The organism is Ruegeria sp. YTSC003 (assembly GCF_059609785.1).
Genome location: NZ_JBXWMK010000017.1, coordinates 1 through 57,671 on the forward strand (window position 1 = coordinate 1; position 57,671 = coordinate 57,671).

General features: G+C 54.4%; 46 protein-coding genes and 2 pseudogenes (1 of these 48 running past the window's edge). 23 read left to right on the forward strand and 25 right to left on the reverse strand.

The annotated features are described in order from the left end of the window. Positions 1 to 701 (reverse strand): DUF1349 domain-containing protein (locus tag AC2FFH_RS21295; RefSeq protein ID WP_496845275.1); only part of this gene is annotated, 701 nt, incomplete at its 3' end. A 217-nt stretch (positions 702 to 918) separates the two neighbouring features. Beyond that, on the reverse strand, positions 919 to 2,841 hold the full coding sequence (locus tag AC2FFH_RS21300; protein ID WP_496770205.1) for an acyltransferase family protein: 1,923 nt from the start codon (positions 2,839 to 2,841) through the stop codon (positions 919 to 921). Between the two features lie 197 nt (positions 2,842 to 3,038). Here AC2FFH_RS21300 and AC2FFH_RS21305 point away from each other — a divergent pair, with 197 nt between their 5' ends. Genes AC2FFH_RS21305 through AC2FFH_RS21320 form a run of 4 tightly spaced genes read left to right on the forward strand, consistent with a single transcriptional unit; the run spans position 3,039 to position 6,401 of the window. Further along, complete coding sequence (locus AC2FFH_RS21305) at positions 3,039 to 4,631, forward strand: GMC oxidoreductase (protein ID WP_496770207.1); 1,593 nt, start codon at positions 3,039 to 3,041, stop codon at positions 4,629 to 4,631. Further along, entirely contained in the window at positions 4,628 to 5,062 is a 435-nt protein-coding gene (locus tag AC2FFH_RS21310) for a hypothetical protein (protein ID WP_496770209.1), read from the forward strand. Before AC2FFH_RS21305 ends, AC2FFH_RS21310 begins: the two co-directional genes overlap by 4 nt. Then, positions 5,059 to 5,445, forward strand: a complete 387-nt coding sequence (locus tag AC2FFH_RS21315) for a DUF805 domain-containing protein (RefSeq protein ID WP_496770213.1) — start codon at positions 5,059 to 5,061, stop codon at positions 5,443 to 5,445. Before AC2FFH_RS21310 ends, AC2FFH_RS21315 begins: the two co-directional genes overlap by 4 nt. Then, positions 5,442 to 6,401, forward strand: a complete 960-nt coding sequence (locus tag AC2FFH_RS21320; RefSeq protein WP_496770215.1) for a glycosyltransferase family 2 protein — start codon at positions 5,442 to 5,444, stop codon at positions 6,399 to 6,401. The genes AC2FFH_RS21315 and AC2FFH_RS21320 overlap by 4 nt, the downstream gene beginning before the upstream one ends. An 8-nt stretch (positions 6,402 to 6,409) precedes the next feature. Here AC2FFH_RS21320 and AC2FFH_RS21325 read toward each other — a convergent pair whose 3' ends face one another. Together AC2FFH_RS21325 and AC2FFH_RS21330 are read right to left on the reverse strand one after the other, a co-directional pair. Next, the gene (locus AC2FFH_RS21325) at positions 6,410 to 7,333 is read right to left on the reverse strand and encodes a glycosyltransferase family 2 protein (RefSeq protein ID WP_496770217.1); all 924 of its coding nucleotides are present in this window, start codon (positions 7,331 to 7,333) and stop codon (positions 6,410 to 6,412) included. 107 nt (positions 7,334 to 7,440) lie between these two features. After that, a complete protein-coding gene (locus AC2FFH_RS21330; protein WP_496770220.1) occupies positions 7,441 to 8,175 on the reverse strand; it encodes a sulfotransferase in 735 nt (244 codons plus the stop codon). Positions 8,176 to 8,442: 267 nt separating this feature from the next. Between AC2FFH_RS21330 and AC2FFH_RS21335 the strand changes: the two genes are divergently transcribed. Then, positions 8,443 to 9,996: a lipopolysaccharide biosynthesis protein gene (locus AC2FFH_RS21335; RefSeq protein ID WP_496770222.1), complete on the forward strand. Its 1,554-nt coding sequence runs from the start codon at positions 8,443 to 8,445 to the stop codon at positions 9,994 to 9,996. Positions 9,997 to 10,014: 18 nt separating this feature from the next. Here the strand turns inward: AC2FFH_RS21335 and AC2FFH_RS21340 are convergent, their stop codons facing one another. From AC2FFH_RS21340 to AC2FFH_RS21350, 3 genes are all read right to left on the reverse strand, one after another. Then, a complete protein-coding gene (locus AC2FFH_RS21340) occupies positions 10,015 to 11,133 on the reverse strand; it encodes a right-handed parallel beta-helix repeat-containing protein (RefSeq protein ID WP_496770224.1) in 1,119 nt (372 codons plus the stop codon). A gap of 15 nt (positions 11,134 to 11,148) precedes the next feature. Further along, positions 11,149 to 12,213 carry an acyltransferase family protein gene (locus tag AC2FFH_RS21345; RefSeq protein ID WP_496770226.1) on the reverse strand — a complete coding sequence of 355 codons (1,065 nt, stop codon included), beginning with the start codon at positions 12,211 to 12,213 and terminating at the stop codon, positions 11,149 to 11,151. A 69-nt stretch (positions 12,214 to 12,282) separates the two neighbouring features. Then, on the reverse strand, positions 12,283 to 13,689 hold the full coding sequence (locus AC2FFH_RS21350; protein WP_496770228.1) for an O-antigen ligase family protein: 1,407 nt from the start codon (positions 13,687 to 13,689) through the stop codon (positions 12,283 to 12,285). A gap of 125 nt (positions 13,690 to 13,814) precedes the next feature. Here AC2FFH_RS21350 and AC2FFH_RS21355 point away from each other — a divergent pair, with 125 nt between their 5' ends. Then, positions 13,815 to 14,594, forward strand: a complete 780-nt coding sequence (locus AC2FFH_RS21355; RefSeq protein ID WP_496770231.1) for a sulfotransferase family 2 domain-containing protein — start codon at positions 13,815 to 13,817, stop codon at positions 14,592 to 14,594. A 40-nt stretch (positions 14,595 to 14,634) separates the two neighbouring features. On the opposite strand, the gene AC2FFH_RS21360 is transcribed toward AC2FFH_RS21355, so the two are convergent. Next, positions 14,635 to 15,513 carry a glycosyltransferase family 2 protein gene (locus tag AC2FFH_RS21360; protein WP_496770233.1) on the reverse strand — a complete coding sequence of 293 codons (879 nt, stop codon included), beginning with the start codon at positions 15,511 to 15,513 and terminating at the stop codon, positions 14,635 to 14,637. Positions 15,514 to 15,740: 227 nt separating this feature from the next. On the opposite strand from AC2FFH_RS21360, the gene AC2FFH_RS21365 reads away from it, so the two are divergent. From AC2FFH_RS21365 to AC2FFH_RS21400, 8 genes are all read left to right on the forward strand, one after another. Next, positions 15,741 to 16,655 carry a glycosyltransferase family 2 protein gene (locus AC2FFH_RS21365; protein ID WP_496770238.1) on the forward strand — a complete coding sequence of 305 codons (915 nt, stop codon included), beginning with the start codon at positions 15,741 to 15,743 and terminating at the stop codon, positions 16,653 to 16,655. A 118-nt stretch (positions 16,656 to 16,773) separates the two neighbouring features. After that, positions 16,774 to 17,016, forward strand: coding sequence for an acyl carrier protein (locus AC2FFH_RS21370; RefSeq protein ID WP_496770242.1), 243 nt, complete (start codon positions 16,774 to 16,776; stop codon positions 17,014 to 17,016). Positions 17,017 to 17,027: 11 nt separating this feature from the next. Further along, positions 17,028 to 18,941 carry an HAD-IIIC family phosphatase gene (locus tag AC2FFH_RS21375; RefSeq protein ID WP_496770245.1) on the forward strand — a complete coding sequence of 638 codons (1,914 nt, stop codon included), beginning with the start codon at positions 17,028 to 17,030 and terminating at the stop codon, positions 18,939 to 18,941. A 16-nt stretch (positions 18,942 to 18,957) separates the two neighbouring features. Then, on the forward strand, positions 18,958 to 19,908 hold the full coding sequence (locus AC2FFH_RS21380; protein ID WP_496770248.1) for a class I SAM-dependent methyltransferase: 951 nt from the start codon (positions 18,958 to 18,960) through the stop codon (positions 19,906 to 19,908). Positions 19,909 to 19,920: 12 nt separating this feature from the next. Continuing rightward, the gene (locus tag AC2FFH_RS21385; RefSeq protein WP_496770250.1) at positions 19,921 to 21,471 is read left to right on the forward strand and encodes an MBOAT family O-acyltransferase; all 1,551 of its coding nucleotides are present in this window, start codon (positions 19,921 to 19,923) and stop codon (positions 21,469 to 21,471) included. Positions 21,472 to 21,480: 9 nt separating this feature from the next. Beyond that, complete coding sequence (locus AC2FFH_RS21390; protein WP_496770252.1) at positions 21,481 to 22,494, forward strand: hypothetical protein; 1,014 nt, start codon at positions 21,481 to 21,483, stop codon at positions 22,492 to 22,494. 15 nt (positions 22,495 to 22,509) lie between these two features. Continuing rightward, the gene (locus tag AC2FFH_RS21395) at positions 22,510 to 22,932 is read left to right on the forward strand and encodes a VOC family protein (protein WP_496770254.1); all 423 of its coding nucleotides are present in this window, start codon (positions 22,510 to 22,512) and stop codon (positions 22,930 to 22,932) included. A gap of 228 nt (positions 22,933 to 23,160) precedes the next feature. After that, positions 23,161 to 24,537: a hypothetical protein gene (locus tag AC2FFH_RS21400; protein ID WP_496845276.1), complete on the forward strand. Its 1,377-nt coding sequence runs from the start codon at positions 23,161 to 23,163 to the stop codon at positions 24,535 to 24,537. A gap of 12 nt (positions 24,538 to 24,549) precedes the next feature. Here the strand turns inward: AC2FFH_RS21400 and AC2FFH_RS21405 are convergent, their stop codons facing one another. Continuing rightward, positions 24,550 to 25,419, reverse strand: a complete 870-nt coding sequence (locus AC2FFH_RS21405; protein ID WP_496770258.1) for a sulfotransferase domain-containing protein — start codon at positions 25,417 to 25,419, stop codon at positions 24,550 to 24,552. A gap of 309 nt (positions 25,420 to 25,728) precedes the next feature. Here AC2FFH_RS21405 and xrtD point away from each other — a divergent pair, with 309 nt between their 5' ends. Next, the gene (gene xrtD / locus AC2FFH_RS21410; protein ID WP_496770260.1) at positions 25,729 to 27,333 is read left to right on the forward strand and encodes a VPLPA-CTERM-specific exosortase XrtD; all 1,605 of its coding nucleotides are present in this window, start codon (positions 25,729 to 25,731) and stop codon (positions 27,331 to 27,333) included. A gap of 43 nt (positions 27,334 to 27,376) precedes the next feature. Here xrtD and AC2FFH_RS21415 read toward each other — a convergent pair whose 3' ends face one another. From AC2FFH_RS21415 to AC2FFH_RS21445, 7 genes are all read right to left on the reverse strand, one after another. Further along, positions 27,377 to 28,630, reverse strand: coding sequence for a glycosyltransferase family 4 protein (locus AC2FFH_RS21415; RefSeq protein WP_496770262.1), 1,254 nt, complete (start codon positions 28,628 to 28,630; stop codon positions 27,377 to 27,379). Then, entirely contained in the window at positions 28,627 to 29,895 is a 1,269-nt protein-coding gene (locus AC2FFH_RS21420) for a nucleotide sugar dehydrogenase (protein WP_496770264.1), read from the reverse strand. Before AC2FFH_RS21420 ends, AC2FFH_RS21415 begins: the two co-directional genes overlap by 4 nt. 72 nt (positions 29,896 to 29,967) lie before the next feature. Further along, positions 29,968 to 31,380, reverse strand: a complete 1,413-nt coding sequence (locus AC2FFH_RS21425; RefSeq protein ID WP_496770267.1) for a mannose-1-phosphate guanylyltransferase/mannose-6-phosphate isomerase — start codon at positions 31,378 to 31,380, stop codon at positions 29,968 to 29,970. A 105-nt stretch (positions 31,381 to 31,485) separates the two neighbouring features. Next, positions 31,486 to 32,325 carry a CpsD/CapB family tyrosine-protein kinase gene (locus AC2FFH_RS21430; protein ID WP_496770268.1) on the reverse strand — a complete coding sequence of 280 codons (840 nt, stop codon included), beginning with the start codon at positions 32,323 to 32,325 and terminating at the stop codon, positions 31,486 to 31,488. 40 nt (positions 32,326 to 32,365) lie between these two features. Then, positions 32,366 to 33,901 carry a GumC family protein gene (locus AC2FFH_RS21435; RefSeq protein ID WP_496770272.1) on the reverse strand — a complete coding sequence of 512 codons (1,536 nt, stop codon included), beginning with the start codon at positions 33,899 to 33,901 and terminating at the stop codon, positions 32,366 to 32,368. A 43-nt stretch (positions 33,902 to 33,944) separates the two neighbouring features. Beyond that, complete coding sequence (locus AC2FFH_RS21440) at positions 33,945 to 34,946, reverse strand: ExeA family protein (RefSeq protein ID WP_496845277.1); 1,002 nt, start codon at positions 34,944 to 34,946, stop codon at positions 33,945 to 33,947. A 599-nt stretch (positions 34,947 to 35,545) separates the two neighbouring features. Next, positions 35,546 to 36,280 (reverse strand): VPLPA-CTERM sorting domain-containing protein, encoded by a 735-nt coding sequence (locus AC2FFH_RS21445; protein WP_496770277.1) that lies wholly within the window; start codon positions 36,278 to 36,280, stop codon positions 35,546 to 35,548. 303 nt (positions 36,281 to 36,583) lie between these two features. On the opposite strand from AC2FFH_RS21445, the gene AC2FFH_RS21450 reads away from it, so the two are divergent. The 5 genes and pseudogenes from AC2FFH_RS21450 (at position 36,584) to AC2FFH_RS21470 (ending at position 42,390) form a co-directional block, all read left to right on the forward strand. Further along, on the forward strand, positions 36,584 to 37,624 hold the full coding sequence (locus AC2FFH_RS21450) for an IS110 family RNA-guided transposase (protein ID WP_496770282.1): 1,041 nt from the start codon (positions 36,584 to 36,586) through the stop codon (positions 37,622 to 37,624). Positions 37,625 to 37,845: 221 nt separating this feature from the next. Then, positions 37,846 to 38,038: pseudogene (locus AC2FFH_RS21455) on the forward strand (IS5/IS1182 family transposase); the annotation flags it as partial. Between the two features lie 461 nt (positions 38,039 to 38,499). Then, positions 38,500 to 39,192, forward strand: coding sequence for a sugar transferase (locus AC2FFH_RS21460; protein WP_496770285.1), 693 nt, complete (start codon positions 38,500 to 38,502; stop codon positions 39,190 to 39,192). Positions 39,193 to 39,243: 51 nt separating this feature from the next. Next, positions 39,244 to 41,694, forward strand: a complete 2,451-nt coding sequence (locus AC2FFH_RS21465; RefSeq protein WP_496845278.1) for a tetratricopeptide repeat protein — start codon at positions 39,244 to 39,246, stop codon at positions 41,692 to 41,694. Between the two features lie 147 nt (positions 41,695 to 41,841). Further along, entirely contained in the window at positions 41,842 to 42,390 is a 549-nt protein-coding gene (locus AC2FFH_RS21470; RefSeq protein WP_496770290.1) for a polysaccharide biosynthesis/export family protein, read from the forward strand. A 21-nt stretch (positions 42,391 to 42,411) separates the two neighbouring features. Here AC2FFH_RS21470 and AC2FFH_RS21475 read toward each other — a convergent pair whose 3' ends face one another. From AC2FFH_RS21475 to AC2FFH_RS21485, 3 genes are all read right to left on the reverse strand, one after another. Beyond that, a complete protein-coding gene (locus AC2FFH_RS21475; RefSeq protein ID WP_496845279.1) occupies positions 42,412 to 43,290 on the reverse strand; it encodes a glycosyltransferase family 2 protein in 879 nt (292 codons plus the stop codon). Positions 43,291 to 43,459: 169 nt separating this feature from the next. Next, positions 43,460 to 44,467, reverse strand: coding sequence for a ParB/RepB/Spo0J family partition protein (locus AC2FFH_RS21480; RefSeq protein ID WP_496845280.1), 1,008 nt, complete (start codon positions 44,465 to 44,467; stop codon positions 43,460 to 43,462). Between the two features lie 138 nt (positions 44,468 to 44,605). Continuing rightward, complete coding sequence (locus AC2FFH_RS21485) at positions 44,606 to 46,012, reverse strand: AAA family ATPase (protein WP_496845281.1); 1,407 nt, start codon at positions 46,010 to 46,012, stop codon at positions 44,606 to 44,608. A gap of 431 nt (positions 46,013 to 46,443) precedes the next feature. Here AC2FFH_RS21485 and AC2FFH_RS21490 point away from each other — a divergent pair, with 431 nt between their 5' ends. Together AC2FFH_RS21490 and AC2FFH_RS21495 are read left to right on the forward strand one after the other, a co-directional pair. Beyond that, entirely contained in the window at positions 46,444 to 47,457 is a 1,014-nt protein-coding gene (locus tag AC2FFH_RS21490) for a replication initiator protein A (protein WP_496770306.1), read from the forward strand. Between the two features lie 332 nt (positions 47,458 to 47,789). Further along, positions 47,790 to 48,344, forward strand: coding sequence for a VPLPA-CTERM sorting domain-containing protein (locus tag AC2FFH_RS21495; RefSeq protein ID WP_496845282.1), 555 nt, complete (start codon positions 47,790 to 47,792; stop codon positions 48,342 to 48,344). A gap of 260 nt (positions 48,345 to 48,604) precedes the next feature. Here AC2FFH_RS21495 and AC2FFH_RS21500 read toward each other — a convergent pair. Continuing rightward, positions 48,605 to 48,799, reverse strand: a pseudogene (locus AC2FFH_RS21500) (IS30 family transposase); the annotation flags it as partial. Between the two features lie 130 nt (positions 48,800 to 48,929). Further along, entirely contained in the window at positions 48,930 to 51,263 is a 2,334-nt protein-coding gene (locus AC2FFH_RS21505) for a LamG-like jellyroll fold domain-containing protein (protein ID WP_496845283.1), read from the reverse strand. Between the two features lie 545 nt (positions 51,264 to 51,808). Here AC2FFH_RS21505 and AC2FFH_RS21510 point away from each other — a divergent pair. Continuing rightward, positions 51,809 to 52,771, forward strand: a complete 963-nt coding sequence (locus AC2FFH_RS21510; protein ID WP_496770312.1) for a sulfotransferase family protein — start codon at positions 51,809 to 51,811, stop codon at positions 52,769 to 52,771. A 10-nt stretch (positions 52,772 to 52,781) separates the two neighbouring features. Here the strand turns inward: AC2FFH_RS21510 and AC2FFH_RS21515 are convergent, their stop codons facing one another. The 4 genes in view from AC2FFH_RS21515 to rfbF are tightly spaced (at most 17 nt apart) and all read right to left on the reverse strand, a layout consistent with a single transcriptional unit that may run on beyond the window. Further along, positions 52,782 to 53,945 (reverse strand): class I SAM-dependent methyltransferase, encoded by a 1,164-nt coding sequence (locus AC2FFH_RS21515; protein WP_496845284.1) that lies wholly within the window; start codon positions 53,943 to 53,945, stop codon positions 52,782 to 52,784. Further along, positions 53,942 to 55,117 (reverse strand): class I SAM-dependent methyltransferase, encoded by a 1,176-nt coding sequence (locus AC2FFH_RS21520; protein WP_496770318.1) that lies wholly within the window; start codon positions 55,115 to 55,117, stop codon positions 53,942 to 53,944. Before AC2FFH_RS21520 ends, AC2FFH_RS21515 begins: the two co-directional genes overlap by 4 nt. Before the next feature lie 17 nt (positions 55,118 to 55,134). Further along, positions 55,135 to 57,459: an NAD-dependent epimerase/dehydratase family protein gene (locus AC2FFH_RS21525; RefSeq protein WP_496770321.1), complete on the reverse strand. Its 2,325-nt coding sequence runs from the start codon at positions 57,457 to 57,459 to the stop codon at positions 55,135 to 55,137. A gap of 2 nt (positions 57,460 to 57,461) precedes the next feature. Beyond that, positions 57,462 to 57,671: the 3' end of a glucose-1-phosphate cytidylyltransferase gene (gene rfbF / locus AC2FFH_RS21530; RefSeq protein ID WP_496770325.1), read on the reverse strand. Its footprint extends 567 nt past the window's final position; only the last 210 of its 777 coding nucleotides appear in the window; its start codon lies off the right edge, out of view — the gene reads right to left on this strand; its stop codon occupies positions 57,462 to 57,464.

Genomic DNA, 57,671 nt, shown 5'->3' on the forward strand with positions numbered 1-57,671 from the left:
AACAGATCTGCAGCGGCACTGATCACCAGCGCCACGTTCTCGTCGGTGGTTAAGCCATCATCCACCGCATCTGGCGGTGAGTTGGGCGGCAGAATTGTGCCATCTTCGTTTTCCAGCGGGCTGGCGGCGTTCTGGAAGTAATCCACCTGCGCGGTATAGCCCTCTGTGTCACCGGTGTTGCCTGCGAAGACCCCGACCTCTGTAACGGTCAAAGAATGGTCAAAGGTCCCTGCGGTTTTCCAGTTGATCCCGTCAGTGGAATATTTGAAAGTCCAGGTATCGCCCGTACGGTCGACCTGAAGATAAGGCGCGGTCCCACCCTTGATTTTGACCCGAATGGCCAGCGTCGACACACCGTCCACAGTGATCGCGGCATAAGCATAGAGCCGACTGCCGTTTGAATAAGTATCGAACCGCAGCCAGTTATCCGCGTCCTGTTCAACCAGCAGGCCCTGCAACTGATACTGCTCGGTTGGGGTGGTCAGGAACTTGGTTTCGATCTGAAAATCTTCATCGGTCGCGTTTTGCATGGCGCGCGCGGCATTGTTTTGCTGCCAGGCGTCATAATCGCCATCCGGCGTTACAAGCTCCAGATAAGCATCCGTCCCCGTCGTCCCAAGACTGGAAGATACCCCGGTCGGGCCCTCAATGCTCCACACCGAATCCAAACCGCCAGACGCAAAATCGTCGGAAATCGTCATTTATAACCACCAAAACATCGCTACTTGCTAAACTCGGCTAGTTTACACCATCTCGACCGGATAAACAAAGTCATATCACTCCAAAATTGAAGACTTGGACTCTAATTAGGACCCCACGCTTCAACTATCTCCCTTTAGCGGGCTTCCTCACCATCTCAGTAAAGCCGCTTTGTGGATGCGAAAGATTTCTGCGGTCGCAATTCTGTTTCTAAGCGGCCTAATTTGCTGAGGGCGTAGCGTGAACCAGGCTGTCCACAAAGGAGGCATGGTTCAACAACTCTAACGATCCCTGCAGCGACAAATGCCCCCCAATGCCATAAAAGACCGTTGTTTCAGCACCAACCCGACAACGCTCAGATTTGCAAAAGATTTTTTGCAAATTTACCACATCCACTCCTTTGAGCGCCTTGGCACCCTCAAGAAATTGTTGGACCTTCAACGATTCTAGGGAAAGTGCAGACGTATCATAATTGCATAAATCCATGTTTTTATAAAAGAACATTGACTTTCGGGCGCAATCCCCCGCATGCCCGTAGCTGGGCCAAGGGGGCGGAGAAATGATGAGAACCCCCACCCCTCGGGATGTGAGCATGGATAGGCTGTCAAAAAAGTAAGCGTCTACAGTAGACAGGCTGTGATGCGGTAGAATTTCCCCATCCTTTGTGAACAATTTCGATTCCATTAAATTAATAAAGGGTGACGAGATAATGACAGTCTCAATCGATGGGTTGGTGTCCAACACCGACAGCACACGGGCGTTGAAGTTCATGCAATCCTCGACCCAGCTATCATCATATCTCGGGTCTAACCTCACAATCCCGATTACCGGATTGCAGGCGCTTTTGGTGTATTGGGCAATTCCCGCCTCGGAAAATACTTCGGAGATAGCAGGCACAACCTGCATGGCGTAGCTGTCCCCCCAGACCAGAACTTGCGGCGTCTTCGTTGTTTTGCAATTGGTAAGTATGGGCGATTCACAATTTGTGGCCAGCCCTCTTACACGAACATCCGCTGCCTGTTGATCGGTCCGCGAATCGCTACCCACCGGAAACACCAACATAATAGCGGCAATTGCAACAATACCTGCACCCGCAGCTCCGCTTAGTCCGAAAATTTTATTTCTTGATCGGATGAAAGAGCGATTGCGGAAGGGCTGTTCTACAAATTTCCAACTCAGGCCCGCCAGCATCAGAGCGGTTGTCGCCAAGCCCATCATGAGTACAGGCGAGGGCTCAAACACACTGCGGATGCGTGCAAAAGCGAATAGAGGCTGATGCCAAAGATAAGCGCTGTAGCTAATGAGACCGATGGCAACAAAGGGCTTGGTGGACAGCAATGAAGTAACCCATGTCCCCGGTCCACTAAACAATATTATCAGCACCGCCCCCAGAACCGGAATCGAAGTATAAACAGAAGGGAACGGCGTTTCGTCGTCGAACATGAAAATGGCGTATGTTATTAGTAACAGGCCTATAGCTGCTAAAACGTCTGATTTTTTCTGCCCATGTTGGGTAATAATGAGCGCGCAGATTGATCCGCACAGCAACTCCCACACCCGGCTTGGTGCGAGATAAAAGTTGGCAATTGGGCTGTTCCGGGCACCCCACTCGCTCAGCAGAAAGCTCAGAATGGTACCGATCATCACTAGATACAGGGTCGGGCGTCGCCCAAACCGCCAGACTACGATCACAAACAGGGGAAATAGCAAATAATACTGTTCCTCCACCGCTAAACTCCAGGTGTGGAGCAACGGTTTTTCCTCGGCAGTTTCGGCAAAATACCCGCTTTCGCGCCAGAACAGGAAGTTCGAAACAAAGAAAATGACTGCAACCACACTTTGGGCAAAATCTACCAGCTGCACCGGTTGCATCCACATTACAGCGAAGGGGAAGCAGCAGAGCATAACCAAGAACAAGGCTGGCAGAATCCGCCGTGCCCGGCGTTCATAGAACCGGAGAATAGAAAACTCACCACGCTGCATTTCGATAACTATTAGAGACGTAATCAGGTATCCGCTGATAACGAAAAAGACGTCGACGCCGACATATCCGCCGCTGAACACATCAAGACCGGCGTGGAAAAGGATTACTGGCATTACGGCGATAGTGCGCAATCCATCGATCTCAGCGCGGTATTGCATCCGGTTTCCTGTAAACTCATTACGTTTCTTGTAAAAAAACACGCGGGCCGGTCATGTAAATTATTAACTCACTTTCAGCCGCATTAAAACATATTACAGCTATACTGACACTCAAAAAGCTACTTGCATTAGATGGGGCCGCCCCGAATATTGGTCCCAAAACTTTTAATTGGTATAATGAGAGAGAGAGTCCTTAAATGCTTTTCGATGCCCTTTCTGTCGGGCACCCCTCCGACCTTTCTTATGATATTTGCATCGTCGGCGCTGGAGCTGCCGGGATCGCGCTGGCGCTTGAATTTCTAAACACTCCAAATATTCGGGTTTGTTTACTCGAAGGCGGAGGGTTGGATTACGATGATGAGAGTCAGGATCTGTACCGTGGCGAAATCGTGGGGCGCGATTATGCAGATCTCGACACCTCCCGGCTACGCTATTTTGGTGGCACGACCAACCACTGGGCCGGGTATTGCCTTCCTTTTTCCGAAAATTCATTCGAGGCGCGCGCTTGGGTGCCACACAGCGGCTGGCCTATTACACGGCAGGATCTGACGCCGTATTATGAGCGGGCACACACCCTGTTGGGATTGCCGCGGGACGGGGATTGGTCCGCCGATGTAGGATGGACTTCCGAAGGTTTACAACGGTACTATGGGTTTCCTCGCCTGGAACAAAACTTTGAGTATTTTCAAGAAAATGCGCTCATGATCCACCCCTTGCGCATGGGCGAACATTTTCTGGAACCGCTTACCAATGCCAAGAATATTGATGTCATTCTGAATGCCAATGCGACTGAGGTTGAAACAAACGATCTTGGTGTACAGGCACGAGGGGTTCGGGTCAAAACTCTGGATGGCAAAGCCTTTATGCTGCAGGCTAATCTGGTTGTTCTGGCTGCTGGGGGGCTTGAAAATGTCCGGCTGCTACTGTCCTCGACTGCTGTACATGCTGATGGGATCGGCAATAGGAACGGTCTTGTAGGGCGTTATTTCTCGGATCACATCAACCTGGTTCCTGGCGAGATGACCGCAGTCAATCCCCGGCTTGATTTGGCCCTCTATCAACGTCGCAGTATTTCGGGCGAAACTGAATCCGTAGTCTGGCACGAACTCACGCCCGAGGCGCAAGAAACGTTTGAATTGATTCCGTGCTCGGTGCGTTTGATGAGCCGCAAAGAAGCCCTGAGTACGCAAGGCGGTCGGTCGCTCAAAGCGGTGTCCCGCAACTTGTCGCGCGGCAAGATTCCGGATGGGATCGGCGACCATGTGGCAAACATCATGATGGATATCGAACAGATCGGCTCATATTCCGCCACTTATCTTTGGCATGGGAACGCTCCCATCTCAAAAGTCGTCTACGAAATGTCGCTCGCACCCGCGCCGAACCCGGACAGCCGCGTTACTTTGGGGGCCGAGAGGGACAGGTTGGGTTTGCGTCGTCTCGAGCTCGATTGGCGGCTGAGTGATATTGATTTTAGGACTATACGCTGGGCCTCTTCGGCCTTCGCTGACACTGCTGCTGCCTACGGTATGGGCCGTTCAATGCTGGAATTGGACGACGCAGAATTGTCGGAGAATGTTCGTTGGACCTGGCATCACATGTGCACAACTCGCATGTCCGATAGCGCCACTCAGGGTGTGGTGGATAGCAATTGTCGTATTCACGACATGCAGAACCTCTATGTTGCCGGTAGTTCCGTCTTTTCGACTGCAGGATGGGGAACACCTACCTTTCTTATCATCGCACTGGCAATGCGATTAGGAGATCACCTAAAAGGACAGTTAGCTGCATGACACGGCCACGCATTCACCGCCGCTTTGTTCTCAGAGGCCTTGCCATTCTGGTTGCCGCGATATCGGCAAAACCTACGTTCGCCTTGGGCCGGTCGACCCAAGCCTGGGATTTGGCGCGACGTCTGACCGACTTGCTGCCGCATAGTGACAGCGCGGCAATCCTTGGTGCCAAGCTGGTAATGGACGGCACTGTTCCCGCAAGCTTGCCCAGCCTGGCGCAGGAGTTGCTGCGGGACGAAGAATACTCGATTATCCTCCCTCTCGGGGACGAAGAATTGCTTCGCCGCATGGCCCTCTTGTCACGCCGGGATTTTCTCGATGGCCGCACCGTTTCGGTTGCGGGCTGGCGTATTTCATGGACCGAAGCAACCTTGTCCGGACTAGTTTACCTGACCCTGCAGGAGCATGATCAGAGCGGGCTTCATTTATGACACTAGCTTCTGCCTTTACAGGGTTTTTTGGTGAAATCCTGGATGGACGTCTTGGGCGGTTGGGATTTTTGTGGCGATTTGCCGCCCTTCTCGGTATCTTCTTGGCTATATCTGTCGGGCTGGGGATGACCGGGGGAATTGCTCGGTTTGCCGGGGCCTACTTCGTTATTGTAGCCATCTTGGGCTTTACCATGGCCAACATATTTGCCAAGCGATTGCGTACCTTTGGCCTGTGGGGCTGGAGCACCCTGCTCTTGTTCATCGCGGCCGGCGCGTTGTTGGCCTCTTTTGTTCCCGGCCCTTTCGAAATTTACTATGCGTTGATCCTAGTCTTCTTGCTGGCATTTGTTCCGGGCAAATCCGGCAATCGGAGCGGAGCGTGAGCATTCCGCACGCCTTGAGTGTCAGCGTAATAATTCCGACCTACAATCGATGCGATCTTGTCTGCTGTGCGGTGGAGAGTGCGTTGGCCCAGACGCTTGCACCAACAGAAATCATCGTCGTGGACGACGGATCAATTGATGACACACGCGACACATTGCAGGCTCGGTTCGGTGGCCGTATTGAATATGTTGCTCAGCCCAATCAAGGGGTGGCGGCGGCACGCAATACTGGGATTGACCACGCATCCAGCGCTCTGATCGCCTTTCTCGATAGTGATGATGTCTGGACGCCCACAAAGTTGGAACAGCAGGTGCCACTGATGGCAGACGAAGAAATCGTACTGTCAGCGACGAATTGGGCGTGGCAGGGGGATGAACTCAGGGACCAGTACGGCAAGATCGGTCTGGCTTGCGGCGAGCCCGTCAAGGTCGAGCACGATCCGATTGTCAGGCTGTGCTCCAGAGGCGGGCACGGGCTTAACATCCAAACCTGTATTTGCCGCCGCGCTGATCTGCTGCGCTTCGGTGCCTTCAACACGAACTTGCGGATCAGCGAGGACATGGACTTGATCTTTCGCCTGGCTGACGAGGGCGCATTTGCAATCCGATCGGAAATTCTCCTCATCCGCGGTTCTGCCACCGGCGGTAACAATTTGACCAAACCGAAATCGGATGCCTGGTATGAGGAAAATATAGATAACATCTTGACCATTCTGGAAAACCGCAGATCTGCGCCAAAGAAGCGATCTCAACAATCCCGTAAGGCCTTGCGCCGCCGGATGACTCAACTCTGTGCGTTCCGTGCTAAGCTTTACGCGAAACGTAGAGATTATCGCCAAGCCCGACGTGTCAGCCGACAAGGCCTTTCCGGCATGGTTCCGTCAAAACACATGCTGGTCTGCGCAGCAGGAATACTCTGCCCACAACTCCTGCTTTTGAAGAGGCGCAAACCGTAGCGGAGTGACTATTTTCTGTTCGCTCCCAGCATCTTTCTACGCTGATGCGGATTTGACTCCCCGAACACAACAGTTTCCGCTGCAACCCGCACATTCTGCAGCAGTCGTCGTCGGCGTTTATAAGTTTCACGTAGCAGCGCCGAGTAACATTGCATTCGTGTAGAGAATTCGAGTTCAAGGCCGCGGGGCGTCTGCCAAGCCTCACGCATGAAATACCAATCGGGGAAAGTGATCTTTTGGGGCTGGCCAGTGAACCATTGTTGGTAGGCTTGGCTGTTCGATACCAACGCCGTTGACTGCTTGGCATGGCGTCGCAGCACAAATAGAGGTTCGGACACGATGCCAAAGGCACCCAACAGAGCGAGACGAAACAAAAGAACGTTATCCCCGCCACGATGGTTGCCGATCAACCGGGTTCGTTCCAGCGCATCCCGGCGGATCAAACCGAACACTTCGTAGCAGCGATGCCCTTTTTGCACAACCTGTCGGAACCGATCAGCAGCGCCCTTGCCCAACATGTCAATTTCTGGAACAAACAATTCCTCCTCACCGGTTTCGTCGTGCAGGATTTTTGTTTGCGAATGGCAAAGGACTAGATCGGGATTGCGTTCTAACTCTTCAAACGTTTTTTGCAGGAATTCTGGTTCTAACAGGTCGTCACAAGCGCACCATTTAAAATAGTCGCTGCTCGTGTCATAGAAGGAAAAATTGAAGTTGTTAGCCGCACCCACGTTTTCTTCCTGTACAAAGACCCGCACCCTCGAATCTTGCGCGGCATAATCCTGACATATTTCAGTCGTTCGGTCGGTTGAGGCATTATCTGAAATGGCGAGCTCGAAATCCCCGAAGGTCTGAGCCAGAATAGAATTTATGCACTCTTCAATGTACGCTTCCCCGTTGAAGACCGGAAGCCCAAGACACACTCTCTTCATTTACCGGAAAACCTTTCGTTGATCTGCGCTCGACATCTGCCGACCACGCAAACATCTCTTTTCCTCAATACCTGCAATTGCGTTCAAAACAGTTTCACCCCCGCACGTCAGACGTATTTGTGGACAAAAGAAGTATCCGCCGGGAAGCGCTCATAATCCTCACGCGTCTTAAGGGATGGGCAATATATATCATTTTTCCACTCATGTTCCGCGACGCCAAGACCGTTCAGGGTCGCCGCAATCATATCCGGGTTTTTTAAAGCTTTAGTCGCTATTGGATTGCGGTTTGCATGCGGCTTACTGACATGCGCTTCGCTTCCTAGAAAATCGGCAATCCGGGATGCGGCATCCGGGTCTCGGATAAAATTTATCAGCAATAAATCGTCAGGCCTATTCCTAAAATAGGACAGAACATCCAGATGGTATTCATCGCGACGACGCAGCCAAATACGGGCGGAACTCTCTTTGGCTGACCATAGCGGGTGCCGTTTCTTTTTCTTAGGTAAGCGCTTGATATGCTCTATTCTGCTATCAAGCCAAGCATCAAGATCGCGCACCTGCAAAATAAATTTCGAATTTGGAAACAATCGGTCAAGTTTGCGGATATCGTCAGGAGGGCCATCGGTAAAACAATCATAGCGATAAAAGATCGCCTGATGTGACGTATCGCGCCACTTTATCCCATGGTAAGAGCGATATCCAAGATCCTGAAAGATTTTATGGATCGAGGTTGTGCCGGTCTTGTTCTCACCTATTGCAAAGATTTTTCGGGCTTTTCGCCCCGCCAAGATACTTCGCAGTTGCATCGTCTGGTCCGCAATAAATCCAGTCAAATCTAGCATCACGCCAACCTTTCAATTCATAAAATCCAATCCGACGCAAATCTATGAAGACTCTTGCATGGTGCGCGCAGCATTCCAACCGCAATTCAAATGATGTACCGATACTCGATCGCATGGGATCGCCAGCTTGCCGTCATGATAGACAAACTATATGAAGTCTCATACTGCCTGCATCATACAAAAATCAGGACATTATTTTGGTAAAGTGGACAGACATTTCCTGTATTTCATGGCAGGAGTAAACGTTTACATGCGGACCAGAGGGCCATGAACGTGCCGCGCAACAACAGCGTAAGCCGTTTTGTAGTAAACGCAACCAGTTCGGTGCTAACTGTAATTCTTCGACTGACCGCCTTAGTCTGGGTCAACCAATATCTACTGCAGCGTATTGAGCCGTCAGAATATGCACTACTCCCAGTCATAACCTCACTGCTGATCATTGCTGAGTTGTTTCCCAATGTTTTTCTGCGGGGGCTATCACGCTTCATGGTCGAGGCCGACGCGCGTAGAGACGGCGACGCTTTAACAACTATTGTTTCTTCGATGTTTCCGGTGTTGGTCACTGTGGCGCTAGCGCTATTTTCCGCAGGCCTCTATTTGGCAATGCATATTGACTGGGTGATCAATGTTGATCCTCAATACCGAACCGAAGCACAAATGATGCTGTTGATGCTGGTCAGCATCCTGTGTCTGAGGGTCGCCACCACACCTTTTCGGGTCGGACTGCATGTGCGCATGCGCTTTGTCGAGCAGAACATTATTCTGCTGGGATCGGAAATTCTGCGGATCGCCATTCTTGTAAGCCTTTTATTCGGGATCAGCGCCCAAGTCTTGTGGGTTGTGGTGTCTACCACCATCGGGGGACTCGCCAATATGCTTGTGCTGATCCTCTACACCCTATCGATATTGCCGGAAGCCCGCTTCCGCCTGTCTCACATTTCGGGAGCAATAGTTCGGCGTCTGCTGAACTTTAGTCTTTGGACCCTGTTTGAAGGTCTTAACAAGATGGTTCTGCAAGCTGCACCTGCATTGCTGCTCAATCGCTACAGCAGTGCTATAGACGTGTCTTCGTTTCACGTTGGAAATCTGGCAAACACACAAATCCGCAAACTGATCCTCGCCGCTGAAACACCGGCCAAACCAGCGCTTACCACCATATACGCAACCGAGGGTGAAGACGCTCTACAGAGTTTCTACTATCGTGGCGGGCGTTACTATCTTTGGGCTGCGCTGTTCCTATTACCGCCCCTGTGTGTTTTCGCCACACCTCTGATCGAGCTTTATGCAAGCAAAAAATACATCTCGGCAGCAGGTGCAATGACACTTCTGCTTGCCACGTATCCGTTCATCTGGGCCAGTGCAATGTTTTATCAGGTTGCATATTCCATCGGTCGTATCCGTGCTTTCAACCTGTGCATGATGGCGCTCAGCCTGACAGCCCTCGTCGGAATGTGGTATTTCGTGGTGGTCCGGGACATGGGCGCGATTGGTGCGGCGCTGGGGCTTGGTGGTGCCTACGCACTTGTCCACCTTCTGATCATGTGGCCCTTTGGCCTAAAGTTGATAAAAGGCAAATGGTCGATATTTTTGCGCAAAACGCTTCTGCCCGGGCTGACCCCTTTTGCGCTAGCGACTGGAGCCTGTTATGGCTATCTACAGATTTCCCCGCTTGCTACCTGGCTGCAGTTCTTTGGCGGTTGCGCGGTCTCTGCCATTATCTATGCCCTAGTACTCTTCGGCACCTGTATCGATCATGAGGACCGAAAGCTTCTTCGGCGCGCACGCAACAAGATCGCCAGCCGCCTGAACCGTGACAAATAGGATGATCGGGAAACTGCCCTACCCGTCGTTCTGTAATTCCATTAGTCGGGTATGCGCGCCATAGCTTTCCGCCGGGCTGCCTTGCACGGGCCGCAGGTTGTAGATGGTGATAGGCTGGCCCTCCTGAAGCCCGGTGAACAAATCTGAATAGTAGAACCTGCCCTGTGGTTCGAGATGCTGCATGACGATGTTTTCATATTTCAGCGCTCCTTTTTTCCCGGATACGATATTAGATTGCACAATCGCACCGGAAGGCACCGAAATCCGTGTTGCTGGTCTTTTGGCGCTAAATGCGTTGATCAGCGTATTGTCCTGAACAGAAATATTCTTGCCATCTTTGACCCTGATCCCGTTGGCCATCCGTGTGTAGATGATGTTCTGCCGGATGCTGAGAGTGCTGTGTCCGCCTTCGCCCCCAAAAAAAATCCCTTGCATGTCGAACCGGTTCTGCAACAGCAGGATATTTCCGGTAATTTCGAGATTTTTGGACGGCGTTCCCTGGAATTGCATGAAGTCTGCATGCGTATCTTCGCTCGGGTAGAAATGCGTCGGCCCAATATTGTTGCGGATTATGCCATCGGAAACGGCCCCAAATTTGAACGCATCTGCTCCGATATAATCTATTCTGTTGTCAGCCAATGTGAAACGGGCCGTACCAAAGTTTCCGATCCCGTTCAGAACATCATGGATATAGCTGTTCGCAACTGTGATTTCTTCACTCTGGTCGCGGATTTCGATGCCAAACTTGACTGCATTCACCGGCGCAACACGATTAAGCGGGCCGCTAATGTCTGCGTCAACGATTTCTACATTCTGGCTTTGCATGATCCGCACGGCCGACCGCCCTCCTATGGCTTCGACCCGGATGCCGCTCAGCCGCAGGTTGCGGACCTCCGAAATATACAGCTGATCAAAACGGGCTTCGCCGTGGGCATTGAGGGTCACCATTTTATCAAAGGACAAACCATGCAAATGAACGCTGCCATAGTCACCGGGGGCCAAATCGATACGGTCTCCGGCCGCGGCTTGAGCCAGATCGTCCTGCAGGATAGTGGCTAGATCCTCAGCGCGCCCTAATCCTGCCCACACACTGATCATCATTAAAAAGCCTGGCAGCAGCAAAATACTCTGTCGCATTCCTCCCCCTCTTTCCTAAGTGCAATCAGTTCCAGACACGGTGGTGACAGGCCGAGCATGAAAGCGTCGTTCCATGCGCCGCCCAAAGCGCATCAATGGGCCTTCGAAGAGTCGAAACGACAACACAGCTTGGGCCTGTGTCATAATCAGTGCAACCGTTACAACCCCCCAAAACGACAGCACTGAAGCTGGCTGAAACACACCCGGTACTCTTAGTAGAAGTTCAATATTGAACAAGTGAAATAGGTAGGTGAAATAGGAATAGAATCCAATCGCCGAAAACCATGACAGCGCCTGACCTCCAGCGTCTTTATAATAAGTCTCACACACCACTATTAAAAGGCAGGTGATCAAAGCGATGAATGTGTACTTCAACGAACTCCAAAGCGCGACATCCCAGAATACGAAAAGGTATGATAGCCCTGCGAGCAAGGCCAGTGTCCAAATCAGCGGTGTGCTCGCCGCGCGGCGCTGCATGCAGACCGCGACAATCCCACCTATGGCGATAGAATCGATCCGGGCCGGCGGGAAGTTGTAAACAGCTTCGAAGCCGGAAAGATTGAGGTGCAGCCGCAATGCCATTGAGGCGATGCTGATCAGAACCAAGAACGCGGTGAAATTCCGACGCAAAGTCCAGGCTGCCAACCCGAAGAGAATATAGGCGAACTCCTCTACCGAAAGTGACCATGTGATGGTGTAGGGAACGGCCTCAGGACCGTCGAAAAAGATCATCCACCCTGTAAGGAACAGATAGTTGATCCAGACCCGACCGACATTCTCCTGTTCGAACCCTAGAACCAAACTCGAGCACAGAAACAATGTCACCGCGACCATGTAGAGAGGCACAATCCGGAACACGCGACGCAAAAAGAAAACCTTAATACTCTCCGTATCCGACCGTCGCAGCAGGAAACCGGTGATCAGATAGCCGCTGAGTGGAAAGAATACATCCACCCCAAGTAGGCCGTAGCGCCGGGCAAACTGGGCTACTGGATCCAGATTGGCAGCGTCATAACGCGTGGCAACATGGTAGGCGAGAACGGCCAAGATAGCGAACGCACGAATGCTGTCCAACGGCATTGAGCGTTTTTTTCTGAATACGGCTTCGGGGGCAGAAGATGGCGGATTATTCGACATGCAGCCACCGCATCACTTCTGCACGATCATAGGCGCAGAACGCGTATACCGCACGGCTTGGGCAGGAAAACGGGAATAGCGCAGTGGTCGCTCTTCTTCGGCAAGGGCTGTTTCGATATGTGGATCCTGCTTCGGGTTGGCCGTTAAGAACCATAATCCACTTCCTAACATGAAAAGGACCATTGAATACACTTCGCCCCAGATTGCGACCGTGCCCAACACCAGCATGACACTGATAAGCGTGAATATCCATGACCGCCGCAACGCGACCAACTCAGGGTCTGCACTGAAATCGCGACGCCCAGCAAGAATCATAGCCACCACAAAGGCACCTGCCAGCAACAGAAATGCCGGCATCCCAAAACGAACTGCAACAAAGAGCCAAAAATTGTCGACACTGCCCGTCATCCATGCAGGCAGGGGCCAAGAATTGTACCCAACACCAAAAACCGGCGCGCGTTGAATCTGCTCAACGCCATAATTAAACAATATCCGTCGGGAGAAAGCAGTGGAGGGATTGAACGATATTCGCGTCACTATCGCATAGATAGCCGAGCGTGTTGAGGCCAATTCAGCCACCACATATGCGGAGATCGAAATTACCCAGAAAACGGTCCAACGATTGGAAACCCGCTTAAAAAGGATCGACCAACCGATCAGCCCGACTTGGGCCATCACGGCCAATACTGGCCCACTGGAAACCGAGAAAAAACAGCACACTCCAACGATACCAGTCAGTGCGGTACGACGAAACCAACCCAAGCGCTCCGTTAGCCCGACATATACTAGCGAAAACATCAGAGAGCAGTAGATTCCATAATGAATCGGGTGTGGGAATACAAATTGCGCACGCCACAGCCCGAACCGCGGGTCATGGTTGATATCTCCATGAGACCGAAGCCCGGGAAGCTGCGCAACCCAGCGCGGAATGGTGGTCTTGCTAGTAATCACCTCATAAAACACAAAAGGCAAAGATAGAACAACAATCCAGGCCAGAAAGCGGATCATGGCAACAAAAGTAGCCTTGTCCCGGATCGTCGCCCGCGCGGTCAGGTATCCGCCCAGCAAGATCACAGTATTCGAGCCGGTATACTCGATTGCCACACGGGGCGTGTGATTGACCAGCATGGCCAATGTCATCCATGCCGCATAGCCAAAAATCAGGAAATCCGGTGCCGACAACCGCCCATACTTACCGCGCAGCAGATTCACGGTCAGGACCGGGACAATAAAAAGGAACAACAACTTGGATGGTGTAAGAACGACCGAGCCCACCGAAAAAAAAGCGGGGAAAAGCAACGCGATCAGAACGAGTTTGGTCAGAAACGGCAGCCTTGCTTTTTCCCCCGCGCCCGACTGACCCGTCGCATCGTTGTGCGCTGGTGCTGCGCCTCTTTGGCTGCCGGTCACGGTCTGCATTACAAACCGCCCCGCAAAAACAGTTCCCGTTGAACTCCCATAGCTCCATGCCTAGCATTGCCTGTGACAGAATACAGGGCCGCGCAAGCAAATTTGATGGCCGATATCGACTGGAGATTATGTTTATGCCGATTACCCGCATCGGGCCCAAGCTGGTCTATTTTGCCCATATCCCCAAATGCGCTGGCAGTTCGGTCGAAGATTACATGAGCGAACGGTTCGGACCTCTGGCTTTTCTGGACCGGAAATATTTGTCCGTGGACCCGGACGGGCGCTGGTCCAATACCTCGCCACAGCATGTGGACTGGGCCATGCTGGAACGTCTCTTTCCCGTGGGCTTTTTCAGCGACATCTTCACCGTGGTGCGACACCCGCTGGATCGGGCCGTCAGCGCCTATCGCTTCCAATCCGAAGTTGAAGGAACTGTCGATCAGGGCACAAGCTTTGGTGAGTGGCTGCAATCCGAAGCCGATCTTTGGGCGACAAGCCCGTACAGGCATGACAATCACAGCCGTCCGCAAGCCGATTTCCTGCCACCGTCCGGAGGGCCTGATTGCGCCATTTTCCATCTCGAACACGGGCTGGATGCGCTTATTCCCTATTTTGACGCGTTGGCCGGAACGCAAGCCAAGCCGCGTGCCATGGGGCATGCCCTGCGCGCCAGCGCTCCAAAGAGCGGTGCGTTCAAACCGGACGCGGCCGACCGCGCGCTTGTCGCCAGGATTTATGCCGCCGATTTCGAGCGATTTGGATACGTGCCGGCCACCCGGATGCCACTGGCCCTTGCACCGGAGCTTTCCGCTGACTTCCTTGCGGAAAACGCGGCGGCGCAGGCGCAGGCGAAACGGCCGCTGTATCAGCTGGTAGCACGCGCGCGGCGCCGGGTTCGGAGATGGCAGGGGTGAAAAGAACCCGTTCCTGTGTTCAGGTATTCCCGGCATGGGATCAGCTTATCTTGCTCTTCACAAGCCGCCACAGAAATCCGGGGTTGTGCCGCAACCCTGTCAGATAAAAGCGACGCGCCATTTTGCTTTTGCCGTGCCGGGCCAGAATACGGCCAATGCGCCACATCATTATCCCATAGGCATCAGGATAACGCGCATAGGCCTCTCGGTTTCGCTTCACAATCCGGATCAACCCGATCGCCTTGGCACGTTTCAGTTTCGAGATGCCGTCGGGCGAGGAAAACGCCATGACCACCGGTTCGGGGTATTCCGCGATTTTCGTGTGTTGCGCCAGCGACGAACTGAACGCCCAGTCGGCGTTCGATCGGGTGACATCATCGAACCACAACGGCTCCGGATAACAATCGCGTCGAAACAAAGCGTTTTGCAGACTGATGCGGTTTTCGATCAGATATTTGCGAACCTGATCCTCATGCGGCTTCATGATGCGATGTGGCGGTGGCCGCATCGAAACCAGACCGACCCCATAGGAACCATCTGGCCCGCTGCCGTAAAGCACCTTGGAATGGATGACGGCCCCTACCTCGCGCGGGGCCGCTTCCAACAAATCCACCTGCATTTGAAGTTTGCCGGGCAGCCACAAATCATCGCTGTCCTGAAAGGCTATATAGCGCCCCTTGGCCGCAGTCAGGCCGGTATTGCGCGCGGCGGAGGCGCCACCATTCTTCTCGCGCTTGATGTAGCGAACCCGTGAATCCCCGATTCCATCTACAATAGGCTGCAAATCCTCGGTCGAGGCGTCATCGACGACAATCAATTCGAGATCACGGTATGATTGGTTAAGAACACTGCGCATCGAATCTTCAAGACTGGCGCTGCGATTATAAACCGGCAGAATAACCGAAACGGCTGCACTCATAGACTGCCTCACTTAAAAAATAACTGCGGTGCAGCATAACATGCTGCTGCGGCACGCACCATCAGCAACACCGCTCAATCCCGGAGGGGTGGACGTTCGCACAACAATACCTCACTTTTTCCAAAAATTTACATCACGAAGCAACAATGCCGCCATTTCAATACGGACCGCTAGGTTTGTTCTTGGGGGGGTTATAATATCATTTACAGGACCAGAGACATTAGATCATGCCCGACATCTTCCAGCTGAGCGTTATCATTCCACACCTCAATGCACCGGATGCCTTGCACAGATGTCTGACGGCGCTGGCGCAACAGGCAGATGACGGGGTTTCTTTTGAGGTCATCGTTGTCGACAACGGCTCGGCTGAAACGCCGGACGAGATCTGCGCCGCTTTCCCCTTTGTCCGCCTCGCCCATGAACCGACCCCAGGACCCGGTCCCGCGCGCAGTCGCGGGGCTGCGCTGGCCAGGGCTGAACTGCTGGCCTTCATCGATTGCGACTGCATTGCGCAGCCCGGCTGGATTAGCGGCATCGTCGATTATTTCAGCCACCAACCCGACACGGGCGTGATTGGCGGCGATGTCAGGATTTCACGCGTTAACCCTGATGCAGCCAACGCAATCGAGGCTTATGAAAGTGTCTACGGGTACCGCATGCAGCTTTATATTGTGCGGGATGGCTATGCTGCGACCTGCAACATGGCGGTGCGGCGCGAAGTGTTTCGCAAGGTGGGCGATTTTGCTGGAATCACAATCGCCGAGGATGTGGACTGGGGGCGCCGCGCCACCACGCTTGGAATACAAACTCGTTATGTGCCGCAAATTGCAATCAAGACGCCGGCGCGCAGCTCCTTCCGTGAGCTGACCCGAAAATGGGATCGTCATATTGGCCACGACTTTGCTGAAATTTCAGGCATCGACGGACAGCTGCGGTGGAGTGCTCGCGCACTGATGCTGGCGGCGTCCCCTATGGGTGAAGTGCTGCGCATCTTCCGCTCGGACCGTGTTTCGGGGGTGCGGGAACAGTTTCTGGCACTGTTTTGCCTGACACGTATCCGCCTTTACCGGTGCCGCCGCATGTTTGCGCTTTTGTTCGGCCGGGACGCGCAGGCCGCGTCTGCCTGGCGGCAAGGAAGCTGATCCGCATGTCACACAAAGCCCCATCGTCGCAAAACCGCTTGTTACTGAACCCAGATGGGGTACAAGTTTTCAAGCAGATTTATTTCAAGCAATCAGTGAAAATACAGCAAAGAGTGCCATGACCAGAGAAGCCATTTTTAACGATTTGAACGAGATTTTTGCCGACGTTCTTGATCTCGACGACCTGTCTCTGACAGAAACAACCACCGCGGACGAGGTCGAGGAATGGGACAGCCTGAGCCATATCCGCCTGGTTGTGTCGATCGAACAGCATTACGGGTTCAAATTCTCAACCGCTGAGATCGAGGCACTGAAGTCGGTGGGAGATCTTGTAGACTGCATTCAGGAAAAAACCGGTTAGCGGAGTGGATCATGGCTGTGTTCTCTATCGAAGGGCTCCACTGGTTGCGTCCTGCTCCATCAGATTTTCGCGCCAGGTTGCGCGCACTTGATCCCGCCACAGAAACCGGCGCGATGGCCGTGCTGGCCAATCACGCGCTTGATCTCAATAAGCTGACCCAACTGAACCGGGCGATGGACAAGGTGGACCCGGCACAGGCGAAAAGTGCATCGCTGTCCCCGGTTCGCCTTGCTGTGCTGGCGGATGCGACCACCGAATATACGGCCCCCGCGATCCGTGCCAGCGCGCTGCGCCACGGAGTTTTCGCCACGCTCTACGTACCGGACTATGGTCAGGCTACGCAGGAAGTGCTGAATCCTGAAAGCGGGTTGGCCAGTTTTGGCGCTGACATGGCGTTGCTGGCGCCGGACTATCGCAGTCTGGGACTGGCCACGGTGCATATGGACCCTGCGGCAGCCGAAGCAGCAGTGGCAGGTGCTATGGCCCATATCCGCAGCCTGCTTGACGGGCTGGCGCGCTCTGCGATCCCGACAGTTATCCTGCAAACCCTGCCTATTCCTCCCGATCCCTGGTGTGGGCACCATGATCGCCGGGCCCCAGGCTCGATTGCGGCACAGATCGCTGCCTTCAATGAAGACCTCCTGGCGCTGACTGAAGAATACTCCGTTACCTTGCTGGACATTGCTGCGCTGGCCGACACGGTTGGCCGGGCGCGCTGGTTCGATCCCGCTTATTGGCACCGGGCAAAACTTCCTTTCTCACTTGATTGTGTCCCCCTTTATGCTGATCACGTCGCCCGGATACTGGGCACATTGCGCGGCAAAGCGCGCAAATGCTTGGTTCTGGATCTCGACAATACATGCTGGGGCGGTGTTATCGGTGATGACGGGATCGACGGTATCCGCGTCGGGCAGGGTACGCCGGAAGGCGAAGCCTTTCTTGCAATTCAGCGATATGCGCTGGACCTCAAGGCACGCGGTGTGGTGTTGGCGGTCTGTTCCAAAAACGAAGAAGACGCGGCACGCCTGCCCTTCCAGAAACATCCCGACATGCTGCTGCGTGAAGACGATATTTCGATCTTCATCGCCAACTGGACCGATAAGGCCAGCAACATCCGCCATATTGCGCGGTTGCTCAATATCGGCACCGATGCGCTAGCGTTCCTCGACGACAATCCGGCCGAACGCGAGCGGGTGCGCCAGATGCTGCCCGAGGTCGCCGTACCCGAATTGCCGGACGACCCCGCATTTTACCCGACCGCATTGGCTCAGGCCGGGTATTTTGAGACCACCGGCCTGTCAGCCGACGATGCGCAGCGTGCCGAGCAATACCGTGCCAACGCCGCCCGCAGCGTTGCGATGGAAGCTATTGGTGACTACGGCGCGTATCTGGAATCACTCGACATGGTGTGTGAAGCGCGCGGTTTCGATGATGTCGGTCGAACCCGTATTGCTCAGTTGATTAACAAATCCAACCAGTTCAACCTGACTACGCGCCGCTATACCGAGGCCGAAGTGGCCCGCATGCAGCAGGATCCGGATCTGTTCACATTACAGATACGGCTGGCTGACAAATTTGGTGACAACGGCATGATCTCGGTGTTGATCTTCCGCAAGGGCCCTGAGGACTGGACCTGCGACACATGGCTGATGAGTTGCCGGGTGTTGGGGCGCCGCGTCGAAGAAGCTGCCCTGGGGCTTGTCGCCGAGGCAGCGCGCCGAGCAGGAGCCAGGCGGCTGGTCGGCGAATACATTCCATCCGAGAAGAACCGTATGGTGTCGGGACATTTCGAGAAGCTGGGATTTTCAAGAACCGCTGAAGACGCTGACGGGCGCACGGTCTGGCACCTTGATCTCACCAGCTATGACACCCCCACTGAATTGCCAATGACATTAAACGGCCCGCGCGCCGATGCAGCCGCCTGAAAAATTGGATTACTCGATGTCTTCGCCTTCTTCCGATCCCTCTTCTGACCTCCTGGCAGCTGACCAGCCCGCAACCCGTCGTATCGTCGAGGCAGTCATGGCGCTCTGGCCTGAGCATGAGCGCTATATTCGCAAAAGCCTTGCGGGTCGCGATGCCGATATGATGCGCACCACCGAAGCCCTGGCCGACGCGGTGCTGTTGCTGGTCGGCGACCGGCTGGACACCATCGCGGCACATTATCGCTGGACCTGCGACCGGTTGCGTGAAGAAGAATTGTTTTTCCACCGCGAAGGCCGGTATCGCCTGTCGACTTTCGCCGAAGCCGATGCAGAGGTCTATTCCGATGCCGACTATATGGAAAAATACATGGATGGGCTGCTGTTCAGTCAGGTGCTGTGGTTTAATCATGCGGCAAGCTGCCATTTCTTCCTGACCGAGGTACCCGCCCTTCTGCGCCCAGGCGGCCATCTGCTGGAGGTCGGGCCGGGTCACGGGCTAATGATGTCGCTGGCCCTGCGCGACTTTGGACTGTCGAGCGCTACCGCCTGGGATTTGTCGCAGGTCTCGCTGGATCAAACCCGTGCGGCACTGGAGCGGCTGGGTCATCATGATTGTCATTTTGCGGTTCAGAACGTCATGGATGTGCCCGCTGACTCACCACCGGCAGATCTGGTGGTACTGTCCGAGGTGCTGGAACATCTGGAAGACCCAAAATCGGTCATGCGCAAGCTGCACGCTCAGGTTCGCCCTGAAACAGGCCGCATCTTCATCAACGTGCCGATCAACAGCCCCTCGCCCGATCACCTCTACCTGATGCGGACGCCCGATGATGCGCGCGCGCTCCTTAACGATACCGGGTTCGAGATTCTGAAAGACGGTTTCTTCGCCACCCAAGGCACCGCATTGGAACGAGCGCTGCGCAACAAGATTTCCGTCTCGGCCTGCATGATTGCCCGCCCGGTCTGATCGTATCCGTTCATGCTGTTCAATTCCCTTCCGTTTGTTTTCATTTTCCTGCCACTGACGCTAGCCGGCTATTACCTGCTGATCCGGATGGGGCTGAAACAGTGGATTTTCCTGTTTCTGGTCATCGCCTCGCTGATCTTCTACGCAGTCTGGAATCCGCCCTATGTTCTGCTGCTGATCCTGTCGGTTCTGGGCAATTATCTCACCGGACTGTGGATCGAGCGGACACGGGATAACGGAAGCGGCTCAGGCTGGGCCCTGGCCCTAGGCGTTGTCGGTAACCTGCTGGTGCTGGGCTGGTTCAAATATGCCAACTTCTTCGTCGACAACGCGAATATACTGGGGGTCGGTCTGCATCTGGAAAGGATCATCCTACCGCTCGCCATCTCATTCTACACTTTCCAGCAGATAGCCTTTCTTGTGGATGTCTCGCGCGGCGAGATTCGCACAGGAGGAATCTGGCGCTATGCCACGTTCGTGATTTTCTTTCCGCAGCTCATCGCGGGTCCGATCGTGCATTACAAAGAGATGATGCCGCAATTCTTCGGACGCAATCCGGGGCGTTTTGTGACCGCGAATCTAACCGTCGGATTGGTGATATTCGCAATCGGCCTGTTCAAGAAGACGGTCATCGCCGATAGCGCCGCGCTTTATGCCAGCCCGGTTTTCGACGCTGCGCAGGCTGGGAGCACAATAGGCTTGCTGGCCGGATGGAAGGCCGCGCTGGCCTATACGGTGCAGCTTTATTTTGATTTTTCGGGCTATTCCGACATGGCCATCGGCCTGGCGCGCATGTTCGGTATCAAACTGCCGGTCAACTTCCATTCACCGCTGCGCGCCGCCTCGATTATCGAATACTGGCGGCGCTGGCATATCACCCTGCAGCAGTTCATCGTATCCTATATGTATCAGCCGCTGGTATTGCCCCTGTCACGGCTGGCCGCACAATGGCGGCTGGGGAAATGGGCATCCTTCTCGGTAACGGTCGCCGCACCCACGGTTGTTTTGTTTGTGGTGATCGGCCTTTGGCACGGGGCCGCCTGGACCTTTGTGTTGTTTGGTCTGATGCATGGCACATATCTGGCGATCAACGAGTTCTGGCGCGCGCTGCGGCGCAAGGCGCGCCGTAAAAGTGGCGTTCCCGGCTCCAGCATGGCGTTGTACCACGCCGTGACACTGATTGCTGTGATCTTCGCCAACGTCATGTTCCGCGCCGACAGCCCCGCTGCGGCGGCCGCTATCTGGCAGGGTATGACCCGCCTGGACGAGATCGCAAACTTGCCTGCTGTGCTGCCTGCCAAAACTGCCGAACTGATAACCGAGCCCGGGCTATTTCTGCTGGGTGCCGCCACGCTGATTTTCCTGTGCCCGAATACACAGCAGATCATGGGACGGTATTCACCGATCCTGCATTGGAATCGCTGGCGCACACGAGCCCCGGCGCTGCTGCACCTGCAATGGCGCCCGACCCTGCCCTGGATGATCTGGACCGGCGTGGTTCTGTTTCTTGGGCTTGCTTTCATCCTGCGCGGGCAGTCAGAGTTTATTTATTTCAACTTCTAGGATGCGCCGATGACCAAACCCCTGCGCCTGCGCACCTTCCTCACCGGCCTCTGGCTTACGGTGCTGGCCTGTATTGTGCTGGCATTCCTTCTGCCGCATGATCCCTATTTCCGTTACCAGGCCATGAGCGGTACGATCTTTGAGCGCGCCCGGTGGATCTATGAGCGTATTCATTTCGACGACACCCCAATCGATATCGCTTTTCTGGGCTCGTCACGCACGGCACGCGGCGTGATTTCCCCCGATCTGGAGGACAATCTGGCCGAAAAAGGGATAGATGCCCGCGTCGTCAATTTCTCGCTGCCCGCCTCCGGTTTCGATGTTCGCCTGCCGATCATCCGCGAATTGTTATCGGAGCATAAACCCAAACTGATCGTGATCTCGGTGGTTGAGCAATTCCCCCGACACGGGCATCAGGCCTTTGGCGATCTGGCCGGCGCTGGTGAAGTTCTGCAAAGCCCGTGGATCGTCAACCGGAACCTGCCGGAAAATCTGGCGCGCCTGCCGATCCGGCAGATGCAACTGGCTGCCGCCGATCTGTTGCCCGAAGCGTTCGGTTATCAGCCCGATTTCAACCCCGCCACCTATGCCGGCACAACGATTGACCCGCGGATTTTCAATCCCGGCAAAACATCCGGCCCCAAAAGCGCTGCCGATATCGAAGCGCTGGAAGGCGAATCCAAATTCCGCCGCCGTAACCTGACACGCCCGATCCTGCCTGAATCGATGGCCGGGATCGAGTTCGGTATTCCCCGCACCTATCTGCGCCGGATCGCCGAACTGGCTGAATCCGAGGGTGTGCAGCTTGCCTTCCTCTATCTGCCTTTCTATGGCGGCTATGCGGAACCCTTCGAGAAAGCATGGCTGGAACAATACGGACCGGTCTTCTCGGCGGATTTCCTGCGGGATGATCCAAATCTTTATAACGATGTGGCCCATGTCTCGGAAACCGGCGCCGTGCTGGTGACAGACTGGCTGACCGAAACGCTTACCCCGCTGCTCGCCCCTTCAACCGGGTCGTAAGAACAGGAGACGATCATGACCATAATGCAGAACTCCCTCCGTTTGCACCATGTGGGAATCGTGCAGCCAGACATGGAAAGTGCCGAAAATTACATGTCGCTGTTTGGTCATACCGAAGACTATCGCGGCTATGTCGAGGAATTCGAATGCTGGTGCCTTTTTTGTACAGCGCCCGAAAATGGCACCGCCGTGGAGCTTGTAGTGCCAACCGGCGGATCGCTTGCCCGGTTCAACCGTGGCGCCGGGGGGCTGCATCACTATGCGTTCGAAACACCGGACATTCTGGCGTTGCAAAAAGAGCTCGCCGCCCGGGATGTCACGATGTTGCAGGAAAACCCGGTTAAGGGCGCCGGGAATTTCCTGTGTAATTTCATCAACCCAATCGCTACACGCGGCGTTTTGGTGGAATATGTTCAGCCACTGGATGGCAGCGCCTGAGACTTAAACCCCATTGGGGCTGTTAAGAGGTCGGCCTGAAACCGGCTCCAAAAATGTTGCAGTCACAATACGACCGGACACAAATACGCCGGCGGAAGAAGTTTTTGGCGACGAAGGGCGTTCGAAACTGTAAACAGGCAGCATAACAATAAGAAAACAGGCTACCCCAGAAAAACAATGACGTATGCGGTGGCCAGAGCGGTAACTAAACGTAAGACTGAGGCACTTGTGAAACGGCATCTAATTTATCGCACCTTGTCGGTTAGCGCATGTTCGATCTGCTGTTTGTTGCCTGCTTCAGCCCAGGAAAACGGGACAGAACTGGTCTTCGGCTTCAATCAAAGCCTTGAAACCGACGACAACCTCGAACTCGATCCGGTCAGTGCTGGCAGAACCACATTTGCTTCCACCGGATTATCTCTCGACCTCAGCCATGAAACTCCTTTGGACCGGATCGGTGTGTCTGCTTCCGGCGTGCTGCGTGCCGTGAACGGACCAGGTGCCGAGTCGGGTTGGGACAATCAGCGCTTTCAGCTAGACTATGGCCGCGAAGGCGCACAATCTGCATTTGGTTTCAATACCAGTTATTTTCAATCAAATATCCAGTTTCTACGACCGCTAGAGGAGTTCAGAAATGACGAGGGCGAAATTGAATTGCCACCAGATCTCGATGATCTGAATGGCACCGGTAACAGGGAACGTTACAGGACTGGGCTTTCGCTTGAGCTTGGACAGGATGCGCCAATTGGCGCCGCATTCGACGCCGATTACCTTGCGCTCAGATATACGGACACCACCGATCCGGGGCTGAACGACAACGACCGGTTCAATCTGGGGACAGACTTATTCCTGCGGCTTTCCCCAGTGGTAGAAGGTACATTGGGGCTGGATTATCGGCTTTTTGAATCTGAAAATACCGAACAGACTAGGCGTGAAACCACTACGGGCTTTTTCGATCTGAACGTTGAGTTGTCACCAATTTGGCGCTTTGAGGCCGGTCTCGGCTATACCACTATCGACACGCGAGAATTCGGAGTCGTTACACGAACCGATGGACCCACAGGGCGACTACGGCTGGAGCGAGATATGCCTGATGGCTCCATCGGAGCCGAAATCGAACAGATCGTGACTGACGACGGTGATATCCGTAATTTCTTAATCAGCAGAAACATGGCATTGCCCGCCGGGGAGTTATCATTCACAATCGGCGTATCGGACTCTGAACTGGACAACGCTACCCCTATCGGATCCTTGAATTGGAGCCAAAACTTACCAAGGAGCGTAATCAGCGCACAAATCCGCCGGTCGGTAGACTTTGATCAGGAGAAAGGGAACGTCATCAGAACCGCCGCATTTCTAGGCTATTTTTACGAAATTAATAACATTTCGGGAATCAGTCTCAACGCTGGATATACGATTAGCGACGAGGTGACGGACACAATTGATCGAGCCAATTTTAGTGCCTCTTACCAGTACACCTTGACAGAAGACTGGGCGCTGAATACCGGGTACCGCTATCGGATGCGTGAAGATCTGACAGACCCGCGTGCGCAATCTCATGCCGTTTTTTTCACCATTGGCCGGGACTTTATCCTGCGCCCTTGACACAGCAGCTGATCAATATCCGAATTTTCGCAACACCGGACCCAGTTCGCGCTCAATATAGGCGACGTGATCAGGCTCCAGCTCTTTCCGCCACTGTCCGGATTTGCCGCTGCGCAGGTGAGATTTCCGGGCGACACCCCCGGTCTTTTTTCCACTCCGGCTCTTGGCCTCGAACAGCCGCATCAGGTCAGTGGCCAGGTCCAGATTCCGCCCCTCGAACCCGAGATGGCTGAACATGTCGCGATAGATGTCGGCACGGCCTTCGCCCATCAGGTCTTCGAACGACACCTCAAAAATATCCGGATCGCCCGTATCCCAGTTCAGCAATGTATCCCGGTAGAAGAAAATGAAGTGATCTATCTCCATGAACAAACCGTCATACGTATTGGCCGCATTCAGCTTGCTTTGATAGGTCTGTCCGTTCTCATCCGGCCGATGCACCCACGCTTCATGGGTCCATTTGTGGTAGTGATAACCTGACACGATCATGTCGCGCGGATCGCGCATCACGTGCACACCCCGGTAGGGAGCCAGCCGCGGCAGATCGAGTTTGCCATGCATCGACATGACCAGACGCGAATGCGGATCAGGATGCTCGATATGTACCTTTTGATAAGGCAGGTTCAGGCCATAACCCAACAGGCGCAGCACCGCCGTAAAATAGGTCGTCATCACCTTATGATGGGTCGCCACAAACATAACCGGGATTTCCTCTGGCACATCCGCACCCCGCATCCGGGTGGAGGTCAGACGGCCCAGCAAGGACCAGAATTCCGGGTTTATCAACAAGCCCCTGTTCTTTTTGATAAAGTTTGGTACCTCGCGCCGCAGATGATCCATCCGGGAACGGCGGACCGGCGGCCCGAATCCGGCTGCGGTCATGATTTTTCGATCCTGAAGATTATCCTGCAAATCAATCGTCCGAGAAAAAATAGAAATCCACCATAACGCAATCTAACCTGTCTTAAGAGGACGAACAGTGATTCCAGACCGCCCACACTATTTTTTGGACATTCTCCCGATTTTGGCAAAATAACTTCAATATTGGAAACTATGGACGTGTGACCAAAACCAGGATACGGCGGAACGCCTTATCACTTCAGTTTGAGTAGCCTTTGCCCGCCAATTTTCGTTAAGATCGGAGACGGAACTCCCGCCAGTACAGTTCGTAACGAGTATCAGGGGAAACAGGTGAGTATTACGACGTCTGCGGAAAACTCCGATCGGATAGGCCGCGACAGGATTTTCAATCCCGTCGGGCTGTTCTGGTTCGCATTGCTGGTTCTGGGCTCGATCCCGATTTTCTGGATCGGTATCGTGTCGCTGGGTCAGGCCTGGGCAACCGCTGAATACAGCCACGGCCCACTGATCCCGGTTATCTCTCTCTATCTGTTCCTGCGGGAGATGCGCAATTACCCGCCCCCGCCGGGCGAGGTCAGGGACCGCTGGCCCGGTATCCTGGTGATTGCGTTCGGGCTGGTTGTGGCAATCCTGGGCAATCTTGCCAGCGTCCCCGACATTGTCACCTATGCCATGATCATCTGGACCGGCGGTGTGGTGCTGACGGTGTTTGGCTGGAACATCGGGCGGCGGCATCAGTTGCCGGTGCTGCATCTGGTCTTCATGCTGCCCCTGCCGAATTTCATCTACTGGAAGCTGACAATCTTCCTACAAGGCATCTCTTCGGTCATAGGGGTCTGGTTCGTGCAGCAGGCAGGCGTTTCCGTCTATCTGGACGGGAATATCATCGATCTGGGCGTCTATAAGCTGCAGGTGGCCGAGGCCTGCTCAGGTCTGCGCTATCTGTTCCCAATCCTTAGTTTTTCTTATCTTTTCGCCCTGCTTTATCGTGGTCCGGTCTGGCACAAGGTGGTGCTGTTGATGTCGGCCGCGCCACTGACCGTGCTGATGAACTCGATCCGCATCGGCGTGATCGGGGTTTTGGTCAATCACCATGGAATCGAAATGGCCGAAGGGTTTCTGCATTTCTTTGAAGGCTGGGTGATCTTCCTGACATGTATCGCCATCCTGTTCGCCATGGCTGTCACACTGCAGCGCCTGACGCCAAACCCCAAACCGCTGGCCGAGGCAATTGATCTGGATACCCGTGGCCTGCTAAAAGTGGGCGAACGCATTTTTGCCATCCGACCCTCGCGCGCCCTGGCAGCAGGCGCTTTGCTCACACTGGCAGTATCGGTAGCCTGGGTTATGCAACCCAACCCAGACAAAGAGCCGATCGATCGCAGCCCCTTTGCACTTTATCCACGCCAATTGGGGAACTGGTCGGGGTCGGCAGCGCTTCTGGACCCGGATGTCGAACGAGTACTGGGCGCGACCGATTACCTTAACACCACCTATGCCGCGCCTGGACAGAATGGCTACATCAACATGTTCGTCGCCTTCTACGACAAACAAACCGAAGGCGACGGCATTCATTCGCCCGAGGTTTGCCTGCCGGTAGGTGGATGGGAAATCTTCAGCCTGGAGCCCTATCGGATCGACCCGGGCGTCCCCGCCTATGGCGCGTTCGAGGTGAACCGCGCGGTCATTCAGAAAGGCCTGCAAAAGCAGCTAGTCTATTACTGGTTCGAACAGCGCGGCAAACGCCAAACCAACGATTTCGCCGCCAAGATCGGGGTGGTGGTAGATGGTCTGACGATGGGTCGAACCGACGGCGCGCTAGTGCGCTATGTTACCCCGATCCGCGAAGACGAAACCGAGGCTGACGCGGATGCCAGATTACTGGGCTTTGTTGGGCAGAGCTTGTCGAAGCTGCCAAGGTTTGTGCCGATGTAATTTCCACAATTCCCGCCTAACCAGACAACAGAAACCGCTCTTTTCAGAGCGGTTTTTTCTCCGCCACCCTTCGGTAGGCACCGATCAGTGCGTCCACCTGATGATCCCAGCCCAGTTCTGCTTCGACCCGGGCACGACCAAAGCGACCCATCTCGGCCGATTGCTCCGGGTCGTTCAGCAGTTCGAGAATCTTGTCGGCCATGTCGGTCGTGTCATTAGGCGCGGCATACAGCGAAGACCGTCCTGCAGAATAGCGCCCCTCGGCCACGTCGAACTGTACGATGGGTTTTGAAAACGCCATGTATTCCAAAATTTTATTCATGGTGGATTTATCATTCATCGGGTTCACCCGGTCCGGATTCACACAGACATCCGCCGTCGACAGCACTTCGAACAGGTCCTGATCAGGCGCGCGCCCAGTAAAGGTCACGTGGTCGCCCAGCCCCAGCCCCTCGGCCTGCGCCTTCAGCCCGTCCAGCGCCGGGCCGCCGCCGACCAACACGAACTGCACATCATAGCCACGGTCTTTTACTATGATCCGCACAGAATCGAGCAACAGATCGATCCCTTCCTGATCTCCCATAACTCCCACATAGCCCACCATATACGCACGCCCGTTGCGCCACTTGGGGTTGGGGGCCGTTACAATCAGCCGATTGAGGTCGGGGCCCGAGCGCACAACAAATACATCCTCAGACGCAATCCTGCCGCGCTCCTGTGCTATCTCCCGATAGCTTTCATTGGTCGATATCACCACATCGGCGCTGCGAAATGTCCAGCGTTCGAACAGTACCATGAGCTTCCAGAAAAAACCGCGCTTGCCGAATTTAGCCTCGTAGAGCTCGGGATTGATATCATGGTGATCGAAGATGAACCGTTTGCCAAAAAGCTTGAAGGGCAAGGCCACCAGAAAGATCAGATCGGGCGGGTTGCAGGCCTGCAAAGTATCAAACCCGTGCCGGCGGGCGACCCTCAATGCCAACCGCATCTCTTGAAACAGCGCTGCCCCGTATTCTACCAGATATCCAAGCGCCCCGCTTGCATCGATCGGCAAATTGTGACGATAAATATGCACGCCATCAACTTCTTCATACAGGGCTTCATACCCTTTACCCGTTGGGCAGATTACCGCCACTTCGGCACCGGCAGCGCAGAGCGTACGGCATTCGTGCCAGACCCGTCGGTCAAAAGGCAATGGCAGGTTCTCGACGATAATCAGCACACGCCGACCAGCAAGCGGTTTTGCCTGCCGGGCCGCATCCATACGGGGTGTTTCAACCAAATCAACGTCTTTCATGGTAACTGACCTGTATGGCGGATCTCAGGGTTACCTGACAAGGTAAGCGCTTCAATCGTCGCATTTGACGCGATAACCCGGTCATAACGCGTTGTCTCGGCGTGGGTGCGATCGACCAGAAGACGTTCCAGGACCGGCAACTGGCTGTAGGCATAGCCTAGATTGGCCCCGACCAGCTTGGTGGCATCAATGCCCGGGTCATAAATATCCAACTCGTACCCCGCAGCCAGAAGTTTGCGAGCCAGATCAACATTTGGGCTTTCACGCAGATCGTCCGTTCCAGCCTTGAATGCCAGCCCGGCCAGCAGAATACGCGCCGGTTTTTTCAGCCCTTCAACCGCATATTCGAACAGGCGGTGCTTGTGCGCCTCATTTGATCCCAGCAGGCTGTTGATCAGCGGCAGGTTTGCCCCGGTATCCGCGGCTATATACTGCAGCGCCCGCACATCCTTGGGCAAACACGAGCCGCCAAATGCCCCGCCGGGCCGCATATAATAGGGTGAAATGTTGAGTTTGGTATCCGAGACAAAGATCTCATGCACCTGCCGAGCTGAAATACCCTGTGCCAGACAAACACGCCCGACCTCGTTGGCAAAGGCAACTTTGACCGCATGCCAGCTGTTATCGACGAATTTTGTGATTTCCGCCTCGCGGTAGCCGACGGTAAATGTAGGGGCCTCAATATTGGCGTTCAGTGCACCCATCACCGCATTGGAAGCACCATCCCGGGTTCCGATCACCACTTTTGGCGGGTTGAAATAATCTTCGACTGCGCTGCCCTCACGAAGAAATTCAGGGTTATAGACCACCTCGACCCGGTTTTGCATCGCCTTTCCCAGAACAGCCTCGAAGATTGGCAGAACAAGTTCCTCGACAGTACCAGGGCGAAATGTCGAACGATAGGCGACAACCAACGGGTGTACCCGGTCAGCGGTCAGCGCCATCGCTATCTGCCGGGTCACATCTGCGATGAACCCCATATTGTGCGATCCATCCGCAGCTGAGGGTGTGCCGACACAGACAATAGCCAGATCACACCCATCTAGATGCGCCCCTATCGTCACATCCGCTGAAATCCGGCCTGCCGTGACCCCTTCGGTCAGCATCTCCTGCACACGTGGCTCCACAATCGGAGCCTGGCCGGCCGTGATCTGACGCACCTTTTTCTGGCTCACGTCTATCCCGATGACCTCGTGACCTTCACTGGCAATACAACAGGCCGCCGTAAATCCGACATAGCCAAGACCCAATACCGCAACCTTCATTAAATTCTACCTAATTCTGGAAACTCGAAATCAACCTAAAATGAAGCGGCCGGATGACCCGCGCCCGCCTAGTCACCCCCTGTTATAAACATCCTCATACCGTACGATGTCGTCTTCACCCAGATAGGACCCGGTCTGCACTTCGATCAGATACATCGGCACCTTGCCAGGGTTTTCCATTCGGTGCACCGCACCCAGCGGGATATAAACGGATTGGTTTTCTGTCAGCAAGTTCACCTCCTCGCCCACGGTCACACGCGCCGTGCCGGCCACAACGATCCAATGCTCAGACCGATGCACATGACTTTGCAGACTCAGGATACCGTCCGGTTTGACCATGATCCGTTTGACCTGGAACCGATCCCCCAGACACAGGGTCTCATACCAACCCCAGGGGCGGTGAAAGCGGGGATAGTCCTCGGCCTGCGCCACCTTGTTCGCTTTCAGTACGCCAACCGCCTTTTTAACGTCCTGCGCCCGGTCCATATCGGTAACAAGTACCGCATCACGCATTGCGATAGCGGCAATATTCTTCAACCCAAGGCCTACTAACTGGATATTGGCATCTTCGCTGCGCAACAGCGTGTTCTGGCAATCAATCGCCGTGGCCGCCCCCACCTGAGCGACCCTGTTCTCATCCAGTGGCAGGGTCGCATGCAGAGTATCCCAACTGCCCAGATCAGACCAGTCAGCCTCTAGCGGGACAGCAACGATATTCCGGGCCTTTTCCATAATCGCATAGTCGATCGAAATCGGATCAATCCCCTCAAAAGGGTCCGCCGCCAACCGGAAAAACCCCAAATCCGTTTCCCCCTGCGACAGAGCCGCACGACACGGTGCCACCATTTGCGGCATATGTTCCTCGAAGGCCGCAATGATATCGCGGACACGGAACATAAACATTCCCGCATTCCACAGCACATTGCCACCTTGCAACAGCTGGACTGCTCGCGCCTTGTCCGGCTTTTCGCAAAACTCTGCAAGCGGGGCAGGCTGCCCGGGCGTCACCACACCATCCAGCCGCAGATACCCGTACCCTGTTTCAGGGCGGTCCGGCACCACCCCGAATGTGACCAACGCCCCGCCCTGAGCCGCTTTGGCCCCCACAGCCACGGCGTCGAGAAAGGCCTGAGTGTCGTGCACCAGATGATCCGAAGGTGCGACCAACATCAATGCATCAGGTATTTTCTCAAGACTCAACGCCGCAGTCAGAATAGCAGGTGCGGTATTACGCACAGCGGGCTCTAAGATGACCTGACCATCCGACAGGCCCAAAGCAACGGCCTGATCTTCCACCAGAAAACGGAAATCCTCGTTGGTTAGAAAGATTGGCGCATCGAATTCCGGTCCGGAAAGCCGTGACAGGACGCTCTGGAACAGACTTTGCTGACCGTCAAAAGATACGAACTGCTTAGGATACGCACGCCGCGAACTGGGCCACAGTCGGGTTCCCGAACCACCACAAAGAATGACCGGATAAATCATTTAACATACTCCAAATTTAACGAATGCACCTCTTATTGAAACTAGATTGTACCAACGGAAACGTCCTCGCAATCACTCACCAATCCGTACATTCCTAGTGGCACATCAACCGTACCCATAACCGTACCCATATCCGTAAATACTGTCAGTATAGTGGCATTTGTTCATAATCACGCCCATCACGTTGGTAAGTTCTGCTAATTGACGCTCAGCCACATCAATCTGATCAATCGTCGTGCGTTCAGCTTCCGTCATCAGCAGAGCGCAATCAGCGTTTTTGAGAAATCCAAAATTGTCGTCCGCCGCCAGTAACGGCGGCATATCAAACAAAACAAGATCGGGTTCGAATTCTGCCTCAATTGCCGCAATAACATCGCTGGCCTTCTGGCTTTGCAGAATTTCAGCTGCATCTGTAACGGCCCCACGGCTCAACCCCAGCGCCACGTTCTCCCCAACTCTATACCCGTGGTCAGAAAGTAACGCCTTGCCTTGCAGAATGTCACCCATCGTGCATTGACAGTCCTGCTTCAACATCAAGGACAAACCTGCCCGACGCAGGTCAAAATCCAAAACAACAGTGCGCAAATCAGTCTGCCGCCCGAAACTGAAAGCCAAGTTTGCGGCAGTGGTACTTTTACCGCATGCACTGTGTGGAGAAACCATCGCTACCCTCTTCCAACCATTGACGCCAGCCTGCTGCAATATGCGTGTACGCAACATATCATAAGGCCCTGCTGCGGCACCGCCGTCGTAGCTGACAAGCCGATTTTGACTGATATCTGTTTTGGAAATATCGAGTGGCGTCAGGTCAAACCAGGGATCAGTAGTTCTGTTTGTAGACACCTCTTCTTGGATAGCCTTCTCCGGTACAACATCGGACTGAGCAGACGCCTTCTTGTTTCTCTGTGACCGTGCTTTTTCTATAGCTTTCTGCAGTTTTTCCATTCAGCACTATCCTTCCAGGACAAAGACTGTCCGTTTCGTCTCACCACCGGATACCAATTTTGTCCATAACCCGCTCAGCCAACAGATCCAGAGGCTGGTAGAATACATGAACCGCATAAACAGCCGCTGGCACGCCGACCACAATGACAAACACCCGCAACAACCTCAGCACCCTGAAACGCATCACTTCTCCAGAGGTCGAAATATAGGGAATAGTCGCCAGTGGCGTAATATCCAGTTTTGCAACCAAATCTTCTGGCCGGCGCAAAGTCCGATTCAGCAACTCCAGCAAAACAATTAGGCCAATCCCAGCCAAAATACCGAAAAAGCTGCCACCACCGGCGATCATCATCCGATTAGGCTTGGTCGGGCTACTTGGAGCGACTGGTGGTTCTATCACAGATATGCGCTGACCTTGCGCCGTCACTTCAATCCGCTCACCTGTACTGGCGCGGGCCAAGCTCTCGACCGCAACATTGTACTGCCCCTCTATATGCTGGTAGTCGAGCTCAAGATCATCAAGCCGGATCTGTTTTTCCGGCGTTTGATTAATAGTCCGGCGCAGTTCGTCTAATTGCAGATTCAAATCAATTTTTTGTTCTTCGGAAGCTGCAATTCTGGAATCCAGATCCGCCAACTGAACATCCAACAACGGATTCCCGGACTGCGGCTCGCTCTCTTCTACAAGTTGCGGCATTGAATCAACCTGTTCCTCAAGCTGTTTGATACGAGCTTCAAGAAGCTTAACACGCGGATTGGTAGTGGAATAAATCGCCAGGGCTTGATTGAGCTCCCGGCGCAGGCCCACCAGTTCCAGTTGCTCAGGGGTCTGATTAGGTATGCGGTTTCCCGAAACCTGACCAGTTGTCTCATAGATATCGATCAACCGGCTGCGCTGCGAATTCAGCACAGCCAAATCTCGGTTCAGCTGTGCCAACCTCTCTTGCAGAAGAGTCTGCTGATTCAGTCGGAAATTAAGTGTATCCGGTAACACACCCGCGTTTTTGGTTTTAAAAGCCAAAATCTGGGCGCTGCGTTCAGCCAGTGTCTCGCTCAACCGATCTACTTCTGTTCTGAAAAACTCGAGCGTTTGGGTAGCGCGCCCCGTTCTAGACTGCACGTCTTCCTTCTGGATCAGTGTTAGGTATTCGTTGAGAACACCCGCAGCGCTTGCGCCTGAAGGTCCCTCAAAACTAATTTCCATCAGCGCAGCTTCGTTGCGACCTGTGCGTATTTTGATGACTGTACGGACCCGCATACCCGCCACAATCCTATCAGCCGTCATAACAGAGGGGTCTTCGAAGACATTTTGCCGATTGGCTATCTCCAGCAAGTTGGCCCGGGTCAACAGCCTCTGTTCTATGATTTGCAGCTGCTCCGGTGCCGGTGTTCGCACCGTCGACGCAGCCAACTCATCCGGAATACGTGGCGATTCCACAATCAGCTTCATGCTGGACACGTAAGCCGGCGGCAGAGTCATCGCGATGATGACCGAGGCCGCGCTAATCACCGAGGCCACTATCAGGAAATAGGGCAAACGCCGCACAAAAATCGACCAGTAGTAACGAAAATCCACGTTCAGTTTTCCCGTTTTCCGTTCATCTGCGTCCGAATACTACTCATCCTGCTTTTTCCTCCGGCGGCACTTTTTGATGAGCTCCAAGCTTCAGCACCTGACCCGCCTCCTCCGGTTCAGATACAGAAATAGCACCAAAACAGACCTCGTCCTCCAGCACGCTTCTCACAATCTGCGAGGTGACCAAATGAAGCTCCTCGCTCCATGCATAAAGCATTGCAAACTCGCAGATCTGGTTCACCAACCGTGGCACACCTTCGGTCGCCGCATGAATAAGGTCACAGGCCTCGGCCGAAAATTCCTCTCCTGTACCGCCTGCAACCTTCAAACGATGTTCGATATAGCCAGCAACCGTTTCCGCATCCATGCGAGGAAGATGAAAACTGGCCGCAACCCGCTGCGCCATCTGACGCATCTTTGGCTGCAGTACAACGTCCCGCAACTCGGGCTGACCAACCAGAATTAATTGAATCAATTCGTCCTTGTTAGAGTTGATATTGGTCAGCATTCGTATTTCTTCCAGCCCCTCTCGCGACAGGTTCTGCGCTTCATCGAAGATCAGGACAACCCGTCGCCCCTCGGCATATTCGGAAATCAGAAAATTCGCCAATGTCTGGAACAATTGTACGTAGGGTGCCCTTGGAGTGGCTGGCACGTCCAGCGCGTTGAGCGCCCATTGTAACAACTCTCCACGCCCACCCTGAGCGTTTGAGACCAATCCGATCGTGATATCGTCATCGATCTGGCTGATCAGCTTTTGTAGCAACGTCGTCTTACCTGATCCGATTTCACCCGTGATCAATGTAATCGGAGCTTTAGAGATGATGCCAAATTCAAGGATCGAATAAGCGCGCTTGTGTTGTGTGGACCAATACAAAAAACCCGGGTCCGGCAACAATGTAAAAGGCCGCTCCCTGAGACCAAAATGTTCGATATAGAGATCACCCGTCGTCATGGTGACCCAGAAACTTTTAAAACCATCTACACAACAAACCTTTGCGATATGATCGGGGTAAGCCTGACCAGAACCGCGTACACTCCACACTGACATGGCCCGGCAGGGCTATTAATACAACCGTCTACCTCTTTTTATCACGCTCAGACCCCTGTTAACTTATGTGTGGCATCAATTTCAGGCAATTTTAAGGAGATGCACCAAATCACACAGAAACAATTTACAGCAAGGCACACCTTCGTTCACTGTACGACAACAAACCAATGAGCATACCAAAACTACTTCATTTCAAACTCTGGATTTATACTTCGGAGTTTAACTCTCCATAGGTGTTTTGGGTATATCTCTTACGCAGCGAGCATAGCCATATTACTGGCAATGCAACCAAAAGGATGCTGGCCAGCCCGGTAAGACAATATACACCCATTACCGCGAATGCCCCATAACCCGAGAGGAATGCTATGGCAGCACCGATAAAACCTGTCACTACTGCCAACACCAGAATTCCCATCGGAACACTCCAAGCTACAAAGATAGCGCGCCACCCTCATAAGTAGAGTAAATGTGCCGAAAATCCACTTTTGTCGCAACAGTTTTCCGGTACACCGCGCTCCCGTTAGGAGTAACTATTGCATCAAAAAGAGGCCACTCTATGGCAGCCCCTTGATAATTCAAAAAAATTCTTGAAATCAGGCGGTCGATCTGCGTCGACGCAATAGGCCGAAACCAGCCAATGCACCCAGCAGCATGAATCCGGCAGCCGGCAGCGGCACCGGTGCCACGGCAACCAGGTTCTGGTAACGATATGGCTGCGCAGTGCTTTCCAGAAAGCTCAGACGCCATTTCTTGTCACCAGTATAGTTCTGTGCCGCGTCAAGGTAAGCGTTAGCCTGGGTGATCACACCATTGACCCCCCCATATTTACCTACGGCATTAAAGCCGTCTCCGACTGCACCAGTGACGGTCCAGTCATCATCGTAGACGGCGTTCCACAAAGCTACCTGGAAAGCAGCCGATGTTGTCCTGTTGTCAGCGGCAACGGACTGGCTGTAATTCGCATCAAAAATCGCCTGGATGCGTTGAAGCCCACCATTAGAAATTAGGTCAACGCTGTTCGAGAATGGCGTCTTCGTGATTTTGTAATCATATCCCGTTCCAGTCCCGATCCAAGCTGCTAAATCTAGGCAGAACGCAACGAAATCGCCAAGAACATTGTTTGGTGCCGGAGTTGTTTCGGTCATATCATAAGCACCGGCGTTAACGCGGGTATCATGATAGCCAATGCTTGGAGCGGTCACCTTGACCTTTTTATAACCTCCAGCGGCAGGTCCATTGAGATTTAATGTTGCTGCCGTTGCCGGAACAGCAACTGCGATTGTGACAGCTGTCGCCGCCACGGCAACTTTCTGCAGAAAGACTTTCATAACCCCTCACACGACTTACTCGTTAAACGAGATTGAACGGTAGCCAAAACACGCTTCGCATCTCGTATCGCTTGACCATATTAATTATGTCAGAAAGTGACAATGAACTTGTTCATACTGCCGCATTCCGGCACAATACGCTGCACAAAATCACACCATAAACATCATTGTTTCCATTTTAGGGATATCTGGCTGACTGCATGCCTGATCATTCGACATGATGTGATTGCGGCGGCCGCTCTCCGGTGGCGAGCGAGGTCCGGTATGTTGGCCTCATGGATAAATGCCGTGAGGAGAACGACCATGAAGTACTTTGCTGGTTTGGATGTTTCTTTGAAAGAGATTTCCATGTGTGTTGTCGATGAAGAGGGGCGTGTCGTCTTGCGTAGAAGCTTGCCCTTTTGTCCGTTGGCCGTCCGGGATGCCTTGGAAAAGCAAGAGGTGGCGCCGCAGAGGATCGTGCATGAAAGCGGACAGATATCGATCTGGCTTCAGCGGCAACTTGAAGATTTGGGGCTGCCTGCGATTTGCATTGATGCGAGGTCAGCCCACAAGGTTTTATCAGCCAAGCTAAACAAATCTGATCGTTCGGACGCGGAAGGATTAGCTCAATTGGCCAGGATCGGCTGGTTTACCGCCGTTCACGTCCGCAGCGTAGATGCGGACCGTCTTCGTACAATCATTGGGGCTCGGGATCGCTTTGTGCGTCTCAGAATGGAGATTGAGGCTCATATGCGGGGGATCCTGAAGACATTTGGCATTCGCCTGACCGCAATCGGCAATGGGCGGCAGCGACAGCGGTTCAGAGATCAGCTGTCAGTTGCGCGGCAATCCGATCCGGCGCTAGCCGTCATCATCGATCATGTACTCCCCTCGCACGAGGCAGTGTGTTCAGCGGCGGCTGCGCTTGAGGATGAGATTGCCGCGATTGCCAAACGCCATGACCTGTCGCGTAGATTGATGACGATCCCAGGCGTAGGCCCGGTTGTCGCCTTGAGCTTTCTGGCGCTGATCGAGAACGCAGAGCGATTTCCTAAAACAACAAATGTAGGAGCGTTCCTGGGCTTAACGCCGAGGCGATATCAGTCCGGTGAGGTCGACTATTCTGGCCGCATATCCAAGCGAGGCGATGCCGCCATGCGTCGTCTGCTGTACGAGGCGGCCAGTACATTGATCAGTCGTGTGAAGCGATATTCGCCTTTGAAGTCCTGGGCTGTCCGGCTCGCCGCGAGGCGCGGTTTCAAAAAGGCCGCTGTGGCGACCGCCCGGAAACTCGCCGTGCTCATGTTGACACTCTGGAAAACCGGAGAAGAATTCCATTGGACCAAGGAGGCCGCTACCTGATCTAGATATCCGCCGGAAACGGTTGGACGCGAAGTCCCTGCGGGACGGAAGGCAGATCGATCTCGTTCGAGAACATGGGGCAAAGCATACCCCGCATTCGACATATGGAGACGTTCAGCCCCCGGAAGCCATTATGAGGCGACACAAGTCGACCTCGGAGAGAACAGTGCCCCGCAGCGACAATGCCGACTTCCGTTGACATCCCCGCAATCAGAGAACGGTTTTCCAAGAACCGGCATGGCCGGTTCCGTGAGAGCGAATTGTTGCGGCATCTGTTCGAGACAACTGTCGCCCACTGCATCGCTGAAGATTTGGTCAGCGGCGGGCATCGATCCGGCAGATGCGCCCCGCGCCGTGCGTGAGTATCTAGACACACTGGATGAAGCTGCGTTTGGCGCCGCCAGCGAGAGAAAAAATCATCAGGAACAGAGCCTAACGAAGCATGCACACCCATATGCCATCGTCGTCGAAAACCTACAGATGCATGTCCAAAGTCAATCGTTTTTCAGTGTACGGCACCTCAGTGCATTGGTCTTCCAACCTTTCTCACAAGTGTTCGGCATGATGACTGGAATGTTGATCAATCCCGAACAATGGGCCCAAAACGGAAACATCTGTGATTGCCCATGCATGGAATGGAGCACTGCCTAAACTTTACTCAACGTGAAAATCATTGAAATATAACCACTTAAAAACTTCCTGACCTCTGTCATTCAATTTTTATGCAAAAACAAAATTAAAGCTGTTAAACTTTTGGTGGGGGAAATTACAAAGAACCATCGCCCATTTGTGTTATGCGCCAGTTTTAGGCGCGAATTTAATAGTGACAACGAGGTCTGAGCAGACTGTTGTAAGTGTTTGGGGTTATTTTGTTTATGACATCTCATGTAAAAGAATTCGCTGCGGCCGAAACGGCGTCCGCCGAGCGGCTTCGTCATCACAGCATCGCGACACAGCCTTCAAGATTCTATCGGGATCGCATCAAGCGTTTGTTTGACGTTGTTTTGGTTGTCCTGGTGGCACCGTTTGCTGTGCCTTTAGTGACCGTCTTCGCGCTTATTATCGTGATGACCGGGAGGTCGCCGTTTTTTCGCCAGCGTCGGATCGGCAAAGATGGCACAATCTTTGAAATGCTGAAAATCCGCACCATGGAACCCAATGCTAAAGAGAGGCTGGAGGCTCATCTGGCTGCTGATCCCAAAGCCCGGGCCGAATGGAACAGCACACAGAAACTGAAGAATGACCCCCGCATCACACCGATCGGGAAATTCCTGCGCAGATCGTCCCTCGACGAATTGCCTCAACTGTGGAACGTCCTGCGCGGAGATATGTCCATCGTCGGCCCCCGCCCCATGATGGAAGATCAGAAGCCCCTGTATCCCGGAAAGGTCTATTACGCCATGCGCCCGGGCATTACCGGGTCGTGGCAGGTTTCTGATCGCAACGAGACAACTTTTGCCGCGCGGGCTCGGTTTGACAAAAACTATTATGACAGTCTGACATTCAAAACTGACCTGTCGATTCTTGTAAAAACTGTGGGCGTTGTTCTACGCTGTTCGGGTTACTGACACGAACCGACAACGCATGGTTCCTGCATCTGGGGCTGGAAGATCAATAGCATGCTGCAAAACAGCTTACTGAGGTTTGCCCTTATCCTCGGGCTCGGTCTTCTGGCCGCCTGTGATACGGCGGAAGAACGGGCTGAAAAACACTTTCAAACCGCACTGGAGCATCTGGAAAACGGCGATTTCGAACGAGCCAAAATCGAGTTTCGCAATGTTTTCAAGCTGAATGGCACACATAAAGAAGCCCGTCTGACTTTTGCCCAGATGCAGCGTGAACTTGGTGCTATCCCCGAAGCATATGGTCAGTATCTGCGGTTGGTCGAACAATACCCGGACAATCTGGAAGGTCGACAAGCCTTGGCAGAGATGGCGTTAGAAAGCGGCGATTGGGAAGAGGTTGAACGTCATGGGCGCGCCGCTGCTGAAATCGCTCCAGAAGACCCGCGGGCCCGATCTATGCTGGCGGTGCTGAATTATCGCGATGCTACAAGTGATAGGGACAGTGCCGCGCAAACGACCGCCTTTGAAACCGCGCGGTCGCTTTTGGCCGAGAACCCGGATCTGATCGGCGCGCATCAGGTCGTGATTGACAAACTGATCCAGGGTCAGGACTGGCCTGCTGCGCTGGACGCGCTGGACGCGGCGTTACAAACATCTCCAGACTTCACACCCCTCTATACAATGCGTCTGGCAGTACTGAACGAGATGGACGACATGGCCGGCATCGAATCACAGATGCTGCAGATGACCGGGCAGTTTCCCGACGATCCGAACGTCGTTTCGCTGTTGCTGAACTGGTATCTGACAAACGAGAATTTCGAGGCCGCCGAAGCTTACCTGCGAGCCGAAGTCGACCCGGATGCAGAGACTCCCGACAACCGCATCCGGCTGATCCGGTTCCTCAATGAGTATCGCAGCCCCGAGGCCGCCCTGACCGAGCTGGATGCGGCCTTGGCGACCACCGGTCCTCATGACACCGCCTACCGGTCACTACGGGCCGTTTTCGCCTACGAAAACGGAAATGCCGAGGCCGCTATCGCCGAACTACGGGATGTCCTTGTCAAGGCCGAGCCCTCAGCAGAGACCAACAATATCAAAACCACACTGGCCCGCATGCTGAACGCTACTGATCGCACTGAACAGGCAAAAGCATTGGTTGAAGAGGTTATAACCTCGGATGCGCGTCATGTGGGGGCCGCAAAACTCAAGGCCCGCTGGCTCATAGAGGATGACCGCACCGGTGAGGCCATCGCACTGCTGCGCGCCGCCCTTGGGGAAAGCCCGCGCGACGCACAATTGATGACACTTTTGGCCAGCGCTCACGAGCGCGACGGCAACCGTGACCTGATGGCCGAGATGCTGTCACTGGCGGTCGAAGCTTCCGGTGCCGCGCCCGAGGAATCCATGCGGTATGCGACATTTCTGGCCAGCAACGAACAGGGTCTGAATGCAGAATCCGTACTGACCGATGCGTTGCGGGCGCGACCGGACAATATCGAGCTGCTGGCGACCCTCGGGACACTGTACGTAGATCTGCAAGACTGGGGCCGGGCTCAGGGTGTCATCGACCGACTGGACGTTTTTGGCGAGGACACAGCCGGTATCACGAACAACCTCACGGCGCGGATGCTGGCAGGACGAGGCAATGAAGAGGCGCTGTTGTCCTTTCTGGAAACACTCTCACAAGACCAGACCTTCGGTCAGGTGGCCGAGGTCGGCCTGATCCGGTCCTATATCGGGCAGGGTGAAATCAACACAGCCCTGACCCGGGTCGAGCAAGCCCTGCAGGAGACACCGGACGACCCGGCACTGCGGTTCGTGAAAGGATCGATCCTGATTCTCCACAACCGCCCGGACGAGGCAGAAGCCGCCTTTCAGGCGCTTTTGGAGGACGCACCCGAAACCGAACAGGTCTGGCTGGCACTCTACCGTTTGAAAACCATTCAAGGCAATCCGGACGCAGCCGCCCAAGTCCTGGCTGAAGGCTTGGCAGCCCTGCCCGGCAACCTTAATCTGCGGTGGGTCAAAGCCGGAGCACTGGAACAACTCGGTGATATTGACGGTGCCATCGGAATGTATGAGGTACTCTACGCCGAAAACAGCCATATACCAATTTTTGCCAATAACCTGGCAAGCCTTCTGGCTTCATATAGGGACGACGCAGAAAGCTTGGAGCGCGCATTTACCATAGCACGCCGTCTTCGCGGTACAGACATACCTGCTTTTCAGGACACCTATGGCTGGATTGCCTATCGCCGGGGCGATTTCGACGATGCTCTGATTCATCTGAAACCGGCGGCACAAAATCTGTCTGGCGACCCGATGGTGCAATACCATCTGGGAGCCACCTATGCCGCGCTGAACCAGAACGCCGAAGCTCTGGAAGCGTTCCAAGCCGCCATCGAACTGGATCCCCCTGCCCCGCTGCTGGAAACCGTGACGGCTGCGATCGCAGGTTTGACATCGGAATTGGAAACAGTCCCGACAAACAGCGCAGATAATTGAATTCCAAGGGGCATTCCGGTCACAACCTGCGGACCACGACTCTGCCAGGTCTTACGGACTGCGTGGATACACGCTAACCTGCTCTCTCAACTTAAGCATTTATGAGGACCAGCTATGTTCAGGGTTCTGTTCGGATTTTTTACCATAATGCTCCTTGCAGTCTCAGCGCAGGCGCAAAGCAATTACCGGATCAAATCGGGCGATTCGCTCAATATTGAAGTGCTGGAAGACACCAGCCTCAACCGCAACACGCTGGTCTTGCCCGACGGATCGATCAGCTTTCCGCTTGCAGGCAGTATTTCCGCCGGCGGACGTACTGTCGATCAGGTTAAAACTGATCTGACAAGTGCACTGGCATCCAATTTTGCCGCTCCTCCGACCGTATTCGTCTCGGTTGGTGCCGTTGCTGTACCACCGCCTGCAGCCGCCGCCATCCCGGCCACAAAGGAAGTCTACGTCACAGGCGAGATCGCCAATCCGGGAAAACTGCAAGCTACCCCCAGCACCACAATTCTGCATGCAATCGCCCAGGCTGGCGGGCTGACCCGTTTCGCAGCGGACAAACGTATCCAGCTGCGCCGGGGTGATCAGGTCTTTTTGTACAATTATCGCACAAATGGCGGCGGCATCTCGGGCAGCACGGTTCTGGCCCCGGGCGACGTGATAGTTGTACCGCAGCGCAAGTTATTCGAGTAACACCAAATCACAATAGAGCCACTACCCCGAAAATCCGCGACGCCATTCCTGGCGGCGCTTCCATATTTCGGACCACACCTGCGCATTGTCTCCACCCGGACGCAGCACGGAGAAAGCCAACCGCCGGGTCAGAGGCCAGAACCCAAACAGCACCTTCGCTAGTGGTCTTTGCCAACCGGGAATATGGCGGTTTATCAGTTCGTTCTTGGCCTGCAAAAGACGCACCATCTTGTCGCTACGGACCTTCTCGGAAGCTCCGCCATAGTGCACAATCACAGCATCAGGGGTCATGCGCGGTGCGGCCCCGAGGGTTTGGGTCGCCCGCAGACATAGATCGGCCTCTTCGCCGTACATGAAAAATGTCAGATCAAACCCACCCAGCGACTGCCAGTCTTCCCGCCGGATCAACAGAAAGCAGCCCGTAACGATATCCACCTGGCGTTCGGCGCCACGGTCCCACCCGCCATAGGCCTCGGAGTTAAAAACCGGACTGTTCGGGAAAATACCGGTCAGCCCGAAGGTACGGCAAGAGATATTCCACAGGTTCATCCGGCGCCAACAGGAGGTGGGGTTGAGGCTGCGGTTGCCGTATAGCGTACGCCCGCCCCAAACGCGGGCGTCAGGCCGGGTCTGGGCAAAGGCGACCAGTTTGTCTATGGCCGCGTCCAGAACCACGGTATCCGGATTGAGCAGCAGGATATATTCCCCTAGGGCCCGCTCGGCGGCGATATTATTGGCCTTGGCAAAACCATGATTTTCCCCCTCAGCCAGAAGAGTGATATTGGGAAACTCGCGGGCGATCGCCTCAGCGGACCCATCGGTTGAAGTGTTGTCCACCACGAGCAGTTCATAAGACAATCGGGTTTCAGCCTGAACCGAACGCAGACACTCCAGCGTCATTTCGCAGGTGTTGTAGCTGATAACTATAATGGAAACTTTGGGCACAGGTGCTGACACGAAACTCTTCCACAAACTAAAACTTAAAACGGATCATACATTCTCAGAGTTATGGCCAGCCCTACGATACAACGCAAGCTCCTGAACCGTGATGTTTCGCGCGCGAAACACTTCAGAGCTGATCGGCCAGCCACGCTTTCAGCCGTGTGTGCAGATCATCGGTCATCCCAGTCAGTATCAGGGATTTACCATTGGTAGAACGGGTCAGAGTGACGGATCCAATAGTTTCACCTGGACAGGCTGGCATATTAGAACCCTTGTATAGAGCCTGTTTCTTTGCCTGAGACAGCCGATTCAGCAGCGCTGCCTCGCCCTCAACTGTATCCGGCTGCGCCCTGCCCAGTTCCCGGGCAATACGGGGCCCCAGAGCAGGATCTTCCTTCAATGCCTTCGACAGGCTCAGTCCGAGCCTTTCCGGGATTGCCGCAGCAAAACGCAGATGGTCGTCCAATGCGTGATAGATGACAATGAAGGATCCGATCTTGGATCGTTTCGCCCGGCTGACGGAGGTGAACAAGCCGCGCAGGGCGGCACCCTCATTAGTATAGACCCCCTGCTCGGCCGCGCGGGCCGCAATCCGGGCCCGTTCATAATAGGACAGCCCGACGCGGATTTCGTTTTCCTCGACCATCGCCAGATAGGCATCCGAGGCGCTCTCAGGCCGTCTGAGAAGGGTTTGTACAGTGGCAAAGCGCTCTTCTCCTGTTTCCGAATAAAGGGCCTTCAACGCGGTTAGGCGGCGCCAACCGGAAATCAGGCCGAACCGCCCCTCAGCCAGTTTCACCACTTCGATCGGAGTCTGCTGGCCACGCGCACGCAGGCTTTCGACCAGAGCAGCCATCTCATCCCCGTCCACCAGAATGCGGTCACGTACCAGATGGGTTTCCTCAATTGCGTCCAGAGGCACCTGCTGCACCAATCGGCCCTCCGCACGGGCGGAGCGAATTTCGGTGCTCAGATCATCCACCGCAGCCTGTAAGGCCGTATCTCCAGCGACCTGCGCAATCGGTGGAGCCGATTGAACCGATGGAAACATGGAATTTGTCTCGGGTGCTGCGCCCGTGGCACCAGCAGGCAGAAAATCGGTACGAGCCGGGGTTAGCCGTTTGCGTTTTGCCATCTCAGGTTTCTCCTTGTCCGGCTGTCATAGACTCTGTTGCACGCCGTTCGGTTACCACTGCGTGCGGTCTTCCGAGCGACCCAGACGGAAGACAGACATGTTTCGCGTGCGAAACATTACACGGGCAGGGCAGGGGTCTCATGGCACGGGTTCCGGCTGCTGTTCGGCCTGCGAGGCCAGTTCCTCGCGCCGCCAGACGCCCACAACCAGCCGTTTGAAGGCCGCATAGGTTTCGTCAAAGGTCTCGCGCCCCCGTGCATAGGTTTCACGGTTGAAATCCCTGTAGTCGGCCTCATAGATACCGTTCACCTGCTCACCCGCCTGACCGATCAGCGCCGTGAATTCCTGCCGGTGGGGCGACAGAGCGCTACCCAGATACGATTGCATCAGCCCCGCCAGTTCGGCCTGCTGAGTGCCGTCATACCGGGTGATCACCGTACGCACCGCATCCCATTCAAAGGCCATCTCTTCGCGCCCCAATGCACGCGCGGCCATGTTTTCCCCTTCTTCGATTGACTGAAAGGTGGAATGCAGCATGTCGAAGAACCGACCCGTGGAATCAAATTCCAGAAACGAGGCCCCCATGGGCACCAGCAGAATATCCGCCGCCGACAAGCCATTGATCGTCAGATACCCAAGCGCGGGCGGGGTATCGATGAAGATCAGGTCATAGTCGTTAAGGATGCCATCCGCCTCAAGCGTCTCGGTCAAGGCGTCCCACAGTTTCCAGCCGCGCGCCTGCATCCGCCAGACAGGGATCTGGAATTCGGCCCAGTACAGGTTCAGCTGCGCTCCGATTAGGTCGATATTGGGCCAGTGGGTTTTCTGGATCAGACCATCGGCACGGGTTTCCAATGCCTCCATCAGCGTGTCGTCGATGGGGTGGGGGGCTTCTCCGCGATCCAGCCGACCCTGGTTTTCCCGCCGCAGATATGCGGCGTAGTGACGGGCCAGCAGGGGGAATACAGTTTGCCATTCGTCGGTGACCTTACCGCCAAAAATGGATGTCATCGAGCCCTGACTATCCAGGTCGATCACAAGCACTTTGTAGCCATCCAGCGCCGCTGACATGGCCAGATGGGCACAAGTCGACGTCTTGCCCACGCCGCCTTTGAAATTGGCGACCGAAACCAGCTTGGCCGGCACCCCCTCGGGTCGATATGGGCGGTACTCCTTCGCCTTAGATCCTTCCGATGCGAAATGCGTTCTCAGCTGCAACACCTCGTCCAGCGTAAACCACTTGGCGCCGCCTTCGGTTTCGGATCGGCCCTGCGGCAAACCCGGGTTGGCGCGTAGCACCCGCCGGAAGTGGGGGGCCGCAACCGGGATCAGATAGCGGGTGATTTCCCAGGTTGAAAACAGACGAAGCTGCCGCGCTTCGCCATCCTCCAAGCCCCGACTGGACAGGTCTTCGCGACCAAGTGCGCAAGCACTGGCGATTGCGGCAAAACCCGCTGTTGTAGAAGGTTCGCCCAATTCGGAAAGCGCTGTATCCGGATCAATATTGAAATAAGGCGGAAGCCTGTCTTTCGATGATATGACCATGTTGTTTCTGCTCGATGTGCTGTGTTTTTCTCAGTGTATCATAAAACACGGCATACGGAAGAGCTTTGAATACTCAGATATAATTTTATAAGAAAATCAATGGCCTGTGATCATCTCAATCGGGGCTTCAGAATGTCTGCTCAAATTTTTTTTAGTTAGAATATAGTTATATATTAGTTACGGTTTTCGATCCTGTCACTTAAAGCTTTGAAAACCAACAATTCTGAGAGCTTTTTCCGGGGCTTGGTGAATCTGATCCCACGATAATGCGATTCTGATCCCACGTTGGACCGACTCTGATCCCACGATCCGATGCTTTACCCGACCTGTGGATAACTCTAGGGTGAGCGTCAATAAAACCACGATAAAAGATTCGGGCAGGTCAGGGGCAGAAATATGGGCTGGAGCGCTTCAGTTCTGATTGATTTTTCATGAGCAGCGATGCAACTGCCGGGGCAGGGGGGCTGCTGCCGGACCGGTATCCAACAGCTGATTTCTTCGTCTGCGATATTTTCGATGCGCTGCCCAAGACCGACATGGGATCGATGGAACATCCGATGTTCTCGCTGTCGACCCGGCCTGACCGCCGCATCCTGAACTATGAACATAACGGGGTGGAAATCACCGTCACGCCTTCGGTGCGAGGGTTGGCGACGATCCATGACAAGGACATCCTGATCTTTTGCATCAGCCAGCTGATGGCGGCGATAAATGCCGGGAAACAGGTCAGCCGGGTGCTGCATCTGAAGGCGCATGATCTGCTGGTGGCCACCAACCGCGAAACGTCGGGGGATGGCTACAAACGGCTGCGCGAGGCGTTCGAGCGTCTGGCCGGCACCCGCATCACCACCAACATGGTCACCGGCGGCGTCGAGACGACCACGGGCTTCGGCCTGATCGAAAGTTGGGAGATCGTGCGCCACACACGGGCAGGGCGGATGGTCAGCGTCTCGGTCAAACTGTCGGACTGGTTGTTCCGGGCGGTGCTGGCGAAATCAGTACTGACGCTGAGCCGGGACTATTTTCGCCTGCGCAAACCGCTGGAGCGGCGCATCTATGAGCTGGCCCGCAAGCATTGCGGTCGTCAGCCCGACTGGCGGGTCTCAGTCGAGACGCTGCTCAAAAAATCAGGGTCGGCTTCTCCGCGCCGGGTGTTCCGCAAGATGCTGCGCGACATGATCGCCGCCGATCATCTGCCGGATTACGTGTTGACCGAAGAGCCGGGCGACATCATCCGCGTGTCGCGTCGCGCTGTGGTAATCGAGACAGGCGACGGCCTGCCCCTGAAACCCGAAACCCTTGAAGCCGCGCGCGCTTTGGCGCCTGGCTGGGATGTCTACGCGCTGGAGGCCGAATGGCAGGGATTTTGGGCCAGCTCCGGTCGCAAGGCGCTGCGCAGCCCGGACAAGGCGTTTCTAGGCTGGATCAAAAAGCGGGTGGGGTAGACAACAAGTAGGTGGGCTTTACGCAACATTTGTATCCCCACGATTGAGAATCGGGTGCTCCGAAACCCTCTCTCAAATGTGAACAATGGCACATTTCTCCTTAAATTGTTCACAAATCTTTAAAAAGAGCAGTCATAACATCTTAATGAATCCTTAATCTTATAGGTAAGCCTCTCTGAAATGAGGTTATTGTGTGTCGATGGGCAACCTTTCACTTTTTGGAATGTGTTATTTCTGCTAAGATGAATGAAAGGAATTTAACGTTTTAAATGTTGCTAGGGGTTAAAATGCACCGAATTCTCGCGATAGCTTTCGTCATACTGATGATGGCCATGGGCGCGCATGCCGCCACTATCAACCTCATGAACGGTGGTGATCTTCACATTTCGGGTGCCAAAGGCACATTCAACGTGGACGGTGTTTCGGGCACAGTCACAGCGGGTTCACTTGCCCACAACCCCAGAATTTCTCAGTTCCGTAATGGTATTGGAGTGCGCACGAAATGGGATGACACATCCACTCTGGATGGCCTGTTTGATGAATGGCTGACATTCGCCTTTAACAAGGCGGTGCGTTTTGTTTCGGTGACCTTCTCACATGTTGATGACAAAGACGACTGGGATATTTATGTGGGTCACACGATCGCCGCTGATGAGAATACCCAAAATTCATTCCATTTCGGTGGCGTGATTGCGAGGGCCTTTACCGTTCTGGCGGATGGACATACATGCAAATACCATATCTTCTGCGTATCGGACGATAACTTCATCATCAAGAGCGTTGAGGTTGCCCCCGCTCCCGTACCGCTCCCAGCAACCGGTCTTCTGCTGATTGGTGGCTTGGCGGGTCTCGGCTTTATGCGTCGGCGTAAGCAGCAAGCAGCCTGATTGCCCAAAACTTAAGTTTCGAGTGGCGGCAAACTTGCCGCCGTTCTTTTTTGTGGTCGGAATTATGTTCCGAGGCCTCATTTGGATATGTGGGAAAATCGACAGCCTTAGCTATTATTTCTAAAATGCAGAGTTGCAAAAATACAAATTTGTAACGCAGTCACCTTATCCTGCCATGCCGCGATTTTTTAGGTGCTCAGTCGGCCCTACACACCACACAGATTTCTCTGGCATACGTGACAGGCTTGGGGTGTCACAAATATCTGCGTGTGGTTGTGCCGCTGGTTTTTGCGCGGTCTGCGGCTTTCGGGGAGATACCGGTCGAACTGCTCGTCACGGCCATCCTTGATATAGGCAAAACGGTAGATTGTCTCATGGGATACACGGATCGGATGACGTTCCAAGCGTATACGCTCCGTGATCTGTTCCGGAGACCAGCCAGCTTTGCGGCTACAACTTTGCATCCGGTAAGATTTATTATGTTAATAGTGAAGGTTTTTTTTGCACATGCTGCTCAAAACTAAATCGGGCCGGAAACCCTGTGATTTCCGGCCCGATTTAAGATCAGTTCCTACCGCATCTCTTTTACACGATCAGGTCAATATCCTGTGGTGTGTATACTTCGTCGAAGATCGCAACATCAGAGATTGTACCGTCAAAAGCATATCCCACGGCATCATCGCCAGTGTCACTAGCCCAGCCAAGACCGCCAACCTGCAGATATTCAGCATTATCGGTCCAGTCCATATTCAGGACTTCGGTTCCGAGTAGTTCACCATCCAAGTACACGCCAACCTCGCCCTGTTGGAAATAGGCGGTGACTTCGTACTCTTGGTTGGCTTTGATGTTATCAACCTTGAATAGGGCATCATTTTCGCCATCCTGGAAACGGACATATAGGGTCCCCTTATGTATCCAGGCCGAGAAATGATCGCCACCACCTTGGTAGCCTGACGCGTCCTTCGACATCAGGCCCTGGCGGGCGTTGACGCTGTCGGCATTAAAGCTGAAGGAAATGGTACCTTCGCTGAGTTCGAAAGCCGACTTATGCGCTTCATTGACGATATCTTTGGTGAAACCGAAAAATTCGCTATCACCCTCCATGCTGAAGACAGAGTTTGGATAAACAGGCGGTTCGTCCACGACCGGTGAGTCCTGATCACTACCAGGTGAAGTTCCCTCTCCGGCCATGATTGCCCCCATCTCGTCCGGGGTTTTCAGTCCTTCTACAAGTACAACATCTGAAATGGTGCCATCAAAAGTGTGCTTGAACCCGTCTTCGCCTGATTGGGAAGCCCAACCAATGCCGCCAATCTGCAGGTATTCCGTATTCTGCGACCAGTCCATATCCGTAGAGACTGCTCCGGCAATAGAACCGTTCAACCAAACGGTTGCTCCGCCTTCGCCAACTGCCACCTGCACATCATAATCAGTGTCGGCTTTGATACCTTTGACTCGGATCGTTTCAGTGTTCTCACCATCCTGGAAACGGATGTAGAGACTGCCTTGCTTGATATAGCTGGTAAAATGATGGCCGTCGCCAGAAGCATCCTTGGAGACCAGCCCCTTCGTGCCCGAGACCGTATCGGCATTGAACGAGAAGGCGAGTGTTCCGGAAGATACTTCCAGATCTTTGGAATGTGCGGCTTCCAACACATCACCAGATCCGGCAATTTCGCGCTCGCCCATCATCGCAAATATGGTGCCCTGTGTCGGGGTGACGACGGACCCTTGGTCAGTGTTTCCGCTATCCGGTTCCGGCGTTGGTTCTGGTTCCGGCGTTGGTTCTGGTTCCGGCGTCGGCTCTGGTTCTGGTGTGGGCTGACTTCCGGTATTGTCACCCTCTGTTCCGTTGAGCAGTTCCATGAGGCGGTCATAAGCACCATAGCTTTCCGCTAGGCTACCTTCGACGGGCTGCAGGTCTTCAATCGTGATGCCCTTGCCGTCCAGCAGGCCAACGAACAAATCCGAATAGTAAAACTCGTCACTCGGATCGAGGTGTTGCATAACAATGTTATCGCCGCTGAGTTCGCCATTCTTTTTGGAGTGGATATTATACTCCACAGTTGAACCCGAGGGGGCAGCGATCCGGGTGACCGGGCCGGTCGTGCTGAGTGCATTGATTAGTGTGTTGTGGGAGATCGTGATTGTGCTGCCATCACCATCATTGATGTAAATACCATTTCCCATCTGGGTATAGATGATATTCTGCTCGATATTCAGGTTGTTATGGCCGCCTTTGCCGCCAAAGAAGATGCCCTGCATATCAAATCGGTTTTGAAGGAGCAGGACGTTACCCGAAATGTCCAGATTACTGGACGGGTTGCCCTGAAACTGCATGAAGTCGGCATGGGCATCGTCGGAGGGATAGAAATGAGTCGGCCCGATGTTATTCTGGATCACGCCGCCGTCGACTCCGCTGAATTTAAACGCGTCTGCGCCGATATAGTTTACGTTGTTTTCGGTCAGCGTCAGGTTGGTGACTGCAAAGTTAGCGACACCGTTCAGAACGTGATGAATGTCGTTGCCTGAGATCGTGATCGTATCACTGTTGTCGTGAGAATAGATACCAAAAGTCGGACCTTCGATCGGATACGGTTGGTCGGTGGGGCCGTGGATCTCAGAGTTAATGATAGCGATGTGATCACTGGCGGAAATCTCAATAGCAGATTGAGCCATTGGTGACGAAACTGTTACACCATCAAGGCGTATGTAGCTTGACCCAAAAAAATCGACAGAATCAAATTCTGCCCCCATATTGCCGTCTGCGGATTTGATGGTCACATAGTCATCGAATTTCAGACCATCTAACTTTATTGATCCGTAATCACCGGATTTCAGCAGGATTGTGTCGCCACCCGACGCTTTGGAGAGTGCCGAGAGCAATTCTGCCTGGCTTGATACGTAGATTTCTGACATGGTAGTTTCTCGTCTTCCTGATTGAAGCTGCCATCCCCGAGCGAGGGTTCCTGCGCGTGAGTGGGCGCTTGTGGAAATTCCCCCGCAGCTTTCAGGCTGCATTTGTTATGCACATTTGGTTCAGTCATACAGAAACACGCCCATAAACACGTCATGCTGACGGGCAAAATACTCACTAAGTTGGCAAGATGATCGAAGTGCCGACCCACCTGTCAGGTCGACTTCTGTCCTTCTGATACTACTCACCCCCAATGCTTACTTGGTCGCATAGCAATAGGACAAAACTGGGGCAATTCTTGTCCGTTTTGATGTAACAATTTAGGCGGCGAGTTGCTCAGAACATGTGAGATTGGAAGAAGTTTTCCGCCGGTAGCCACACTTCACGGCGAAGTTGACCTTAGGGAATGCCAATAAGTAAAAAACCCTTAAAGTCGGATAGTGAAAATTCATACATGTTAGAAAAGGGGGCCGTATGGTATCTATACGAAAGAATTTTTTGGGTGGCCCTTTTTTTGAGGCCTATCTGGATGTGAGTTATTGTTTCCATGTTTCGTGATCCAAAAGTACCAAATCTCTTTGTAACCGGAGTTCCCAAAGCTGGAACCACTTCGTTGCTGCGTTGGTTGGGCGACCATCCACAAATCGGACGAAGCACAGAAAATGAACTACGCTTCCTAATGGATTCGGACGATCCACTGTGCCGTCCGGACGGCTATTTAGCGAAAGGGTTGGCTGGGTATGCCCGTTTTTATCGCCGGGATTTAAGTCAGGATCGCACCAAATATCTACTCGATGTTTCGCCACAATATTACTATCAAAAAACCGCACAATCGGTCATTGGCAGCATTCCGGACAGCCGGGTCATCTTCATTCTGAGAAAGCCATCGGCTCGAATCTATTCTCTCTATAACTATGCCAAGAACAACAAGGTGGCGCTCGATTCGGATATGGGGTTTGCCGACTTCGTGCATGAAATTAGACGCGCCGAAAAATCGACGGTTCTGCGCCATCGGCCAATGTTGCAGCATGCGATCGATCACAGCAAGTATGCACCCTACATTCAAAAATGGCAGGGCATAGTTGGACCGGAGCGCCTGAACGTGTATCTGTTCGAGGATCTCGTGGCAGATGCTCCTGGCATGTTGCGCAACATTGCGCAGCAGCTTGGATTGGATGAATCCTTCTATGACAGTTACGGTTTTCCGGTACAAAATGAGAGCATCACTTTGAGGAATCGCGGGTTGCACAAGCTTTTGCACCGTTCCCGAAAAAAACTGCCGCGCTGGATTCGCAGATCACTTAAGCCGGCGTACCTCTACTTCAACACCCGCAAACCGGGTCGTACTAAATCGGATACCGAACGGGATCTCCTGGCGCAGCTGGATATCGAATTTCAAGAATCAGAATTGGATCTTGCCAAAACATTGGGGCGGACAGTGCCCCTCTGGCCGCATACCCGGCAAAATGCAGAAGATCGGCTCAATCTTCCTGTAACACAGGAAAGCTGATTAAGACTCGCTATCTCGCGATGACAGAGAATTCCGGGTTCAGACCCATGCCGCGCACCTGTTCGGTGATTTCGGTCTCATAAAGCGCGTTTGAGATCAGGACCAGATCGGGACTGATACCCGGCAAGGCCTCGGGGGCGATAACCGGCAGGGCCACACCGGGGGCCACCAGCCCGTGTTTGCGGGTGTTCAGATCAATCAGCGCTGCTAGCGGACGGGCCGCATCGCTCAGAGCGTTGGCAAAAGTGATACCTTTGGACCCCGCCCCCCAGATGACCACATTGCCGTCAAAGCCCGATAGCCGGCCACGCCAACGATCCAGTTCTGCTGTGGCAGCCCGGCCAAAGGCATGGGCGGCGCGTGCGATCTCGGCGGCTCCGGCGTCCAGATAATCCGGTTCACGGGTGGCAGGCCGTGCTTCGACCATCAGGAACTGGTCGCCGTATCCGGCACTGACCGAGATCGGCTCAAACCCGGTGCGGCGGAACAGGGTGGTTATGGCAGGGGCGCTCCAGTACCCGACATGTTCATAGATCACATCCCACATGGACACCGCATCCAGCATCCAGCCGGCATTGGGCACTTCGAAATAGACCGGCACGTCGCGGCCCCCGATGGCACGGCGGATATCGCTTAGCAGTGGAACGGGTTCATCGACATGTTCCAGCACGTGGCGACAGAGAATGGCGTCGAACGGACGGTCCAGTTGATCCGAGCGAAAGTATTCCCCCACGATCTCGACATTGTCGCGAGCGGTAAAGGGCGTCTCCTGTCCTTCCATCGACGGATCAAAACCGGTGGCGGTGGCCACGCCGTTCTGGGCCATCAGGTCAAGGATATGCCCGTCGCCGCAACCGATCTCGACTACATGTTTGCCCTTCAGATCATGGCGGGCCACCAGCCCGGCGACCAAATCTTCGGCAAAAGCCTGAAACTTGGGCGAGAAATGCAGGGCGTTTTCGTATCCCGGAGCATAGACCATGCGCGCGGGGTCAAAGGCACCGTTCCAGATGAACCCGCAATCTGGGCACAGTTTCAGATCCACCATGCCGGCCGGGGCCGCGCGGGCGGCGGCGGTATCTGGCCAGAGCTGGTTACAGATCACCGGAACATGGTCCAATCGGAAGATATCCTGCGCCTTGTTTGCGGCGCATACGGGGCAGGTCATGCTCATACCGCGACAAGCTCCGGTTTCAGGCCCATATTGGCCAGTTGTGCCTCAATCTCGGGCAGGTAGATCGGGTTCATCACAATCACCGTGTCAGGCGGGGCGTCCTTCAGGCTTTCGGGACCACTAACCAAGTGCCCGGTACCTGGCAGGTACTTGCCCTGTTTGAACGGGTTGATGTCGATGACCTGTGCCACTTCGCCCCCTAGATCATTGGTGGTCAGGAAGGACACGCCCTTGGACCCACCACCCCAGATTGCCACCCGTTTGCCCGCACCGTGGCGGGAGCGGACGAAATTGGTCCAGTAGGTGCGGATCTCGGCCACCTTTTGTGGGAAGACGGCGGCCAGTGCCCGCACCGCACCCAGATCATCCTCTTGCTGCAGCGCCGGACGACCGGCCGTCGGTTCGGCATATTGAATGATGTATTGATCATCATAGGCCAGATACAGCTTTGTCACATCGAACCCAGCGCGCCGGAACAGCCGGGCATGGCTGCCCTGAGTGAAGTATGAACAATGCTCGAAATAGATATCCCAGAACGCGCCTTCGGCCAGCACCCTGTACACATCCGGGGTCTCGAAAAAGACGCCCACATCGGGCCGTCCGTCGATCACCTGCGCGATCTCATGCATGAACCGGCCCACTTCAGGGATATGCTCCAGCGTGTGACGGCAGGCAACGAAATCAGGGGTCTTGGTAATGGTGGCGGGGTCGAAATATTCGCGCTGAAATGTGATCTCGTGCCCATCCGCGCCGGGCAGGCGCTCGGGGATGAAACCGGGATCGACACCCAGCCCAATCGTACCGGTCTGGTCCGCCAGTTCCTGCAGGAACTCGCCCTTGCCACAACCAATCTCCAGCGTCCGCTTACCCTTAAGATCGTAAAGCGAGGCGACCTCGGCCGCCAGATCACGGGCAAACCGGTTGAACGTGCCGGAAAAATGCTGGCTTTCTTCGGTGGTCGAGGCGTAATCCACCTTGGACAGATCAAAAACCGAATTGAAGACAAAGCCGCAATCGCCACAGAATTTCAGCACCAGCGGGTGGCGGGGGAAGTTGCGCGCCTCGTCTTCGGTGTCCAATAGAATGCAGCTTTGCACCGGGATGGCATCCAGCCGGTAAATTTCTGACAGGGACTGCCCGGCACAAGCCGGGCAACAGGTCAGTTCACTCATAGATGTACCCTCCGCCGTCAGGATTCGACAATTTCCAGTTCGGGGATCGGTACGACAAACTTGCCGCCCGCCTGCAAAAAAGCCTGCTGCTGGCGGATGATCTCGTCCCGGAAATTCCACGGCAGGATCATCACATAGTCAGGCTTGTCCGCCATCAGCCTCTCCGGCTCATCAATGCGGATGCGCACGCCGGGCATGTATTTGCCCTGCTTGTGGATGTTCTTATCCACCGCATATTCGATGGCCCGATCGTTGAGCTGCAAAAAGTTCAGCATGATCGTGCCCTTGGCTGCCGCACCATAGGCCGCGATGCGTTTGCCGTCCGCTTTCAGATTGCCCACCAGCTTGCGGGCCTGATCACGGAAGGCGCGGACACGAGCGCCGAAGCTTTTGTAATAGTCGAAGCGGTCCAGCCCCAGGTCATGTTCTTCGGCCAGAATGTCGGTTACAGCCTGCGTGGGCGCTGCGGTTTTGCCAAAGAACAACCGCAGAGATCCACCGTGAATTGCCACCCGGCGCACATCGTTCAGATACAGACCGTGCCGTTCAAACAGGGTCTTGGCCGAACCTACCGAGAAATAGCACAGATGCTCGTGGTAGATCGTGTCGAACTCGATGAAATCGATCATGTCACGAACATAAGGGAACTCGACCACAACCTGCCCGTCATCGGCCAGCAGTTCGGCCATGCCCGCCACCAGATCATTCTGATCGGCCACATGGGCCACCACATTATTGGCGATGATGACATCGGCGCGCTTGCCTTGTGCACGCAGCTCACCAGCAACGCGGGTGCCAAAGAAATCGATCACCGTATCGATGCCCTTTTCACGCGCTGCCGTAGCAGGTTGCGAGGCCGGGTCTATGCCCAGAACCTGAATCCCTTCGCCCTTGAAGTTCTGCAGCATATAGCCGTCATTCGACGCGATCTCGACCACCAGGTTATCCGACCCAAGCTTGCGTTTCTCGATCAATTCCAGCGCGTTTGCGCGGGAATGTTTCAGCAGATCTTCGGAATAGGACGAGAAATAGACATAGTCGTCGCCGAACATTTCCTCGGCCGGACGGGTCTCCAGCAGCTGCACCAGCGTGCATTCAGGGCAATATCCCAGCCGTAGTGGCACCAGAGACTCTTTATGGGCCAAACCGCTTTCCTCCAGAAGGCCGTCAGACCGCGGCATCAGGCCGAGATCGAGAATGGGCTGCAGTCCTTTGTGACCGCAGGATATGCAACAGACCTTCGCACTGTCGGTCACGAAATCCGAAGGTTCGGCCTCTTGTGTGTTTTCAGGGGTGCGCGCGGACAGGCCATTCTCGGTATGTTTCAGGGTGACGTCGATGATGTCATCGGCGATCAGTTTCTTGATATGACCGATCCGCTGGTACCGGGGGCCTTCGAACTCTTCCAGCGTCAGTTCCTGCGCCAGATAGGATTCATACAGCGACTGCGCCCCCTTGCGGGCGTCCCATTGCGGTTTGAAATGCGGCATGATCCGTTGGATCTTGTCGCAGTTCACCCGGTAGGACCGTTTGTCGGGGCCAGCATCATCGGCAAAGGTCACTTCGCAACCCGGAACCACATCGGCGACGATCTCGGCCAGTTCGCGGATCTGGTAATTGTGCTCGGTCACGCCGACGTTGAACGCCTCGTTGCGGATTTTTTCGACGGGTGTGTCCAGCGTTGCCAGGAAAGCGCGGCTGATATCTTCGATATGGGTGATTGGCCGCCAGGGCGTGCCGTCGGATTTCATATGGATGTTGCCGGTGGTCACCGCCCAGGCGACGAGGTTGTTCAGCACCAGATCAAACCGGATGCGCGGGCTGACACCATAGGCCGTGGCCGAACGCAGGAAGGTCGGGCAGAACGTGTCATCCGCCATCTCGGCCAACGCCAGTTCGGACTTGACCTTGCTTTCGCCGTAAGGCGTCACCGGGTTGAACGCCCCGGTCTCATCGATGAAATCCGATCCCGACGCGCCATAGTTCGAGCAGGAGGACGAGAATACAAAGCGTGACACTCCAGCTGCCTTAGCAGCGCGGGCTACATTCATCGTGCCTTCGTAATTGATTTCATAGGTGGTTTCAGGGCGGAAATCGCCCAGCGGATCATTCGAAAGCGCCGCCAGATGCAGAACGGCATCAAAACCCAGTAGATCGGCCGCCTCGATGTCGCGGATGTCCTTCAGGATCGTCGGGACCTGTGGCATCTCTCCGCCCGGCGCGAAAGTGCAACGCTCGTACAGATCGCTGTCGATACCCGCAACCTCATGTCCGGCAGCCTCCAGCATGGGGGTTAGCACCACACCGATATACCCACGGTGACCAGTTACCAAAACACGCATAATTACTTCTCCCAAACCGCCCAGGGGCGCTCACCAGAATCCCATAGCTTTTGCAGATTGTGCTTGTCGCGCAGAGTGTCCATCGCTGCCCAGAACCCGTCGTGGCGATAGGCCATCAGCTGGCCGTCCTTGGCCAAATTCTCCAGCGGCGCATGTTCGAACATGACCATGTCGCCTTCGATATAGTCGAACACCTGCGGCTCAAGGATAAA

Excerpts from the sequence above, each read along its gene's own strand:
- AC2FFH_RS21480 (WP_496845280.1), bottom strand. The coding sequence starts at position 44,467 with ATGGCAAAACGCAAACGGCTAACCCCGGCTCGTACCGATTTTCTGCCT.
- AC2FFH_RS21445 (WP_496770277.1), bottom strand. The coding sequence starts at position 36,280 with ATGAAAGTCTTTCTGCAGAAAGTTGCCGTGGCGGCGACAGCTGTCACA.
- AC2FFH_RS21370 (WP_496770242.1), top strand. The coding sequence starts at position 16,774 with ATGACCAGAGAAGCCATTTTTAACGATTTGAACGAGATTTTTGCCGAC.
- AC2FFH_RS21415 (WP_496770262.1), bottom strand. The coding sequence starts at position 28,630 with ATGAAAGACGTTGATTTGGTTGAAACACCCCGTATGGATGCGGCCCGG.
- AC2FFH_RS21340 (WP_496770224.1), bottom strand. The coding sequence starts at position 11,133 with ATGCGACAGAGTATTTTGCTGCTGCCAGGCTTTTTAATGATGATCAGT.
- AC2FFH_RS21380 (WP_496770248.1), top strand. The coding sequence starts at position 18,958 with ATGTCTTCGCCTTCTTCCGATCCCTCTTCTGACCTCCTGGCAGCTGAC.
- AC2FFH_RS21310 (WP_496770209.1), top strand. The coding sequence starts at position 4,628 with ATGACACGGCCACGCATTCACCGCCGCTTTGTTCTCAGAGGCCTTGCC.
- AC2FFH_RS21460 (WP_496770285.1), top strand. The coding sequence starts at position 38,500 with ATGACATCTCATGTAAAAGAATTCGCTGCGGCCGAAACGGCGTCCGCC.
- AC2FFH_RS21520 (WP_496770318.1), bottom strand. The coding sequence starts at position 55,117 with ATGAGTGAACTGACCTGTTGCCCGGCTTGTGCCGGGCAGTCCCTGTCA.
- AC2FFH_RS21300 (WP_496770205.1), bottom strand. The coding sequence starts at position 2,841 with ATGCAATACCGCGCTGAGATCGATGGATTGCGCACTATCGCCGTAATG.
- AC2FFH_RS21405 (WP_496770258.1), bottom strand. The coding sequence starts at position 25,419 with ATGACCGCAGCCGGATTCGGGCCGCCGGTCCGCCGTTCCCGGATGGAT.
- AC2FFH_RS21505 (WP_496845283.1), bottom strand. The coding sequence starts at position 51,263 with ATGTCAGAAATCTACGTATCAAGCCAGGCAGAATTGCTCTCGGCACTC.
- AC2FFH_RS21335 (WP_496770222.1), top strand. The coding sequence starts at position 8,443 with ATGAACGTGCCGCGCAACAACAGCGTAAGCCGTTTTGTAGTAAACGCA.
- AC2FFH_RS21375 (WP_496770245.1), top strand. The coding sequence starts at position 17,028 with ATGGCTGTGTTCTCTATCGAAGGGCTCCACTGGTTGCGTCCTGCTCCA.
- AC2FFH_RS21475 (WP_496845279.1), bottom strand. The coding sequence starts at position 43,290 with ATGACGCTGGAGTGTCTGCGTTCGGTTCAGGCTGAAACCCGATTGTCT.
- AC2FFH_RS21325 (WP_496770217.1), bottom strand. The coding sequence starts at position 7,333 with ATGAAGAGAGTGTGTCTTGGGCTTCCGGTCTTCAACGGGGAAGCGTAC.
- AC2FFH_RS21450 (WP_496770282.1), top strand. The coding sequence starts at position 36,584 with ATGAAGTACTTTGCTGGTTTGGATGTTTCTTTGAAAGAGATTTCCATG.
- AC2FFH_RS21315 (WP_496770213.1), top strand. The coding sequence starts at position 5,059 with ATGACACTAGCTTCTGCCTTTACAGGGTTTTTTGGTGAAATCCTGGAT.
- AC2FFH_RS21305 (WP_496770207.1), top strand. The coding sequence starts at position 3,039 with ATGCTTTTCGATGCCCTTTCTGTCGGGCACCCCTCCGACCTTTCTTAT.
- AC2FFH_RS21430 (WP_496770268.1), bottom strand. The coding sequence starts at position 32,325 with ATGGAAAAACTGCAGAAAGCTATAGAAAAAGCACGGTCACAGAGAAAC.
- AC2FFH_RS21485 (WP_496845281.1), bottom strand. The coding sequence starts at position 46,012 with ATGGTCATATCATCGAAAGACAGGCTTCCGCCTTATTTCAATATTGAT.
- AC2FFH_RS21365 (WP_496770238.1), top strand. The coding sequence starts at position 15,741 with ATGCCCGACATCTTCCAGCTGAGCGTTATCATTCCACACCTCAATGCA.
- AC2FFH_RS21465 (WP_496845278.1), top strand. The coding sequence starts at position 39,244 with ATGCTGCAAAACAGCTTACTGAGGTTTGCCCTTATCCTCGGGCTCGGT.
- AC2FFH_RS21360 (WP_496770233.1), bottom strand. The coding sequence starts at position 15,513 with ATGAGTGCAGCCGTTTCGGTTATTCTGCCGGTTTATAATCGCAGCGCC.
- AC2FFH_RS21395 (WP_496770254.1), top strand. The coding sequence starts at position 22,510 with ATGACCATAATGCAGAACTCCCTCCGTTTGCACCATGTGGGAATCGTG.
- AC2FFH_RS21425 (WP_496770267.1), bottom strand. The coding sequence starts at position 31,380 with ATGATTTATCCGGTCATTCTTTGTGGTGGTTCGGGAACCCGACTGTGG.
- AC2FFH_RS21330 (WP_496770220.1), bottom strand. The coding sequence starts at position 8,175 with ATGCTAGATTTGACTGGATTTATTGCGGACCAGACGATGCAACTGCGA.
- AC2FFH_RS21525 (WP_496770321.1), bottom strand. The coding sequence starts at position 57,459 with ATGCGTGTTTTGGTAACTGGTCACCGTGGGTATATCGGTGTGGTGCTA.
- AC2FFH_RS21510 (WP_496770312.1), top strand. The coding sequence starts at position 51,809 with ATGTTTCGTGATCCAAAAGTACCAAATCTCTTTGTAACCGGAGTTCCC.
- AC2FFH_RS21390 (WP_496770252.1), top strand. The coding sequence starts at position 21,481 with ATGACCAAACCCCTGCGCCTGCGCACCTTCCTCACCGGCCTCTGGCTT.
- AC2FFH_RS21515 (WP_496845284.1), bottom strand. The coding sequence starts at position 53,945 with ATGAGCATGACCTGCCCCGTATGCGCCGCAAACAAGGCGCAGGATATC.
- AC2FFH_RS21420 (WP_496770264.1), bottom strand. The coding sequence starts at position 29,895 with ATGAAGGTTGCGGTATTGGGTCTTGGCTATGTCGGATTTACGGCGGCC.
- AC2FFH_RS21355 (WP_496770231.1), top strand. The coding sequence starts at position 13,815 with ATGCCGATTACCCGCATCGGGCCCAAGCTGGTCTATTTTGCCCATATC.
- AC2FFH_RS21470 (WP_496770290.1), top strand. The coding sequence starts at position 41,842 with ATGCTCCTTGCAGTCTCAGCGCAGGCGCAAAGCAATTACCGGATCAAA.
- AC2FFH_RS21490 (WP_496770306.1), top strand. The coding sequence starts at position 46,444 with ATGAGCAGCGATGCAACTGCCGGGGCAGGGGGGCTGCTGCCGGACCGG.
- AC2FFH_RS21385 (WP_496770250.1), top strand. The coding sequence starts at position 19,921 with ATGCTGTTCAATTCCCTTCCGTTTGTTTTCATTTTCCTGCCACTGACG.
- AC2FFH_RS21350 (WP_496770228.1), bottom strand. The coding sequence starts at position 13,689 with ATGCAGACCGTGACCGGCAGCCAAAGAGGCGCAGCACCAGCGCACAAC.
- AC2FFH_RS21495 (WP_496845282.1), top strand. The coding sequence starts at position 47,790 with ATGGGCGCGCATGCCGCCACTATCAACCTCATGAACGGTGGTGATCTT.
- AC2FFH_RS21345 (WP_496770226.1), bottom strand. The coding sequence starts at position 12,213 with ATGCCGTTGGACAGCATTCGTGCGTTCGCTATCTTGGCCGTTCTCGCC.